The sequence below is a fragment of the Magnetococcales bacterium genome (assembly GCA_015228935.1).
GTDB lineage: Bacteria > Pseudomonadota > Magnetococcia > Magnetococcales > DC0425bin3 > HA3dbin3.
Genome location: JADGCO010000021.1, coordinates 1 through 51,496, shown reverse-complemented (window position 1 = coordinate 51,496; position 51,496 = coordinate 1). Strand labels below are relative to the sequence as shown.

Here is a 51,496-nt window from a genome sequence, read left to right as displayed (position 1 = left end):
TGAAATCATCTCAAAAGCAGCTCGAAAAATGGGAAAAGCTGCGAAGATGGGTTAACGAACGATCCCTTTGAATCCCACCACCGAAACATCATCCCGCCGGGTTTCATTGCCCTGGAAGGCCGTCAGGGCATTTTTGATCAGGTCGCCATGCCGGGCAATGGGGTGGGAGCGCAGCGAGGCAATCAACTGCATGAATCTCTGCCTGCCGTAACCGCGCCTGGGGGTTCCGCCAACCTGATCGATCAAACCGTCGGAGGTCATATAATAGCACCAGTCGGGCCGCAGAAGAATTTCATGATTCTTGAACTCGACATTCCAATTCACCTCCCGATACCCGATGCCTGACCGGACGCCCTTGATCTCCCGGACCTCTGTCTCCTCGGCAACAAACAGGGAAAATCGGGCACCGGCAAAGGTCAGATGGGGTTGACAGGGATCGAGATAACAGGCCCCCAGTTCCAACCCGTCGTTGGATTCCCCTTGTTTTTGATCCTGTCCCAGGGCGGATTGGATCAACTGGTGCATACGCTGCAACAGGGTGGCCGTATCTCCGGGTGGGGTTTCCAACAGGGCCTGATCCAGTGCGCCGTTGGCAATCAGGGTGATGAAAGCACCGGGCACTCCATGGCCGGTACAATCTCCCAACAGCAGCAAGGTGCCGGAGACCCAGGGACGATACCAGTACATGTCGCCGCCCACCATGTCCCGTGGTTCCCACAGAACGAAGTGTTCCGGCAGGGTTTCGGCAAGCTTTTCGGGCAGGGCAAGGATGGAACGCTGGATGCGGCTGGCATACTGGATACTGCTGGAGATCTGGCGAAGGGCCTCCTGCAACTGCTCTGCTGCTGCCTTGCGCTGGGTGACGTCCTCCTTGTTGGCCAGATAGTGCCTGACCCGACCGTTGCGGTCCAGGATCGTTGAAATGGTGGTGGATTCCCAGTAGAGTTCTCCGTTCTTTTTGCGGTTGAGGAGTTCTCCTTCCCAGTTTTCACCCCTGTGCAGGGTGTCCCACAGTTGCTGGTAGACCTTCTCATCCATCTGGCCGGACTTGAGCAGACGGGGATTGTGCCCAAGGACTTCCTCGGGACGATAGCCGCTGATCCGGGCAAAAGTGGGATTGACATACTCGATCCGGGCTTCCGGATCGGTAATGATGATGGAAACCGGGCTTTGTTCCACTGCGCTGCTCAGGATGCGGATGCGTTGTTCACTCTGCAAACGTTCGGAAATGTCCTGAAAAACCACCACAGTACCCACATGCACGCCGTTTTTGCGGATGGACCGGCTGGTGTATTCCACCGGCAGAGGGGTGCCATCCTTGCGCAAAAATTGTTTGTCGGTACAGCGCGAGGTTTCTTGCCGCAGAATGGAGTGTCGCAGGAGGCACTCTTCCTTCTGACAGGCGGCACTGTTGAAATCGCCATGGTGTTGCAGAAAACAGAATCTTTGGCCGATGATCTCTTCCGGCTTTACCCCCAGCAGGGCTGCGCCGCTGGGATTGATAAAGTGAAAACGTCCCTCCTGGTCCACGCCAAAAATGCCTTCTCCCACCGATTCCAGCAGCAACCGGCTGTACTCCTCTGCGGCCTCCAGGGCAGATTCTGCCTCTTTGCGCTCGACAATCTCCCTGCCCAGGCGGCGATTCCAGACCACCACAAAGCCGATCACCAGCAAGACAAGCAGCAGCAATGGTCCGCCCCAGATGAACAGTTGCTTGAGATCAACACCGATCTGCATCTGCACGGCCATCCAGGCATTGCGGATGGCATTTTTTTCCCTGGGGCTGATCTGGTTCAGGGCTTTTTGCAGAATTGCCGCCAGTTCCGGCCAATCGGAACGCACAGCCAGGAAGAGTCCGGCCTGGTAGGCGGTGGGGGAGGCGATGTGCAAGCGGTCTTGTTGCAGGTGATTCAGGGTATGGCTCACTTTGGCGAGATTTTCGACCAGGGCGTCCACCTGGCGAGCATCCACTGCCAGCATGGCCTCAGCCGTGGTGTTGAACAGAACCTGGCGGAGCAGGGGGTGATGCTTTTCCAGCAGACGAGCCTCTGGCCCGTTTCGTACCACGGCCACCTTGAGTCCCGTCAGGTCATCCAGGCCATTGACGAAGGCGGCGTCACGTCGGGTGACAATCACCACCGGAAAGGTGATGTATCCTTCTGTCAGGTGCAGGGGATCGCGCCGTTCCTCCAGAAACAGAAATGCAGAAGCCACGTCGGCCTGTTGCCCGATAACCATCTGGGGTCCATCTGCCTCCGAGATTCTTGGCACGGGTTCCAGTGCCATCCCTGTCATCCTGGCCAACAAGGCGATGAAATCAGCGGTCAGTCCGATCCATTTGCCATCCTGGAGCATTTCAAAGGGTGGATGGTTTGATTCCACAGCCAATCGGACCCGGGGATGGTCGCGCAGCCAGAGGGTTTCCTCGGGTGACAAATGGAGACGCGATTGCGGTGAGGATTCGTTTGCAGAGGCTGTTGTGACCATTTCCTGCTGGAAAACCGCCGGCCATTTTTCCCGAAGCTGTTTCATCTCTTCGGTGGTGATCCGGGACATGGCCTTCTGCAACAGATCCCGCAAAGGAGTCATTTTTTCCGGCAAGGCCATGCCCGATGCACTGCCTGGATAGGGCGCTGTAAAAATAAAAGATTTTTTTTCTTTCCCCTCCGGCAGTGGATCCAGGACAATCTCGATTGTGCCATCTTGCAACTGTTGCAGGGCGTTGGAACCGGGAGCCGCGACGACATATTGCAGGGGAAGAGCCAGTCTGGTGGCTAAAAGATCCAGATAATCGATGGAAAACCCCTGGGGAAGCTGGTCCTGGATGAAATGGAATGGCGCTCGATTCGCTTCATAACGGACACGGAAGGGTTCCGGGTGTTCTGACAACCACTGACTCTCTTCCGGGGTCAAACGGGAGACTGGTCCCGTGTCAGAAGGTCCCATGAGGCCTTGGGCCAACAGGGTATCCACCTCCCCTTTGGCCATCATGGTCCGCAATTCCCGTTCCACGGCATCGGCGGCCTCGGGGTGGGTCGAGGCCTTGGAAAAGCCGTAATTCAGCTCCAGGTTTTGAATCAGTCGGTACTGGGCATAACCGAAATCGGTGAATCCCATGCCTGCCAGTGTACTGTCCATGGCGCGGCGATCCAGGATGATCACCGTATCCACGGCACCGCTCATGAATTGATTGAGCAGGCCGTAATCATCTCCCGCGAACGGGTGTTTGTTCAGGGTGGTATCCTTGTTGAACCGCTCAAAATAGGCGGTGCCTTTTTTGAGGCCGATGCGGAGGTTTTTCAAGTCATCATAGTTGCGGATGGTTTTTTCCCGGCCTTTGCGGGTCAGGAAGAGGATATCCTGCTGTTCGAAGCCGATGGGTGGCAGAAAGCGAACCCACTGATGTCGTTCCGGGGTGACAACGGTGCGAGGCACCAGATCCACTTCCCCGGATTTCAGGGCTTCAATGCTTTTGGCAAAGGGGACATCCTGCCACTCGACGTGATATCCTGCTCGTTGGGCTGCGAGATCGAGAATTTCCTTGAGGGATCCACCGAAATATTGTCCCTGAACAATCATGTACGGCGGACGATGGCGAATGTGGGCGATGAGGCGCTTTTCTTCGGCTAGACCCGGACCTGATCCGATACTCAGAAAAATGAGCCAGACAGAGAACTTGAAGAGGGTCAAAAGATTAAATTTTTTGCACACAAGTGAATTCACAATTCCGGATGTGACAAATCAATCGCGTTCAGCCATAAGAACATTACCCAATTCGAAGATGCGGCACCCTGTCACACGGAAACGGCTTCTCCATGCCCGGATTGTCCAGCATTTTACTCCTCCAGTCCATCATAATCCGCAAGGAGGCTCCATCTCAATGCCATAAACCGGGTTGGATGCGCCAACCGGTAGGGGCAGTTGTCCCGGCTCCTTCCAATTCCTGAAAATGCCGGGGCGCAGCTTTGATGGTGGCGACCGCGTCCGACTCCGAATCCAACAATATGAAACACCTTGACATTTTTCATGAAATGGGGGAGTCTCCCATCGCCGGGTGAAACGGAGGTGGACCATGCGGGCGGGCAAACCACCAGGGAATAACCTGGGAGGAACGAAAAGCAGCTTATCAGTGAAGGTCGTTTGTCGGATTCATGCTGAACCAGCACGGTCATGCCGCAAGACCTGAATGTATCGGACCGGTTTTTATCAAAGGATTGATCCTGAATGGGCATTGCCACCGATATTGTCATGATCATGCTGGCCGCCCTGGTCGGCGGAATCATCGCCCAGCGTCTGGGTCTCCCCTTGATCATTGGCTATATTCTGGCCGGGGTGGCGGTGAGTCCCAACACCGGCATCCTGACCGTCTCCAACGTTCACGATATCGACCTGCTCTCCGAAATCGGTGTGGCGCTGCTTTTGTTTGCCTTGGGGCTGGAGTTTTCCCTCAAGGAGCTGCAACCGGTACGTCGTATTGCCCTGATTGGCACGCCCATCCAGATGGTCCTGACCATTGCGTATGGATATGGAGTGGGCTGGTTATTGGGTTGGGGCTGGTTGCCGTCTTTGTGGCTGGGTGCCCTGATCTCCCTCTCCAGCACCATGGTGATTCTCAAGACATTGATGCTCCAGGGGTGGATTGGCACGCTCTCCAGCCGGGTGATGATCGGCATGTTGATCGTCCAGGATCTGGCCGTCATTCCTCTCATGATCATTCTGCCCAAACTCAATGATCCAGCGGCAGGACTTCCCATATTGAGCATGGCGGTCGTGAAGGCCTGTGCTTTTCTGTCGGGCATGATTCTTCTGGGCACCCGTTTTCTGCCCTGGATTCTGGCCCGGGTGGCCAAATCCGGTTCCCGGGAACTGTTTTTGCTGGCCGTCACTTCCATTGGCCTGGGCGTTGGCTATGCCACCTATCTGGCTGGTCTTTCCCTGGCGTTTGGTGCCTTTGTGGCGGGCATGGTGTTGAGTGAATCCGACCATGGCCACCAGGCATTGAGCGACATCGTGCCCCTCCGGGATTTGTTCGGTCTGCTCTTTTTTGTCTCTGTGGGCATGTTGCTGGATCCATTCTTTCTGCTGCAACATGGGCGGGAAATCGTCATTCTGGTCGTGGCGGTCGGGGTCGGCAAGGCGGCGATTTTTTTCTTTTTGGCCCGGGTGTTTGGCTACGGCAATGTCGTGCCTCTGGCGGTTGGACTCGGCCTGTTCCAGATTGGCGAATTTTCCCTCGTTCTGGCCAAGGTGGGCCTTGCCAGTGGCGGCATCAGCCAGGAGGTTCATGCCCTGGTCATGTCGGCTGCCGTGATGACCATGGTCCTCACGCCCATGGTGTCCGGACAAACCGCACGTCTGTATGCCCTGCAACGACGTCATTTTCGACGTGAACCACTCTACAGCGTCAATCTGCCCAAATCGCGCCTGGAAAAACACATTGTCGTCGTGGGGTGCGGTCGGATCGGCATCCAACTGGCCATGGTCCTGCAACGCCTGGAAATACCTTTTGTCATGATCGACCTCGATCAACGTCGCATGGAACTGGCGAAGGTTGAGGGTTTGCCGGTCATTTTTGGTGATGCGGCCCAGAGACCGGTCCTCAAGGCCGCCAAGATGACCCGTGCCAACATGTTGTTGATCACCACACCCGGTCTGGCCGTGGTTCTGGGCGTGATTCGTCAGGCCCATGACCTGAATCCGTCGTGTCGCATCGTGGTCCGGACTTCGGATATCAGTCACATGCACATGATTCGCGATGCCGGGGCTGTGGGGGTCATTCATCCGGAATTCGAGGCAGGACTGGAATTTGTGCGTCAGGCCTTGCTGCACCAGCACATTCCCCTGACCACCATCCAAAAATACAGCGATACCATTCGCCAGGATACTTATGGTCCCTTGTGGAATGGTGCCCTGGACCTGCAAACCCTCCAGCAGATGCAGACCGCCCAGCCGCAATTTGATCTGGAATGGGTCCCCGTGTCTGGCACGAGTTTTCTGATTGACAGGTCGCTCCGGGAAGGCCGGATTCGCGAACAGACCGGGGCGTCTGTCGTTGGGGTGTTGCGCTTGGGAGAACTGATCGCCAATCCCGATCCCGATTTTCAATTCAAGCCCAACGATCTGGTGGCCGTCATCGGAACTCCCATTGCCTGCAATGCCCTGCGTCGCCTGGCCGAGACAGAGACAACCGGCCCTGATCATGGCTTTGGTTATGGGCCTGTCTGAAACGGGGTCCAGGGGGCTGGCTCCGCTTTTTTGCGCCGTTTGCAAAAAAGCCCAGGGGGCGGGCCATGGCAAATTTTTTGGTTTTTTGGCATTTTTTTTGCTTTACCTTGAACCCAGCAGGACAACGGCCATGGCGGCCATTCCCTCCTGGCGGCCGACAAAGCCCATTTTTTCCGTGGTGGTGGCCTTGATGTTGATCTGGGCTGGTTCCACCCGCAGCAAAGCGGCGATGCGGGATTGCATGTGCGGCATGTAAGGGGCGAGTTTGGGTTTTTGGCAGAGGATGGTCGTGTCGAGATTGATGACCTGCCAGCCCGCTTGCACCAACTGGTGCATGACCTGTTCGACGAGCAGGGTGCTGTCAATGCCTTTGAAGGTTGGATCGGTATCGGGAAAATGGTGGCCAATATCCCCCAGACCGGCAGCACCGAGAAGAGCATCGCAAACGGCATGCAAGAGGACATCGGCATCGGAGTGTCCCAACAATCCCTGGGCATGGGGAATATGCACCCCACCCAACACCAGGGACCGCCCGGTCACCCAGGCATGGACATCAAATCCCTGCCCGATGCGCATATTCATGCCGGCACCAAAGGCTGTCCGGGAACCCAGACGTGAGCATGGAATTCCTGTCCAATGTGAATATTCATGTCAGCACCAGGGAACGTCTGGCAACCCGGGCGTGAACATGGAGTTCCTGTCCAATGCAGATTTTCATGATCAGCCTCCGCGCAAAAACAGGGTGACGATGGTTTCGTCATGGGGATGGGTCACCTTGATGTTGCGCACATCACCCGACACCACCCGCACCGCCACACCCAGATGTTCCACCAGTGACGCATCATCGGTGCCTATGAACCCGGATGCAACGGCCTGCGCATGGGCAGCCTGCACGAGGGCATAACGGAAAATCTGGGGAGTCTGGGCCAACCAGATTTCCTGACGATTCAGGGTGGTCATGATATGCTGTCCGGGTGAAACCTGTTTGACGGTATCCTGGGCCGGCAAAGCCACCAGCAGGGCATCGGCCAGGGATCTGGCCTGGAAAAGCCGGTCCAGAAGATCAGGCAGTACGAGAGGGCGGGCACCATCATGAATTCCCACCCAGGCATCGGGTGCCAGGTCCAAGGCTGCCAAACCATTGCGCACCGAATGTTGCCGCTCCGCGCCGCCGGCGACAGGCCAGGCAACCTTGGGCAGGGATTCCAGCCAGGGCCGCATGATTTTTTCCCAGAGAACCAGACCATCCGGGGCAATCACCGGTACAATCCGATCAATCAGGGGATGGGCGTGCAAATGTGTCAGAGTGTGAACCAGCAACGGACGCTCCGCCACCGGACGGTACTGCTTGGGCAACCCACCCCCAAAACGTTTGCCCTGCCCGGCGGCCACGACAATCATGGTGCAAGGTCTGGTCTCTTCTCCTGATGACTCGCTCTTTTCCATGCATCATCCTGCAACGGGTTTGCACTGGACCTGGAGATGGAGTAGATAATTGGCGTACCTTTGTCAATGGGCAGTCCTGAAAGAGATGAGGCGGTTTGCATGGTCAACGTATTGTTCTGGGTATCCGTCCTGGCCTATGGCGCGGCCACCTGGATATTTGTACGTAATCATTTGCGGGAAATCACGGAGCCATCCCTTGCCAGTTGGTGGGTGGTGGCTGTCGGCTGGACTGCACAAGGTCTGCTCCTGGTGGCATCCTTGTTTCGGGGCGGCGGCATGCTGTCGGTGGATCTGGCCCACTCCCTGAACCTGGTGGCCATATTCATGGGCTTGTTGTTTCTGGTGGGCTGGCGCATGGAACGCCATGAAGCCCGTTCAGTCGGCCTGATCCTGTTGCCGTTGATTCTCATCTTGTTGCTGCTGTCGCGGGTGATTCCCTCTGAACATCCCGTTCTCCGGGATGTCGAAGATCCTCTGCTGATCAGTCACTTGACTTTGTCCCTGCTCGCCTATGGCCTGTTGACCATCGCCGCCGTCCTGGCCGTTCTGGAATCCTTCCAGGAGCATGCCCTGCGCAAAAAAAAATTCGGCCCCATGTTCAGCATGTTTCCACCCCTGGGCGTTCTCGAAGATCGCATGTTCTGGATTTTGCGCCTGGGAATGGTCCTGCTGACCCTGAGTATCCTGACCGGTGGATTTTTTTCCCACCAGCGACAGGGAATTTATTTCATCCTGAATCACAAGGTGATTCTATCCTGGGTCACCTGGGTGGTATTCGGTCTGCTGCTCTACGGACATGAACGACACGGCTGGCGTGGCCGGCGTGCCGTGCATTTTACGGCGGCTGGTTATTCTTTTCTGATTCTCGCCTACCTGGGTGTCAAGGTGGCATCGGAATTGATCCTGCACCGGTAGTTTCCGGTTTAGACGGGGTTTTGTTTTCAGCAAGGAAAATATTATTTTACCAGCAGCAACTCTCTTTGCCGGCGGGCAATGTGGGCACCCAGATGTTCTTCCATTTTTCTGGGTATGAGAATAAATTGCGTGGCAATACGGAGAGGCTTTCCCACGGAGAGCTGCTTGATCATGACGATCTGTCCATAGGCCGTGTAGGTGATGAAGTCGGTGCCATTGGGACTCAGTTCCAGGTTGAGTTGGACATAATCCCCTTTTTCAAGAAAAGTTTCGCTGGTCCGGAAAGCCACCCCAGTGGCGCTCAGATTGACTTGGCTTTTGGTCATATGCTCCGTGCCGGAAGATCGTTTTATTTTCCCCGCCGTCTGGGGAAGCTGGATCGCTCCCATGCTGTTGTGGAACAGCTCGACCTTTTGGGTCAAGGCCGGTGTCAGCGTGGCAACTTCCTGAATGATTTTGTCAATTTCCCGATTGGTTTTAAGGATGAGATCCTTTCCCTCATTGATCCTGTTGGCCGCCAGAAGGGGATCCAGGACGGAATTTTTTTGCTGCTGTTCCAGACGCTTGCGAATCAGCGTCATCACCTGCGCAAACTGGGGGGTGATCGACTCGGGTCTTGAAACAATTTCATTCGAAATTTCATGAAGTTGAACGGCGCACATCAACACCGTTTCCTCGTCACTGGAACGCATGGCGCGTTGAAACAAGGCCAGCAACTCAAAACGAAACCAGGAGAGCAGGACCTCGGTACGCGAGAAGCGTTTGTCCAGACGTTGCAGATTTGCAACATATTGATCAAGGAGATCGCGAATGCGGGATTCTTTGTTGCGTATGGGAAGACGATCGTGCTGTCTGAAATAATTCTGGGCTTCTGCGATATCTTCGTGACTGACAACTTTCCAGGAGAATGCAATATCGTCATTGACTCGGTAGGCCTGCCGACGATTGGCCGCGTTGTCATCGGTTGGCCCGGCGTCAACCTGAAACAAAGGTTCCGAGACCAGGGGAGTGTTTGTTTGTATTTCCCGGGCTGAAAGGGGCGCTGCCGGTGGAGCCGGTTCGACACGTGTCAAGTCACGTGCGGGTTGGGCAGGCGTTTCCGTGGTGGTGGAAACTGAAGTGGTGGGGAGTGGTCTGGCATGGGACACATCTGCCTTGGGAACGTCTGGTTGCTTGTGGAGGCGCGGCATGATGTGGGCAGAACGTACAGGATCATGTCCCATGATCACCATTTCACAAAAAACCCGGGTCAACCCGCTTTGCGGATCCGTCGCGGTCTGAATCACCTGGGCGTAACCATGCAACAATATGTAATCATCCGGAAAAAGACCCAGGTGAATCTCGATTTGATCACCGGTTTGCAGGTCTGGATCTTTTTCCCAGAAGGCAAAACGTTGTCCACCGAATTGGATGGGAATCGGGGTTTGATGAATGCGTCCCTGACCATTTTTTGGTTGGAGCATGGCCACGAATGCATCCAGCTTGTCTTCCAGGCTGGTCAGGATATCAACTCTTTTTGTCAGGGCGGGAGCGGACTGCTCGTTGGCTGACCTTTTACGGAGCTTTGGAAGATGATCCGTAAAAAATTGTTCCAGATTGATGCGACTGAAAGGAAGTTTGCCATCCACCCGGAGCTGTTGGGTACGGGCAGTCATCAGATGACGGGTGATTTTACGCCACCAGAAGGGAACATCCGGTTCCAGACGATTGAAGGCCTTGCCTCGGTTTCCAGGGAAGGGATTGTCCCGCGCACTTTTGGGAGACTTGTCCATGATGCGGTCAAACCTGCTTTTTGGCACGCAGACGTTCGGCCTGGCGTTTGAAAATGTGTTGGATGATGGTTTCCCGATCCTGGCTCAGGATGGGTTCAAAATTGAGTGCCACCTTGTCCAGGTCGTCATGATCCTTGTGACGCACATGGACCACCCGTCCGTAACACTCGATGACGGCCAAAGAGTCGGGAGAGATGGCGATGCGGATATGCAGGACCTCGCCAATCTCCAGGGGCACATCCCGTTCCCAGAAGGCGAGGCCGCCTCCGCTCAGGTTGATCGGGGTGGGGATCAAGGGTTGTTGCTGCTCACCCGGATGAAACAGGCGAATGAGAAAGTTGAGTTTCATGTCCAACCGGGACAGAATTTTGGCCAGATTGGGTTCCTCGCGTTCGAGCAGTTTCAATTTGTCGTTGATGTCCATGGAGGAAAGAAGTGCATTGACATCACCAGTCTTGGCCGGGAATTCCCGGTGTTTTTCATAGTGCAATAAAATTTTCTTGATCTCATCTTCAGGAATTTTGGCCCAGGCGAAGGGGAGCATGTCATCGATGCGAACGAATTCGCGTTGCTGTTTTTCTGCACTGGTCAACTGTTGAGCGGACATGGCTTGTCTTGCGTCCTTGACGGGAGAATCCAAAGATTGTTTAAAGTCTTTTCACATGCTGCCGGTTTGGGAGCTTCTGTTGATCAGGTGTTGAACAAGGCCTTGATTTTTTCTTTATTGGGTGCCCGGACGACCCCCTTTTCCGTAATGATGGCGGAGATGAGTTCAGCAGGAGTCACATCGAAGGCGGGATTGCGCACATGGACGCCTGCGGCGGCGACTCGCCGACCGAGAAAATGGGTTACCTCTTCGGAAGGACGTTCCTCGATGGGAATGTCAGAGCCGCGCAAGGTATGGAGGTCGATGGTGGAGAGGGGGGCGGCCACCAGGAAGGGAATGCCGTTGCGATTGGCCAATACGGCATGGGTATAGGTGCCGATTTTGTTGGCGGTATCGCCATTGGCGGCGATGCGGTCGGCGCCGACGACAATCATGTCGATTTCGCCCTGACTCATCAGGTGGCCGGCCATACTGTCGGTGATGAGGGTGGTATGAATGCCTTCCTTGACCAGTTCCCAGGCGGTCAGCCGCGCTCCCTGGAGATAGGGGCGGGTTTCACAAGCCACCACCCGGATGGACTTTTGGGCGGCGTGCGCGGCCCGGATGACACCCAGGGCCGTGCCATAACCGGCTGTTGCCAGGGCACCGGCATTGCAGTGGGTCATGATGGTCAGGGGACGATTGTCGGGTGCCTGGACGAGTGCGGCCCCATGCTGACCGATGGCCCGACAGGAGGCCACATCTTCACGATGGATCGCCTCGGCTTCGGCGAGCAACCGGGCGGGCAGGTCTGCGGGTGTTGGATGCGCGTTCATGACCCGCTGCATCCGCGCAATTGCCCAGGCCAGATTGATCGCTGTCGGACGGCTTTCCAGCAAGACCTGGAAGCCGGGAAGCAGGGCTTCTTTCCAGCCGGAAGAGATGCCTTGCCGCGAGAGACGGTACGCCTCGACCGCCACGCCGAAAGCGGCTGCGCAACCGATGGCCGGTGCCCCGCGGATCACCATGGACCGGATGGCCTCTGCCACTTCGGCGGCGCTGGAATATTCCGGATAGAGTTCCTGATCCGGCAGCAATCGCTGATCCAGCATGCGCACTGTTCCCTGATGCCAACCCACCACTTCGAATAAACTCATGTGTATCCCCGCACGTTTGTTGCTGGCAGGTTCATGATGAATTGTTCCCGTTTCGGATATTGGGAGACGGTTTGTCAAGATGGCGTCTGTGGCTTGCAGGCCGTCACGACACTCCATTCGTCCCAATGCCGGGTCTGGATGCGCTCCAAACCTGCCCTGGCACAAGCTGCCACAATCAACTCTTCCTGTTCGACAAGAATACCCGAAAGGATGAGGAAACCTCCAGGAACCAGAATGTGTGCCAAAGAGGGTTCCTCGTTTGTTGATATTTTTGCCTGGGCGGTCAGCATCGTCAACAGGACCGGGGCCAGAATATTGGCGACCACGGTATGGTAGCGTCCCCGGGGAAGCAGGTCGGTTTCCAGACAGAAAAATTCCGGAAAGCCATTCTGCCAGTTGCGATTATAATTGTCACGACTGGTGGTGACGGCAATCGGATCGGGGTCTGTGGCGGTAACGGAACCGGCGTGCAACAGGGCCGCGCCAATGGCCAGGATGCCGGAGCCGGTACCCAGGTCGAGAAAATCCCCCAATGGGTGGGTTGCGGCACGCTCTTCCATGGCGATCAGGCAACCCTGGGTGGTGGCATGCGAGCCACTGCCAAAAGCCATCTGCGGATCCAGACGAATGATCAACCGGGACGTGTCCGACGCCGGGGTGATCCAGGACGGCACGACCAGAAATTTTTGCCCCACGGGTTGTGGTCCAAGCCCGACTTTCCAGCCTTCCTGCCAATCCTGATCGGCCAGACGTTGCCACTGTGGGGCCGGGTCCCGGGTCACCCCCAGCGAAAACAAAAAAAGTCGCAGCTCCAGTTCCGTTGCCAGGGGATCATGATCCGGCAAAAAATAAGCCACCACCTGACAGTCGGTAAAATCCGTGTCAGGGGTCAAGACTCCCTTGGCCGAGGCATCCATGATGGTGACTGCGGTGGCTTTTCCTGCCAGAAGAAAATCGCTCACCCGCTCACGGACACGCGACTGCCGGTCAGATTCCAGACAAAAACGCAATTCCCAGGTCATGTGCATTCACGGACGTTGACACGTTATCGGGAGTCGTAGTATAAGCCATTCGTCCTGGTGAAGCACCGTTCCTTGGCTCGTCTTTTCCGGGATCTTTTTCGGGTTGGTTTCAGAACAGTGTGCCTAGGTAGCTCAGTTGGTAGAGCAGAGGACTGAAAATCCTCGTGTCGGTGGTTCGATTCCGCCCCTGGGCACCATATATACCAAAGGGTTACAGAGTGCGCTGTAGCCCTTTTTTGTTGGTCTTGTGTAATTCCTGTGTAATTCCGCCAGAAAAAATCACCCGCTTTTTTGATACCGATTCTCCAGACGGTCCATGGTGGCCTGGATGTCGAATGAACTGATCTTTGACAGAGCAGCACTTCCAAAAAACGGAACGATGTGGAGGCTTAAACGGCGGCGCTTCATCACCAAATCCTTTTCCACCTTTTTCCGCCAACATGGCAAGATATTTTTCGATTGCATGAGCCGGTGGGGGAGTGGCGGCACGATGGCTGCCAGGAGAGAAAATCAACGTGTCGGTGGTGTCGATACCGTTGGTGGCAGGACTGGGGCTTGAGGTTGTACCGGGGCAGTTGGGCGCATTTCCTGGAATGAGTGAGGGGGTGGGACGTATTGCACGGGCATGGGCCAAAGTCGGTTGGCCGTGACCACAAGACCAACGGCGGCAAGAAGCATGGCACCAAGCTTGATGGTCATGCGAAGTTCCAGTTCCTTCAAGTCGTGTTTCAGTTCCAGGACATGAATATCCACCTTGGCCACATCCGCCTTGGTGGCAAGCTGTCCTTCCAATTCCTTCAAATCCCGTTTGGATGCCAATTCTTCAATCTGGGCGGCCTGTGCATCCTTGAAAGCTTCGGATATGGCTTCGGCCTGGTTCTCAGGAATTCCTGAATCCTTGAGTCGGCGCACGAATTTCAAGGTGTCAAAGGTGATGGTCGTCATGTTTCGTTTCCTCCTGTATCCGAGGATATCTCATGTTTGTCCCAAAAAATCCACTTGCACCCGACATCGCCCGGGAACAGGTCCCTGGAACGGGGCTGCAAACCCCTGCATCAGCGGACACTGCACCCGACAGAGACAGACCCTGCGGTGTTTTTGCGCCTTGAATCCAGGCATGCGCCTTGCGGGTTCCCTTTTCCGCCGAATTTCTTTCCCTTGAGCAGGGATTTTCAGTGTGATATTCTTGGAAATTGTGTGCTTGTCCAGACTGACATTTCAATATGGCGATTCTGGATCGATTCTGGATAAAGTACAGTTAGGGGGAGATTAAAATTCTGCACAGCAAAAATCAAGACCAAAATTCCCGGCGTCGTATCAAAAACAGGATGATCCTGGCGGCAAAGTCGGGAACAGGTGGAAGATGGGATCGCCATGGATGCTGCATGCCGTCATCGTGCCCAGATGTTTGGAGTTTCGAAAATCTAAACGCCATTGTGATCAACAAACACCAGGCAACTCGTTTGCAATCGGGAGAAATTCAAGATGTCAAATCAGAACGCGGAAGGGCATATGGATATCATATATACCAAGGTGGACGAGGCTCCGGAGCTGGCCAGTGGCTCTTTTCTTCCCATCCTCAAGGCATTTACCCGTCCGGCTGGCATTACCGTAGGGACGAAGGACATTTCATTGGCAGGACGCATCATTGCCAGTTTTCCTGAAAAACTCACCGCAGCCCAACGGCAACCCGATGATCTGGCTGAGCTGGGCAAGCTTGTCAAGACCCCGGACGCCAATGTCATCAAACTGCCCAATGTCAGTGCCTCGGTTCCCCAGCTCAAGGAAGCCATCAAGGAACTGCAATCCCAGGGCTACGATATTCCAGATTATCCGGAAAAACCCCAAACCGATGCCGAACGGGAGGCCAAATCCCGCTACGACAAGGTGAAGGGGAGCGCCGTCAACCCCGTCCTGAGAGAGGGCAATTCGGATCGCCGGGCACCGCAGTCGGTCAAGGAATTTGCCAAGAAAAACCCCCATAAAATGGGAGCCTGGTCACCGGATTCCAAGACCCATGTGGTCTCCATGAAGAGCGGGGATTTTTGCTCCAATGAAAAATCGCTGACCATTCCGGCGGCTTCGGCGGGGAATTCCCGCATTGAGTTTGTCGATGCCAGCGGTGCGGTGCAGGTGCTGAAGGACAAGGTGCCCATGAAAGAGGGTGATGTGATCGATGGCACCTTCATGAGCATTGCCGCCTTGCGCACCTTCATCGATGAACAGATCGCGGACGCCAAGAAACAGGGTGTCCTCTTCTCCCTGCACATGAAGGCGACCATGATGAAGGTCTCCGATCCCATGATCTTTGGTCATGCGGTGACGGTCTTCTTCAAGGATGTGTTCGACAAACACGCCGACAAGATCAAGGAACTGGGCGTTGATGTCAACAACGGCTTTGGCGATCTGCTGGCCAAGATCGGCAAACTGCCCGAGGGACCACGCCAGGCCATCGAAGCGGATATCAAGGCCTGCATGGCCAAACAGCCCACGCTGTACATGGTGGACTCCGACAAAGGGATCACCAATCTGCATGTACCAAGTGACATCATCATCGATGCCTCCATGCCGGCCATGATCCGCAACAGCGGCAAGGGGTGGGGACCGGATGGCAAGGAGTACGACACCAAAGCCGTCATTCCGGACAGCAGCTACTCCTGGGTGTACGACGAGACCATCAATTTCTGCAAGCAACATGGTGCGTTCAACCCGGCGACCATGGGCACCGTCCCCAACGTCGGCCTGATGGCCCAAAAAGCCGAAGAGTATGGCTCCCACAATACCACCTTCAAATCCCCTGGCAACGGCACGATCCGCATTGTCGATGCTGCCGGCAAGACTCTGATGGAACACAAGGTCGAAGCCGGGGATATCTGGCGTATGTGTCAGGCCACGGATGCCTCCATTCGGGACTGGGTCAAACTGGCCGTCAATCGGTCCAGACTCTCTGGAATGCCGTCCATCTTCTGGTTGAGCAAGGACCGTCCGCACGATGCCCAGTTGATCAAAAAGGTGGAAGTGTACCTGAAGGATCATGACACCTCCGGGCTGGATATTCGCATCCTGCCGGGCCGGGAAGCCACCCGTGTTTCACTGACCCGCATGAAAAACGGCCAGGATACCATTTCGGTTACCGGCAACGTGCTGCGCGACTATCTGACGGACCTGTTCCCGATCATGGAACTGGGCACCAGCGCCAAAATGCTCTCCATCGTTCCCCTCATGCAGGGCGGTGGACTGTTCGAAACCGGTGCCGGCGGTTCGGCACCCAAGCATGTGCAGCAGTTTGTGAAAGAAGGGCATCTGCGGTGGGATTCGCTGGGAGAATTTTCGGCATTTGGTGCCTCCCTGGAGCATTTGAGCCAGACCCGCAACAATCCCAAGGCCGCCGTGCTGGCCAAAACCCTGGATCAGGCCATCGGCAAGTTGCTGGACAACAACATGTCCCCGGGTCGCTCCGTGGGCAAGGTGGACAACCGGGCCAGCCACTTCTACATTGCGCTGCACTGGGCACAAGCCTTGGCCGAGCAGAATGACGATGCCGCACTCAAGAGTCATTTTGCCCCCATTGCCGACCAACTGAAGAAAAATGAAGCCAAAATCTGGGAAGAGCTGAAAGCCGGTCATGGCAAACCCATGGACCTGGGTGGCTATTACCACACGGATCCAGCCAAGGTGGCCAGGGCACAGCGGCCCAGCCCAACCTTGAATGCCATCATTGGCTGAAACCCCTTGCGTCCCGGATATCGTTGAACCGTCAATGGCAGCCATGGCCATGGTCATGGCTGCCAGGTCTTTCCGGCACATGCAGATGGGTCGTGGTGTGGGATTTTCGTCATGTGCGGATGTGGTTGCGGCTGCTGGATATCCCCAAGTGTGCGTGGATGGTGTGAAAAATTGCGCATCCCTTGAGATGGAATGTATGGAGTGTTATCCTCCGCGCCTGTGTGTCAAGATTGATCCGTGGCGTATGTCCGACTTGCCGGGCAGGTCCGGGGGGGAAGTTGACCGGCACACGGTTTCCATAGATGATTTATCCGGGAATTCATCTGGTTGCCCTGATGGCAGCCTGGCCCCCGGAGACCAGGACGGTGCAGGACCAGGGATGGGGCGGGAGGCCGGTGGCTTCCTGCCCCGATTTGTTTCAGGGTTTCAGAGTGAAATATTCCGAAGAAATCGCCAACAGCAGGAGTTGACAAAAGACGATTCCCCCCTATTCTCCACTGCACCGAATGGAAAACAGGCGAAGGGCACAAACTCTGGAGTGAACCGTTATTGAAGCCAGGCAGCACGGCCAGGAGGTTTTGCAGACCGGTCGGCGGCATGGGACCGGCGGACACGCGGTTCGAATGCATGAATACTTTTTTGTGACGAGGTAGGAGCCCCAATGAATATCCATGAATATCAAGCGAAGCAGATTCTGGCCCGTTACGGGGTAACGGTTCCGCGTGGCCGGGTGGCGTTCACCCCGGATGAAGCCGTGAAAGCCGCCGAAGAGTTGGGTGGCAATGTGTTTGTCGTCAAAGCCCAGATTCATGCCGGCGGACGCGGCAAGGGCGGCGGTGTGAAAGTGGTGAAGAGTGTTGCCGAAGTCCGGGAACAGGCCCAGCGGATGCTCGGCATGACCCTGGTCACCAAACAAACCGGCCCTGCCGGCAAGGAAGTCAAACGCATCTATGTCGAAGAAGGGTGCAACATTGCCCGGGAACTCTACCTGGGCATGGTGATTGACCGCGGCACCAGCCGGGTGACCATGATGGCCTCCACCGAAGGGGGCATGGAAATCGAGGAAGTGGCCGCCAAACATCCCGAAAAAATCCTGAAGGAAGCCGTGGACCCGGCTGTTGGATTTACCGGTTTTCAGGCTCGCAACCTTGCCTACGGTCTGGGACTGAAAGAAAAGCAGATCGGCAAGGCCGTGAAGTTCATGACCAGCCTGTATACCGCTTTTGTGGAAAATGATGCCTCCCTGGTCGAAATCAATCCGCTGGTGGTCACGGGCGAGGGGGATGTGATCGCCCTGGACGCCAAGATGAATTTTGATTCCAATGGTCTCTATCGGCACAAGGATATCGAGGAACTGCGTGACCTGAACGAAGAGAATGCCAAGGAGATCGAAGCCTCCAAGCATGATCTGAACTATATCGCCCTGGATGGTTCCATCGGCTGCATGGTCAACGGAGCCGGTCTGGCCATGGCTACCATGGACATCATTCAATTGAAGGGAAGCAGCCCGGCCAACTTCCTGGATGTGGGCGGTGGGGCGACAACCGAGCGCGTGACGGCGGCTTTCAAGTTGATTCTTTCCGACTCCAACGTGAAAGCGGTCCTGGTGAATATTTTTGGCGGCATCATGCGGTGCGACGTGATTGCCGAGGGCATTGTGGCAGCGGCACGTGAAGTGTCCCTGAACAAGCCCCTGGTGGTCCGGCTGGAAGGAACCAATGTGGACAAGGGAAAACAAATCCTGGCCGCGTCGGGTCTGCCCATCATCGCCGCCAACGACCTGAACGATGCAGCCGAGAAGGCGGTCGCCTCTATCAAGGGAGCCTGATTCATGAGCATTTATGTAGACAAGAATACGCGGGTCATTTGCCAGGGTTTCACCGGGAAAAATGGCACGTTTCACTCGGAACAGGCGATTGCCTATGGCACCAACATGGTGGGTGGTGTCTCCCCGGGCAAGGGGGGAACGAAACATCTGGGCCTGCCGGTATTCGATACCGTGGCCGATGCCGTGCGGGCCACCGGAGCCAATGCGTCGGTCATCTTTGTGCCCCCTCCCTTCGCTGCCGATGCCATCATGGAAGCCGCCAGCACTGACATCGATCTGGTCGTCTGCATCACCGAAGGCATTCCGGTGATGGACATGGTCAAGGCCAAACGCTACCTGCAAGGCCGCAAGACCCGCCTGATCGGACCCAACTGTCCCGGCATCATCACCCCCGGAGCCTGCAAGATCGGCATCATGCCAGGACACATTCACATGCCCGGCAAGATTGGCGTGGTCTCCCGTTCCGGAACCCTGACCTACGAAGCCGTGGCCCAGACCACTGCCGTCAAACTGGGACAAAGCACCTGCGTCGGTCTCGGTGGCGACCCGATCAATGGCACCAATTTCATCGACTGCCTGGAACAGTTCCAGAAGGATCCGCAAACCGAAGGCATTGTCATGATTGGTGAAATCGGTGGCACCGCCGAGGAAGAAGCCGCCGCCTACATCAAAAAACATGTGACCAAACCCGTGGTGGGTTTCATCGCCGGAGCGACCGCTCCCAAAGGCAAACGCATGGGCCATGCCGGGGCCATCATCTCCGGTGGCAAAGGGACCGCCGAAGAAAAATTTGCAGCCCTGGGTGCGGCAGGCGTCCATATCGCCCGGAGCCCGTCGGACCTGGGTGTCATCATGCTGAAAGCCATGGGGGGATGATCCCCCCTTTTTTATCTGTTTTTCCCGCAATAACCAGGGAGAATTGAAAAGGGGAGATCGAATGACGACGAAGAATGACCTCATCATCCGCATCGGCGGTGAGGGCGGCGAGGGCGTCATATCCTCGGGCGACTTCATCACGGCAGCCTGTGCCCGTGCCGGCCTGGATGTGTATACGTTCAAGACCTTTCCGGCAGAAGTCAAGGGTGGCTACGCCATGTATCAGGTGCGTGCCAGCTCGGAAAGAGTTTATAATCAGGGTGATACGTTTGACGTACTCTGTGTTTTCAACGGCGAGGCGTTCGAAGTGAACAAAAGCGCCATGCGGCCCGGAACTGCGGTGGTCTACGACTATCCGGGTGGGGATTTTGAACCGGGTGAGCTGCCGCCAGGGGTGATCGGCTATCCGATCCCCATGACCCAGGCCGCCAAGGAGATGAAATCCATCCGGTCCAAAAACATGGTGGCCCTGGGTGCCCTGTCGGTGTTGTTCAATATTCATGAATCGACCCTGATCGCTGCCTTGACCAAAAAGTTCAAGAAGAAAGGTCAGGAAGTCCTGGATTTCAACCTCCAGGGGTTCAGCAAGGGAAAAGAGCTGGCTGCCAAGGTGAAAAAAGTCGATCCCTGGAAACTGGCCGATGTCCAGGCTCCCAAGGATATCATCGTGATCTCTGGCAACGACGCCGTGGGCCTGGGTGCCATCCTGGGTGGGTTGGAATTTTTCTCGGCCTATCCCATCACTCCGGCCACGGAAATTGCCAAATATGTCGCCACCCATCTGCCCAAACGCGGCAAGCACCTGATCCAGGCCGAAGATGAAATTGCCTCGATCTCCCAGGTCATGGGTGCTTCCTATGCCGGGTTGAAATCCATGACGGCCACTTCTGGTCCGGGCTTGGCTCTCATGAGCGAAATGCTCGGCATGGCCACCATGAGTGAAACGCCGGTCATGCTCGTCGATGTGCAACGCGGCGGTCCCTCGACGGGTCTGCCGACCAAACATGAGCAGTCTGATCTCTTTTTGGCCATTCATGGCTCCCATGGCGATGCCGCACGGGTCGTCTTGTCGGTGGAAGATGTCCACGATTGCGTGGATATGACTGTCGAAGCCCTGAACCTGGCCGAAGAGTACCAATGTCCAGTCCTTCTGCTGTCGGATGGATCTCTGGCATTTTCAACGCAAACCGTTCCGGCTCCGGATCCAGCCTCCTACAAGATCGTCAATCGCAAGCGGTGGGATGGACAGGGAACCTACAGGCGGTATGAATTCACCCCGGATCACATCTCCCCGATGGCCGACCCGGGAACTCCCAATGCCATGCATATTGCCACGGGTCTCGAACACAACGAATCCGGTGCCCCCAGTTGGAATCCAGCCAACCATTGGGCCATGCACGAAAAACGATTCAACAAACTCAACCGGATTGTGGAAACCTATCGTCCGGTAGAGGTGGATGGTTCAGGGGATGCCGACCTGGGCATCATCACCTGGGGCAGCACCATTGGTGTGGTGCGCGAAGCGGTGCAAAGGTTGCGGGCTGCTGGCTACAAGGTCAAAGGGTTCTACCCCAAGCTCATGTGGCCCATGCCGGTCAAGCAGTACGAAGCCTTCGCGGCTACCTGTAAAAAAATCCTGGTGCCGGAAGTCAACTTCCAGGGACAATTGGCCCACTTCATCCGTGCGGAAACCTCCATTGATCCCATTCGCTACAACATTTGCGGCGGCATGCCATTCAATCCGTCCATGATTGTTGACAAAGTCAAGGAGTTGATCTGATGTCCACAGCCGCATTACATCAAGTCGAAATGAAACCAAAGGACTACAAGTCGGAAGTTTCGGTGGTGTGGTGTCCCGGGTGTGGCCACCACGGGATTCTGAACGCCATCTACCGTGCCCTTTCCGAATTGGGTATCGATCCCACCAAAATGATGTCAATCTCGGGTATCGGATGCTCTTCCCGGACTCCGTATTTTATCAAGTCGTACAAGATGCATACCCTGCATGGCCGGGCCGGAGCTGTGGCCACCGGTGCCCAGATTGCCCGCCCGGATCTGGCGGTGATGGTGACCGGCGGGGATGGTGACGGGTTTTCCATCGGCGGCGGACACATGCCGCACATGGCCCGGAAAAATGTCGATATGAGCTACATCTTGTTTGACAACGGCATCTATGGCCTGACCAAGGGGCAGTATTCCCCCACCTCCCGTCCGGAGCTGAAAGCCTACACCACACCCTATGGCGGACCCGACGAACCCCTGAATCCTTTGCTCTACATGTTGACCTATGGGGCAACCTATGTGGCCCAGGCCTTCGCCGGCAAACCGAAAGTGTGTGCGGATTTGATCAAGGGAGCCATCGAACACCGGGGGTTTGCCTACGTCAACCTTTTTTCGCAGTGTACTTCCTACAATCACATCGATACGGTGGAGCATTACCGGGATCTGGTGGAAGAAATTCCAGCCGGACACGATGTGACGGATATCGGAGCGGCCATGGAGCTGGCCCGGCGTCCCAAGGGCAAGGCCCCCATGGGCCTGCTCTATCAGATCAAAAAACCAACCTTGGTGGATCGTCTGGAAGAGATCGTCACCAAGGTTGGTGGCAATCCCGACTATGATCTGAATAAAATCATCGATGTTTCGCGTCCCTGATACGGGTCCATGGGAGTCAGGAAGGGTTGATGTGACCCTTCCTGACTCTGTACATGAGGATGGATCGCGGGTTTGCCTGGGAGCGCGGGCGTCCCCGCCCGCAAAGGCAGGCGAGACGGCCGCAAAGGCAGGCGAGACGGCCGCAAAGGCAGGCGAGACGGCCCTGCGGGAGTGCGGGCGTCCCGCCCGCAAAGGCAGGCGAGACGCCTGCGCTCCCAGGACAGATCAAGGCGTGAAAAACTTGGCTGATCGATGGCCGGATTTCAAGTGCGATTGCCATGGGCTGGTGTTTTATTCCCCTGGTATGGATTTAATGTGTATATGAGAGTCAGGAGGGGGCATCGCACCCATGTTGCAACGATTTCTGGACCGAACTGCATTGCTTGACGCACATGGAAAAAACGGTGCGCTCGTGGATGCCGACCTGAGTTTCCTGGATTTGTCCGGCCTGGATTTGTCCGGCCTGAATCTCTCCGGGGCACTCCTGTCCGGGAGTCGCTTGCAGGAAACCCTGCTTGATGGGTGCGATTGCTCCGCCATTTTTGTGCAATGGGCCGACCTGAACGGTGCCCGTTTTTGCCGGGCACGTCTGGCGGAAGCTTTTTTCCAACACTCCCAGTTGCAACGCTGCGATTTTTCTGATGCCATCATGACCGGCATGAACATGCTCGTCTGCCAACTGGAAAATGGTCAATTGCAACGAGCGGATTTGACTGGCGGGCAGGTTTTAGGTACAAACTTCACTGACGCTGATTTTACCGGTGCATCGTTGCGGCAGGTCAATCTGCGCGAAGCCGTATTGACCGGGGCACGTTTGATCGACTGCGATCTGCGTGCTGCGGATTTTCGCAAAGCGGATCTCCATAATGCCATCATCCGCAATGTGCAAACCGACGCAGCACTTTTTTACGGCAAGGCACCCTGGTCAAAATCAGAAACCGATACCACGGATTGGGAACAACAACTCCCCCGCTTTGATGGGGAATGAACATCATGTTTTCCCCGGAAAGTTTGCCTGCTCTGCGTCGGCGGCTGGTTTTTCTCACCAGCAGACGCTCCATGCTGGAGATGGAGGAGCTGCTGCGTCGTCATCTGAATCTGGAACAAATGGACTTGACAGAGTGTCTGGCCCTGGAAAAACTCCTCCAGTGTACGGATAATGATCTGCTCGACTGGATTTCCGGAGTTCGATCTCCCCCACCCGAGGTGGACAGGGGCTTGTTGTCGCGTCTCTCCAGACAGCGGGAGAACATCGACTGAAGTGACATACAATTCGCATGGCAAAAAGCGCAGCAGGTATACAGGAAGGGTGATCTCCGGTCCGTCCCGGCAAGGAACCACCCCTAATCAGGCAAGGAGAGACGTGTCATGAAGGTGATACTCATGGGTCCGCCAGGAGCAGGCAAAGGGACCCAGGCCCGACAGATAGCCGAAAAATATGGCATTCCCCAGTTGTCTACCGGGGATATGTTGCGGGCGGCAGTCAAGGCGGGAACGGAAGTCGGGAAAAAAGCCAAGGCCGCCATGGAAAGCGGTGGTCTGGTGCCCGACGAAGTGGTGGTAGGAATCATCGCCGACCGCACCCGGGAAGCCGATTGCCAAAAGGGATTTTTGCTGGATGGATTTCCCCGGACCGTGCCCCAGGCCGAAGCCCTGGACAAAATGCTCACGGCCCGCAAACAGACCATTGATCACGTCATCGACATTGCCGTCGAGGACGAACCTCTGGTCAACCGGATTACGGGTCGCCGGACCTGTGGGTCCTGCGGCGAAGGATATCATATCCAGTTCAAAAAACCCGCCAAAGAGGGGGAGTGCGACAAGTGCAGCGGCCAGTTGACCCAACGTGCGGATGACAATGAAAAAACCGTGCGCAACCGGTTGTCGGTCTATCACAGCCAGACCTCGCCCTTGATCGACTACTATCGCAGGAAAGGTAACTTCAAAACCGTGGATGGCATGCAGAACATGGACAAGGTCCTCAGTGACTTGTGTGCCATTCTGGGGTAATGGGTCCTTTGTTGGAGGGACGATCCCGCATGGATCGGACCGTTTTCAGTCATTTCATACCAGTAGACGTGGGGAGAAGAACAGATGCTAAACGTAGATAGCACCGCGTTGAACCTCTCCATCCTCTGCGGATTGGGGGCCGTGGCCTGGGCCTTCAAAAACCGGGGATGGATTCTGGGTTTAAGCGCGGGAACCGACAGGATGCAGCAAATTTCCGCCGCCGTGGAAGAAGGGGCCAAGGCCTACATGACACGGCAATACACCACCATCGCCTATGTGGGCGGTGCGGTTTTCGTGCTGCTCGCCATGTTTTTGGACATGATGACAGCCATTGGTTTTGCCCTGGGAGCGGGTCTCTCCGGAGCGGCCGGCATCTTCGGCATGATGATGTCGGTGAAAGCCAACGTGCGGACCGCCGAAGCAGCGAAAGGCGGACTTAACCCTGCCCTGCAAGTGGCATTCCGTGGCGGGGCCGTCACGGGCATGCTCGTGGTGGGGCTGGGTCTTTTGGGTGTTGCCGTGTTCTTCATGATCTTGTTGAAGTCGGGCGGCGACAATCCATCGCACATGCTGAAACCTCTGGTCGGTTTGGCATTCGGCGGTTCCCTGATTTCCATTTTTGCCCGGTTGGGTGGTGGTATCTTCACCAAGGGTGCCGATGTCGGTGCCGACCTGGTGGGCAAAGTCGAAGCCGGTATCCCCGAAGACGACCCACGCAACCCGGCCGTGATCGCCGACAACGTGGGTGACAACGTGGGTGACTGCGCTGGTATGGCCGCCGACCTGTTTGAAACCTATGCCGTGACCCTGGTGGCCACCATCCTTTTGGGTGCCCTCGTGATGCCCAAATTTGGTAATGCCCTGGTTTACCCCATGGCCCTGGGTGGTGTTTCCATCATTGCCTCGATCATTGGTGTCTACTTTGTCAAAGTCAATGAGGGCGAAAGAATCATGACGGCCCTCTACAAGGGTGTGATCGCTGCCGGTGCCATCTCTGCCGTGGCTTTCTATCCCATCACCAAATGGCTCATGATCGGCAACACCATGGGCTATAGCGTGGGTGCCCTGTACATGGCCTGTTTGATTGGTCTGGCCCTGACGGCAGCCATGGTGGTGATCACCGAGTATTATACTTCCACCCAGTTTTCTCCCGTGCGGCTCATCGCTGCCGCTTCCCAGACCGGGCATGGCACCAACGTCATTGCCGGGTTGGGCCTCTCCATGAAGGCCACTGCCGCGCCAGTTTTGGCCGTCTGCTTGGCCATGTGGGCATCTTATTCCGTGGCTGAACTGTACGGTATCGCCATCGCCGCAACCTCCATGCTCTCCATGACGGGCGTGATCGTGGCCCTGGATGCTTATGGTCCCATCACCGACAACGCCGGTGGTATCGCCGAAATGGCCGGACTGCCCCCAGAAATCCGCAACATCACCGATCCCCTGGATGCCGTGGGCAACACCACCAAAGCCGTTACCAAAGGCTACGCCATTGGTTCCGCCGGCTTGGCTGCTCTGGTCTTGTTTGCCGACTACACCCACGAACTGCAAATCGTGTTGAAAAAAGCGACCGCTTTTGACCTTTCCAACCATCTGGTCATCATCGGCCTGTTCGTCGGTGGTTTGCTGCCCTATCTCTTCGCTGCCATGGGCATGGAAGCGGTGGGACGCGCTGCCGGTAGCGTTGTGGTCGAAGTGCGGCGTCAGTTCCGCGAAATTCCCGGCATCATGGAAGGAACTGCCAAACCCGACTATGCCAAGGCCGTGGACATGCTGACCGCAGCCGCCATCAAGGAAATGATCGTTCCCTCCCTGTTGCCGGTTCTGGTGCCTATCCTCGTGGGCTTGATCCTCGGACCACAGGCCCTGGGTGGCGTCCTGATGGGAACCATCATCACCGGTATCTTCGTGGCCATCTCCATGACCACCGGTGGCGGTGCCTGGGATAACGCCAAAAAGTACATCGAAGAAGGCAATTTCGGTGGCAAAGGTTCCGATGCCCACAAGGCAGCCGTGACCGGTGACACCGTCGGCGACCCCTACAAAGACACCGCCGGCCCTGCCGTCAACCCGATGATCAAAATCACCAACATCGTGGCCCTGCTCATCGTCTCCTTGATGGTCTGAGGTCCAGTCGTTTCCTGTGCCCGGGGGGTGCCTGTGTGCATCCTCCGGGTATTCTTATGTAAGCCTTCTTATTGAGTATTTGGTGATAATTTCCAGTGCCCTGACGTGATCCAACTTTTTAGTTTTACACATTGTCCGTATAGTTTACATTCTGTTTGGGAACATTGATATGGGTAAGAAGATTAAAGATATAAGATTTGATATTGCGATTTCATTCTCTGGTAATGAAAGGGATTTTGCAAGAAAGATTGCTAGTCGTTTAGACGATAATAATATTAATGTATTTTTCGATGAATTCTATAAGGCAGAATTGTGGGGAGAAGATTTATATGAAGAGTTAGGTGAAATTTATATGCATCGTTCTAAATATTGTTTGATGCTTGTTTCTGAGTCGTATAAAGATAAGAAATGGACTCAACATGAAAGAAGAAGTATTCATGCCAGAACACTCCTTGAGGGGCCTGGATATGTTTTACCAGTATTGATTGATGACACTGTTTTGCCTGGTCTTCCAGATACTATAAATTATATCGATTCTAGAAATATTTTATTCACCGAATTAATAGATATTATTCTTAGCAAGTTGGGGATAGATTCGGAAGAGCAGGTAAGAAGAAAGATAGAGAATGCAAAAATATTTCAGGGTGGTAGACGTGCCAATTGTTCAGTGTGTGGGATGGGATATTCAGACGAAAATATCTGGTATTGTAGTGATTGTCCAAGTTATTATTGTTACAGGTGTGTTGAGGGATTGGGAATTATTGAAGGTGCGGTTGATAATAAAAGAAAATGTGGGCGTTGTCGTGACGGACGTGTCGGTTAAAAAAGCAGAGGTAACAGCGGTTCATTCTGGCTACGTCTAGGACTTTTGAACAGACTGAGGTTGATAGTGTCAACTTTTTGCGAAGTCAGGGAGAATTCGTCATCTTCCCAGATGGTAATATTTTCAGAACCTCAAGGATTTTTTGTACGCGCATCTTCATACTATCAGGTCTTGGAGGAACACCTGACTTGAGCGTCCACCATCTGCCATGAGCGAGCCAATGACGGGTTGCCAAGGCCCATTTGAATTCCCCAATAATTTTGACTGATGTACCGTGTTTTTTGAAAATTTCCAGAACCTTTTCAAGAGGCTCTTTGCCAATTCCTTCTGGAGATGTTTGATCCAGTTGTCGTAGGCTACTGCTTACGATAGTATTTCTTTTTTCTTTCATTCTTTCAACAATGTGAAGTCTGATCTTTCCCTCTGCGAATGACAAATAATCAAATACCGTTAACAGATCCAATTCCATAATTTTTCTGTTCCGGTCATACTCAATATATTGGATCAATTCATTAGACGTTATTGTTAAATAGCCGGGAACTTTTTTAATATACGCATCAATTTCATGCGTTACAACACCTCCATTTTTCAGGAAAAAAATTATCTTATCGTATTTAGTCCATAACCCATTCCGGCATTCATCATGGAACTGCTCGATCATATCCAAATCTGGCATGTATCTGCTGTCGTATGGACTGTTCGGCATCACAAGACCGCCTGAAGTGCCTGAGAGAAGGAGTTTTCATTAAAAGGAGTCATATTTTTTTCATGCTTTGAATATACAAGATGCCATTTCGCCCTGATCACCTTGGCGGCGGTTAACAGATTGCCACTCTGTTGTAATTCATCTGAGTCTTCATAGGGAGGATCGCCGACTGAAATTTTGACAGATATTGATGGGAATTTGTTGTTGAGAGACAGAATGAACATGACTCTCCCTTTTGGACCGTCCATGTCCACACGCCCCATACCGCCAATGATCAACGTGCCTCTTGGTCTGATCAGGATCGTACTCGCACCAATAAACAGTTTGAGAGATGGCGCTTTATAAGGGCCGACAAGGTACTCGTCAAGATGCTCATATTCTTTTTCATAATCCAGCTTGGAGCCTTTGAATGGTTCAACAAAAGATATGATCGAGTTGATAAGCCCCTCGACCCGTTCGATCCATGCTTCCCGACGTGCGTTCCAATTAATCCCAACGTAGCGTTGTGTTGGTTGAATGTCAGGTTGTTGATCAACAATGTCTTTCAGTGAAGATATGGCCACAAGCTACCCCTTGTCAAATCGGCATGTCGGCATGGCAAATCAGCACGGTTGGGCCCACTACACTCACTCATAAGCAGTCGGTACACAAGTCGCAAGACGATACGCGAATGGAGAGCAAGAAGGCAATAGACAAATGATCATATCGAAAAATCACCAAAAATATTCTGGTGAACGCCTGCTGAATGGCAAGTCCGACCAGTCATACCCGATCCGACAACGGCAACCTGATCTCGAAACGTGCCCCGCCCGGAATGTTGCTGGCCAAAAGCCGGCCCTGCATGTTGCGTTCGATAATCATTTTGGCCATGTAAAGACCAATGCCGGTTCCCTGGGAATCCATCTTGGTGGTGAAATAGGGATCGAAAATTTTGTCCAGTATGTCCACCGGTATCCCCCCGCCGTTGTCTTCCACGACGACGATACCGTTTTGCGTATTCTGGATGACATGAATGGTGATTTTTCCAGGCTTTGATTGGCTTTCCTGGATGGCATCCTTGGCGTTGGATAACAGAATCAACAGAGTCTGGGAAAGTTCGTTGGGATAGCCATGGACAGCAATAACGGGTTGATCAATTATAATTTGCAACGCAATACCAAGATTGGTAAATGTCGTCTCCAGCAACAGTAAAGCATCTTGAATAATTTTGCAAATATTGAAAGAGTGAGGGGTTTTTTCAGGGCGGAAAAAACATCGAAAATCGTCAATCGTTTGGGACATCTGGCGGATTATTTGATATCCTTTACTGATCTTATTGAATAATGGGGAATCATCCGTGATAGACTCTCTGCACTCGCTTTCAATGTTGGCGAGAACCAAGGCCAGCGTATTGAGGGGTTGCCGCCATTGGTGGGCAATGTTGTTGATCATCTCCCCCATGGCGGCCCGTCGCGACTGATGGATCAAAATGGCATCCTTGTCACGGATCTCCCGCACGGTCTCCCGGACACGCCATTCCAATTGCTGGTTCATTAATTCCATGGCTTTTTTTTGTTCTTCGACCTGCCGCAACAAATGCTTGATGGGCGTGATGTCCATGGCATAAAGATTGACATACCCGGCTTCGGGAAAGGGCACCAGATTCAGGGAAAAATGCTGCTTGCCCAGCGACTCTTCAACAACCTGGTGCCTGCCGGAGTCGATGACCTGTTGAAACAGGTCACGTTGCCTGGCCGGCAATTTGTCGCCAACCTGACACTGCCAAGCCTGCAAGAGGGGTCGGGCACCTGGATTGGCAAAAATGAGCGTCCCGTCCCGGGTGACCCGCAGCACCGGATAGGGATTTTCGTTGGGAAATTTGGCCAAATTCCTGATGGTCTCTTCGGCATTTTTTTTGTCGGTCCAATCATCATAAATGGCCACCAGTTCGCCGTTGGGCAGTTTGTAAATATAATTTTCGACCCATTGGCTGAGGCGGTCATCCTCATATAACGAGATGGAGAAGGTTCGGGGGTTGCCGCTGGCGTTCACTTCCTGAAAAGCCTGCAACAATCCCATTTTTTTGATGCCGGGAAACATTTCGGTTACCCGCTGCCCCGCGAGGGTTGCGGCGCTGCACCGAGAAATACGTTCCGCAGATTTATTGAAATCCCTGAAAACAAAATCCTCACCATTGTCAGTTGGCTGGTAGACGGCCACGCCACTGGGCATGGCATCGAATAGATTGCGAAAGCGCTGCTCGCTCTCCTGCAAGGCCAGAGAAATTTTTTTCAGTTCGGTCACGTCCCTGGAGACCACGACGATACCGGATACGGCACCATGGCGATCATGATAGGGATGATAGGAGACGTTCATGAAACGACGACCGTGCCTGGGAAAATCAAACCAGGCTTCGTAGTTGACCGAATGACCAGCGAGACATTCATCCAAAAGGGGACGAATGTTCTGGTCAAACAATTCCTGACCAAGCAGGTCAGAAACACTGTGTCCGATGATCATTTCCCGGGTCTTTCCCCAATACTCCAAATAACTGTTGTTGACCACTTGATAGACATAATTGACATCCAGCAAGGACATATGGTCGAGTGATGCAGAAACGATGGAGGCAATTTTGCGCAGATCTTCTTGTCGCTCGTCGATTTTAAAGTAGGCTTCCAGCAAATCCCTTGTGCGTATCTCGACAAGCTGTTCCAGTTCTGTTTGACCAGAATATCCGACATCCTGGGCATGATTATGCAATTGCTGACGAGTTTGTTGAAAAGGATGCTTGCTGGCAAGAGGACAAACGGTCAGAGGACAAGAAGAGCCTGTACTCTGTATGCTGCGGACAGAACGAGATGCTTGTTTGTTGCTTCCGGAAAAACGGTTTTTGGACTTTCCAGGCAAGCCATGGTGATGGAGTTTGTTCAGGCTGCGTTGCCTGCTGCGTCGAATCGTCATTGGGCACTGCGAACACAGTTGCGGCCATCCAGCTTGGCTGTATACAAGGCCTGGTCGGCCCGGCTGGTCAAGCTTGTTTGATCATCTCCCACACGAAACTCGGCGACACCAAAGCTGGCCGTCATGGTACCTACTTGTGGAAAAGTATGCGTCGCCACCAGCTCGCGAATTTTTTCAGCCAATGTGTGCGCAGCCTCAAGGCTTGTTCCGGGAGTGACAATCATGAACTCCTCGCCACCCCAGCGGGCCAGCACATCGGAACCACGCAGTTTATTCTTGATGAAGCGGGACATTTCCCTCAAAACAAGGTCACCGGCCAAGTGACCAAATGCATCATTGACCCGCTTGAAGTGATCCAGGTCGATCATGATGATGGACAGAGCGCTGCCATGACGTGCAGCCCGCTTGAATTCACCATTCAGAACGTTGACCAGCATTTCCCGGTTGCAAATACCGGTCAGGGAATCCTGAAAGGCTTTTTTTCTGAGATCGCGCAATTGATTTTCAATGCTGGTCACATCGGCAAAGGTATAAATAATTTTGTTGTTTTCCGCATGTTTGTTGCAAGAGACGGCAAAAGGTTGGCGCGTGGAGTTGGGAGCGTCTGGATGATGCATGAAAACAATAGGAATGTCCGCGCAAGCCAGATGCAGCAGGCGCGACGACCATCCTTCCGCAGCAGATGTTGCAGGCGGGTCAAGGAAAGGTTCGAGACTGTTGTATCGCTCCTTGAATTCTTGTAGAGAGCTGACGCCGGCAAAATTCAAAAAGGTTTGATTCAGGTATTCTATCCGCTCCTGGTCAAGAACGATGAGCAGATTCGGGTGCAGGTCGAGAATGAATTCCTGATAACGGGCAGCGGCATTTCTTTGTCTCTGATTCCATTGCCGCCTGGCACAGTAGGTCAAGGCTTCCAGAATCTGTTTGGGCAATACCGGTTTGAGAAGGTAACGGTCGATACCCAATTCGATGGAACGAATAAAATAATCCTCGCTGCTGTGCGCTGTGGTGACAATGACAGGGATGTCCGGATCCGACTGCCGTATCTGACGAATCATGTCCAGACCATCCACAAAAGCCATGCGAATATCGGTGATGATCAAATCGGGATTCTGTTCCCGGTGACATGTCAATCCTGTCCGGGCATCCTGACAGGGAAAAACCTGCCTGACGTATCTGGACAACAATTCCGTCATTTCCTGACAAATTTCCAGGTCATCTTCCACATAAAGAACGCGGAGTGAATTCAGCAAAAACTCGTTCCCGGGTATGAGGCACATGTTTGGCATGATCGTAACCTCCAGACGGGCAATCTTCTGATTCATCCTGCACGAACGTTCGCAGTCTGACAGCAAATGAAGAATAATCAAATAATATTTTTTATTTATTGATAATAAATTTTTATTTGCAAGAATGTTTTCTTCAATCCTGGAGTATTCTGGGCAGGGCAAAAGCCAGATTTTCTTTTTCCACGGACAAAATGTCCACGCTTTCCACCCGGTCACCCAGAAATTCCAACAGCTCATCGACCAGTATTTCCGGGGCGGAAGCACCGGCGGTGATCCCAAGAACCTTGACCCCTGTCAACCAGGCTTCCTGGATGTCGCTGGCGGATTCAATCAGATAAGCCCGCACCCCGGATCGTTCGGCCACTTCACGCAACCGATTGGAATTACTACTGTTTGGAGCGCCAAGAACCAGGATGCGGTCACACCTTTCTGCCAGGGACTTGACGGCATTCTGGCGATTCTGGGTAGCATAGCACACATCTTCCCGAGCTGGTTCCTGAATGTTGGGAAAACGTTGTTTCAGGATGGCCACCATGCTGCGGGTTTCATCGACCGAGAGGGTTGTTTGGGTGATGTAACCGACGGATGATTTATTGTTGTCGGGCAGTTTGGCAATATCCGCTTCGCGGGAGACCAGGTGCATGTGGCCAGGGGGCAATTGGCCCATGGTGCCTTCCACTTCCGGATGACCTGGATGACCGATCAGGACCACCATGTGGCCATTGTTGGCGAGGCGCTCGGCTTCCCGATGCACTTTGGCCACCAAAGGGCAGGTTGCGTCCAGCACATGCAGATTGCGTCGTCCTCCTTCAGCTTGCACGGCTTTTGATACGCCGTGCGCCGAATAGATGACGGTACTGCCGTCGGGAACTTCCTTCAGATCCTTGACAAAGATCGCCCCCTTGCGGCGCAGATTTTCGACGACCCAGCGATTGTGGACGATTTCATGCCGCACATGGATGGGGGGACCGAATTTTTCCAGGGCGCGCAACACGATGGCAATGGCCCGATCCACTCCAGCACAAAATCCGCGTGGCTCCGCCAGCAGCACCTGCATGTGATTCCTCCGCAAATATGTCTGCGTTCGTAACTATTCAGCCCCCCTATTTGAGTAAACGTTTGAAAAACCGGGAAGGAGGTCCAGGAGGAAGGGCTGTGCCCTTCCTCTTGGCGGGGTTTGGGGCGGAGCCTCAACAAAGTCTTCCATGTCAAATCCTTTTAATGAAGGGGTTCTGAGTGGTTACCTGCGTTCATCGATTATTGATTGAAACGGGTCGGGTTGCACTTGCCGGACCCGGGAGCAAGATACAAACGCAACCGATTGGCTATTTTCTTGTTGATTTCAAAATATCCATGCGTCCTGGCATGGTTGAGAAGTCCGGCTTCGGAGGGGTCATCCCACAAAAGAATCGCGGCAGGTTGATCATTCTTGAAAAAATCATCCAGATGTTGTCTCGGAACGCCTTTCATTGCGGAAAATTTTTTTTCTCCAATATGATCTTCCATTCTGTATAAAAACTCGGCCCCGGAAAATTCCTTATACGTCACCATTCCGGCTTCGGCAGCGGGAAAAAAAGTCAATGCACCTACTTTTCCCTTCAGGTTGCAGTCAGTCAAAATATCCTGGATTTCATGGGCCGCCTTGCGCACATTAGCCACCGGGTTTGCTTCCCTGGAAAACAGGAGAGCCTCTTCGACCAAACCCAGGAAACCCGGTTTGCAGGCCAAAATTACGATGGCCAACCACATGAACTCCTGGGCACGGTGTATTTTCAGGGTGATGGCGGCAGCACCCCAGGCGGCGGCCATCAGCAGCAGAGCCGGTATCACCAGGGGGTTGATGTATTGATGGTAGGTTGGGTTGGGAATGAGGGCCACGGGAATGCCAATCATCAGCAATCCGACAAACAAAAACCCCCGCTGCCGATGAAAAGATTGGCCGAATGCTCTCAGGCCCGCCCCGGGGATGGCAGCGACAAATGCAACACCTGTAAACACAAAAGCCGCCAATATGACATCCTGACCGATTATTTTTAAAAATGTGCCTATTTTGTAGGAAAACATGGATTTGCCGGCATAATATACCTCCGAGGTGAGAATATTGAAGGAAAACACGTCATCAATAAACACTTCCCCAGCCATCATGAAATAATACAGGACCGGAAGCATTCCGATCAAACCCCCGGCAACAAAGGGACCTGATACGGTCTTCAAATTGTATTTCAAGGTGCGGCCTTCAACAAAGTTTATATATAAAAATACAATTGCCGGAAAATAGGCAAAATTGATGCGCGTACCAACAGCCAGCCCAAAAAAAATGCCGCTGATGACATATAAAACAGATTTGTTTCTGGTGCGGGAAAGAGCCTCCAGGACGAGCAGTAGGCCGACAAGCAGGAGAAACAGGGCCAGCGCGTCATTCCTGGCCGTTTTCAGCACGCGCAACATGACGGTGGAGGTGACCAGCAGAAGCGATATGGCCCAGGCGGCAATCCAGGAGTGACTGATGCGTCTGGCAATCATGAAAAAAACCATGACTGAACAGGTTGCCAATATACTTGTCAAGAGGCGGGCAATATGCAGATAACCCTCATCGACAAACCGGAAAATTTGTGCCAGAACGAGGGGATAGACCGGTCCATGATTGTGAAAAAAATCCTTGTAGAGAGTATATTTGGTAGCGAATGCCCCGGCGGAAATGTAAATGCTTTCATCGTTGGTGAGCGGGCCGTTCATGAGATGAATATAATAGGCCAAAAACAACACGAGAATTGCCGCGAGTCCGAATGCGTATTTGGGAAGCTTTTCAAGGTTGGCCATGTTCGGTATCCAATCCCCAAAAACGGGTCAGTTGGTGACTGGCGCAAACCCCGGCTTCGGGGAAGAAAAAGCCGGCCTGGCCACAGCCGTGGCCCGGGTCCACGGGTTGTCCGTGTCCGTGTTTCAGAAGATGTTTTTCCACAACGACCGTGCCATCGCTCAGACGATACGAGTCCTGTTGATGCGCGTTTGTGGTTTCCGAAGTGTGTTGGGCATCGGGATCGATGCCATGCACATTGGTCCATTGTTCAACAAGTTCCCGGGCATTGTCTGGATGGATGACCCAATCCCGGGTTCCTTGCCAGATGGAGATGCGGGGCCACTGGCGGGGCGGGTGCCGTGTCTGGCGTACCAGATCGCCCCATTGCCGGGGCGTGTGATCCAGACCCAGGAGCATGCAGAGGGTACCCTGGAACACCGTGCTGGCGCACCGGGCAGGGACGCCGGCAATCAATCCCCCACCAGCAAACAAATCGGGTCGGGTGGCCAGCATGAGTGCCGCCATGGCGCTGCCGCCGGAAAGACCGGTGATGAATACCCGTTCAGGAGGGATGTGGCGTTCGGCCATGATGTGGTCGATCATGCCGACCAGGGAGGCCACTTCCCCGTTACCGTCGGCTTCGGCGTGCCCGAACCATTTGAAGCAACGCATGGGATTGTTCCAGAAGCGTTGTTCCGGCAGCAAAAGAATTAATCCCAGGCGGTCGGCTTGCGTCAGCCAGCCACTGGCACGGGCATAACCTGCCGCAGTCTGGTAACAGCCATGCAAGGCAACCACCAGTGCCGGGCGGGGAGCAATCTGTCGGGGGGTGTACAGATACATCCGCAGATGACCGGGATTGGGGGTAAAATCGGCAATCTCCTGCACACCATCTCCGGAGCCGTGCAAGAGCAGAAACCCAAACAGCAGCAAGGCCAGCAACACCCCCATTCGGTGTCGCCATTTGTCATGCTGCCATCTGCGGACGCCCTTATTCGATCCCATGGCTGCCTGCCGTGGAGAGCGGCTTTATGTCTGTTTCCCGGGCGGCAGGTTTGCGCAGATGAATCAGGATCGTTGCAGCCAGGGAGATGAACTGCTTGTGGCCGACAAAAAAAATGTCCAAAAATTTCAGGGGTGCCAACGGCAGACACAAAAGCAGGTAAAGAATACCCCGCAATTTTTGCTGGCCGAAGCTGAGCAGGATGGAAAAAAATTCAGTCATGACGGCATTGAACAGGGAGAGGGGACCGGCAACGGTAATTTGGCGGATCACCTGCCACTCCGGAAAAAGATGGGCCAGGCCGGCGTGGGTATAGCGCTGGAAATCGTCGGGAGAGGCATGAAAAGGATAGAGAAAGGGCACGACATGGACATTGTCGCCGCCGGGCCTGGTCACCCGTTGAATTTCTTGCCAGGCCTGGTGGACATGCGGAATATGTTCCATGACATTGTTGGTCAACAGCATGGCAACCGTATCGGTCCGGAAGGGCAGTTGGTGAATGCTGCACACAATGTCCACCGCTGCATAATCGACGACATCGATGGCATAGACGTCCGGGTGAATCTGGAGATTGCCACTGCCCAGATCGAGGACAATCTCTTCCCGGGGCCGGCAGGATTTGAGCAGGTAACCGCGTGTATTGTAGGGAAAACTGGGAGATACGGCAGGTCGGATCAGGCGATAGTACAGGGGTCCCAGGAGGCGTTTCAAATGGTATTTCATGCCATCCAGTGAATCCTGGGTGCGCACGGGTGCGATGAAGTGAACGGCACCCTGGCGTACCGGATATTCCTGCTGGCAGGCATCACACGCCAGGACCAGGTTGTTTCGGGTCCATTCGCCCCTCTGGATCAAATCACCCCTGCATGTGGGACAGATGAGAATGTGGGCGATTCTGGCGAATTTCAGGGCATCCATCATCGAAAATATTCCTTGCAGACTCTCCATGGACAGGACAATGGCAGAATAAAATTTCTTTTCCCGTTGCCGCCAATCACTCCCATTTGATGAACAGCTCCAGAATGCGTGCCCGCAATACATTGCCGGCCATGAACAGGGAGCGTCGGCACCAAAAGATCTGATCCACGGGCAGACCGGTGCGCCGGGCCAATTCCGGTACCAGGGCACGCGCAAGTTCCAGGCGTTGTCGTCTGACATCTCCTGCCTGTCCCTGGAACAAAAGACCCAAGGGTTCGGCACCCTGATCCACGGCGGTACGCAGTTCCGGGGCGAGGCCAGCCAGCACCATTTCCGAGTGGGCAAAGATCACATCTTGTTGCCTGATGCTCAACCAGGCATCGCGGACCAGAATTTCCTCTCCGGTCGGCAGGTGGTGCGAGCCATTCCAGAGGATCGGGTCATCCTGCCACTCCTGGCGAAGTGATTGTTGTTCCAGACGTACCCGGAGCGGCTCTCCCAGGGCCGATTCCAAATGGCGGGTCAATGAGCCTGTACAGGTCAGGGCATTCCGAAACGCCACATTCAGGGCAGAAAAAGCGGCGCTCTTGGCTGCCAGGGTTGCACAATCCTGCCATGTTTCGAGGATTTGCAGTGAAGAGATCATGCCCATGGTGCCGCTATTGCAATTTTCTTTTTCTGAATTTTTTGGTGGATTTCAATTCATACTGTGAAATACCTTCTTTTTCATGCATGATGCGAATAATAAGCTCTCCCAATAATCCATGGGCAATGAGCATGATTCCCATGAGAACCATGATGACTCCCAGGAGAAGCAGAGGGCGTTCGCCAATGTTCTGCCCGAAGACGAGTTTGAGAATGACCAGGTATGAAGAGATCAGGAAACCGGTCCCACCGATATAAAAGCCGATCCGGCCAAAAAACTGGATGGGTCTTTGTATATATTTACGCAAAAAATTGATCAGCAGAAGATCAAGCACAACCCGGAATATTTTGTCCAGACTGTATTTGGATTTGCCATGAATCCTGGGACGGTGATTGACCGGGAGTTCACGAATTTCCGCGCCGACCGCACTGAGCAGGGCGGGCAGGAAACGGTGCAACTCGCCATACACCCGCAAGCGGGACAGCACTTCATGGCGATAGACCTTGAGGGAGCAGCCATAATCGTTCAAATGGATGCCGGTCTTTTTGGAGATGATGCGATTGGCAACCTGGGAAAAAAAGACCCCCAGGAGGGGATCCTTGCGCACTTTTCTCCAGCCGGAGACTACATCGACATTTTCGGATTCAAGATGATTCAATAAAATGGGAATATCTCGTGGGTCATTTTGCAAATCACCATCCATGGTGACGATGATGTCACCCTGGGCGTGGTCAAATCCGGCCTGCAAGGCCGTGGATTGGCCGTAGTTTCTGGCCAGGCGGATCAGTTTCAGCTCCGGGATCGACTCTTCAAGACGGAGAAGATTCTGGACGGTACCATCGCTTGAGCCGTCATCGATAAAGATGATTTCAAAGGATCTGCCAATATCTCTGGCAACCGCGAGAATTTCCTCGGCCAGTTTGCCAACATTTTCTTCTTCGTTATAAACCGGAATGATCAGGCTGAGGTCAATGGCCGAGGCATCAGGGTGTTCACTCATGCGCACACTCCGTATTTTTTCCAGAAAGATTCATGCAGCCAGAATTCAAAACGGGCGATGATCATTTTTTCGGCCATCGGCAGAGACTCTATGGCCGATTCGATGATCAAGGCCTCAAAACGGAATATAGTAGACTTTCCGTTCATTGACACAGTGTATAAGCTCTCTCAGATAGGCCCAGGATAAATAGTGTCGCAAATACCCAGGGGCCATGCCATGCATGCCCTGGCCGTGGATGGTTGTGTTGAAGGAAAGATGGTAACCCGGGACCTTGTAATCGCCGCGCAGATACCCCTTGAAGCCGTAATCCCGGGTTGGCCGGCAACCGAGCTTGATGAAATAATCACAATGTTTCAGGACTTCCGCAAAGAGTTCCGGGGTATCCTTGGGATGCGTCGGTCCATAGGCGTCGAAGATGATGTCAAAGTGCAGATCGGGCTGTGACCGGAGATATTCCAGGGCATTGGCGCACACATAGTTGACCCCGGGAAACAGTTTTTTGGCGGTGGAAATGGCCAGGGGATTTTTGTCCAGGCCCACCACGTTCGGAATATGGTGATTCAAAAGCCAGGGACTGACCCCGAATCCGCAGGCAATTTCCAGAAAACTGTTCGGAAGCTTTCGGTCCAGGTAGCGAAAAATCGGCTTTTGGCGTTCCGTGATCCAGAACATGACGGTCAAAATATTGGTCAAAGGATTGTGGGGTTCAAGAAAGGTCTTGTCGAGCGGAAACTCGATTTCCAGCCCCTGAATCTTGTCCAGGATAAGATTCTTGAACCGGAGCGGTCCTCCCTTGTTCAAGAAATAGTCATTGATCGCGGTCAAATTTTTATATTTGCTGTGAAAGGTCCGAGAGTACAGATAACTGATTCCCATTTTATTTTCTCTGTTGTAAACGGTTCAAGGGCAGGGCTGGCAGTCAGGACCCTCTTTCAGAAAGTACAGATGGACGGGACCGAATTGGCCGGCAGGCTCCAAAAGGAGGGTTTGGGGATTGGCGAGTTTGAAGCGGGAGAGGACCACGCGCCCCCCCATGCGCACAAACTGGCTCATGTCATAATCCAATGAAACCTCGGCCAGGTTGCGGCTGGCTTTGGCCACGTAGGCATAGACATGGGATTCAATTCTCCTGTCGAGGTGATCCTTGGCTTTTTCCCGGGCATGAATTTTTTCAAACTCGTCATAATAGGCGCGCGGAAAGTCGTAAAATACGCCACCCAGGATGGGATAGCCATGGAAGAGGGCAATGGAGGGTGGAATACCGATGGTCAATATTTTTGTGGCCTGTTTGCCACCCGGAAAGCGTGCCTGGATGAGCGGGTTGATTTGTTTGAAAATATCCAGCATGAAATAGTCGCGCAGCCGCATGGTGCCACGGTCGTACAGGATGAGGGGATTTTCCGACTGATACACTTCGGTGCCCAGAAATTTGCCGAGGGTCACGTGGCTGTCTTCCGTGCCCTTGAGCAGTGTCCGGTTGCCGAGCGTGGCTTTGACGAAGACGGCCCGGAAGCCCATCTCCTGGGAGATGCCCAGATCATCCTTGATGGCCTCCTTGATGCCGGAAAATTGCAGCAGGGTATGGAGAGCCACCACCACCAGAAAACCGGCCAGGATTTTATCCACATGGGGCCAGGCGAGCTGCCGGGCTGTTTCCCGGATGGAGAGGATGCTCAGGGCAAAGACGATCCACCAGAGTGTGGGCGAGATTGTGTCCAGGCGTTTCAGATCCAGGGGCAGCTTGAACCATTTCATCAGAAATTGTTCGCTGTCAAAGACGGCGAAGAGAAAGCTGATCGCAACGAGCAAAGCCAGCACCGCTCCGAGTATTTTTCCTCTTGCCGCGATTTTTTGTCTGGAGACAATCCAGGTACCAGCGGCCATGGCCAGACCGACGAACACCCAGGGAAAATGGTAGGAAAAATGCCGTGTTTTCAGACCAATGAAAAAATGGTTGAGAAAGACGGACAGCACCTTGCTCCATTGAATCCGGGTGGGGGCGTCGAAGATGCCTTCGATCCGGAACGCAATCCGGAAGGAGGTATACGAATATCCTGGAAAAAACCAATGGTAGAAAAGCCGGAATTCAGCCACCACGGAGAGGAGGGTAAGGAACAGGGTGGCCCAGGCCAACCGGTGGCGGGCGGGGTGGTGCGTGGCAATGCCAAGCAGGGTACCGGCCAGCAGCCAGCCGCAGGCCATGAACCCTCCCCAGGCCAGGGCTGAAAAAAAGGGGTAGATGCCTATGACGATCCAGTTCCAGATCCCTGGGCGCTCACGCCACATGTTCAGGGCGGACCAGGCCAGCAGGGGGAGGTAGACTACGGTGCCGCTCCGGGTCATGGAGTGGGGAATCACGGCAAAGGAAAACGCCACAATGCCCACAATGAAGGCATTGAAAGCCTCTCCCCGGGGGATGAGATGATCCCGCAGCAGGAGCAGCATGCCCAAGAAGGCCACGCCATGCACGAGGAAACGTTCCACGACGAAGGCGGTAAAGGGGTCGAACAGGTGGTACAGATTGTAGGCGATATGGAAGTCACCCATGGCCAGGGCATTGAACGGCATACCTCCGGCCAGGTCTGGCACCATGTAGTTGGGATCGAGGAAGAGTCCCGGCAATCTGGCCCGCAGAACATAGTAGGGCAGAAAACTGTCCAGAAAATCCTGCACGATGGCATAGGCATTTTCCGGCGGCAGGCTTTGTATGACGAGCAGCAGGATCAGGGGCAGGGCACAGGCGGCCAGGATCAGACGTTCGGAGTTTTTCATGGAGTTTGCGTCACGGATCACCTGAGCCACCTTGTTCTGCTCCAGAGATTCAATCCTCTACTGTTGAGTGTGTGCCGGGCATGGTATACCGCGTTGCCCCGGATGACAACCAAATCGTTTTTATCTTGAATTGAGAGCCATTTCTTCGATATCTTTTCACCCTACCCCTCCCGTGCAGGCAATGCCGGCTGATGTTGTCCCTTGAAGGCATATTCTGAATGGATCCCGACATTTTTGTTTCCATCGCCAGTTATCGGGATGTTGACTGTGTGCAGACCCTGACCGATCTGTTTGCCAAGGCGGCACAGCCGCAGCGGATCCGGGTGGGTGTCTTGTGGCAGGTTGCTCCGGACGACGATGCGACCTTCACGCAGATACCCGGGCGTTGGCAGCGGTACATACGGGGCGAGGTGGTCGATGCGGGCAAAAGTCTCGGCGTCTGCTGGGCGCGGCATCGGATTCAAAAAAAATTCTGGGACGGCGAGCCGTTTTATTTCCAGATCGACAGCCATTGCCGGTTTGATCCCGGCTGGGACGAGCGGTTGCTGGCCATGTGGCGTGGCTTGGCAGTGGAACGCGCCATCCTTTCCACCCATCCCAATGCTTTTCATCCTCCTGACCAATTGCTGCGCAACGGTCTGCCGGTCATGAAGGCCGGGCGTTTCGATGACAATGGCACCCTGATTCCCATTGCCAAGATGACCCCTTTGGAACAGCGACCGGTCCGGCCCCTGCCGTCTCCCTTCATCGGGGCGGGATTTTTGTTTGGTCCGGCATCTCTGGTTCGGGATGTCCCTTACGATCCGTTTCTCTATTTCCATGGCGAGGAGATCAATCTTTCGGTCCGGCTCTGGACCTGGGGGTATGACCTGTTCACCCCCAATGACATTCTCGTGTATCACGATTATGGGACCGAACGCCGCCGACATCGCCATTGGGATGACCATGCCGACTGGACCCGGCTCAACCAGCGGACCACGGCCCGTCTGCAACATGTGCTGGGTGTCCAGGAGAGTACTGACCCGGAGGCCATCCAGCATTTGGAACGGTATGGTCTGGGCAAGGTACGGACCCTGGCGGAGTATGAAACCTTTGCCGATGTCGATTTTAGCAAACGCCATATTGGCGTGCGTGCCATGGATGCCTGGTTTCCGCACCCCCCTTCCACCCGACCTGAAGCCGTCACCATGCGGCACTGCTTTACCCGCATCTATCAGCACAATCAATGGCAGGCTCCGGAAACCCGCAGCGGCTCCGGTTCCGCTCCCCAGGTCACGGCCACCCTGCGCGACGCTTTGGCAACCCTTTGGCGTCAATTGAATGTGCGTCTTCTGGTGGATGCCGGTTGTGGGGATGTGCGCTGGCTGGAAGCCGTCACCGGCAGCCTGCAACTCTATCTGGGGTTTGACCTCGTTGAGGATCTGATCACCAACAATCGCATTCTGTACGGCATGCGCAAGAACCATTTTTTCAATACAGCCGACATCACCCAGGATACTCTGCCTCTTGGGGATTTGTTGCTTTGCCGGAATACCATGACCCATCTGCCCAATGCCCTTGTCCAGGCGGCTTTGGCGCAATTCCGGGCCAGTGGCACGGCCTATCTTCTCGCCACCACCTTTCCCGGGGTGGCCAATACCGACATTCCAGTGGGGCATTGGCGCAAGATTGATTTGACCGCCCCCCCTTTTTCCTTGCCCCCTCCCGTGCGGAGCATACCGGATGGGCATCCCGGTCATGGCGGCCATCTGGGACTCTGGAAGTGGCCTGATCAAAACGGTTGAAACCGGATGGCTGCCTTGCGAAACTCCGGCTTTCCGTCAGTCTCAATCCACCTGTTTTTGCAGAAAGGCCTGATCCATGCGGTCCAGGATCGTCAAACCTTTCGTGACTGAACCCCGGGCAGCCATGGTTTGAAACCGGATTTCTGCATCGAACTGGGTCAACGCCACTGTCGAGAGTTCATCAATCAGCTTGTCGAGGCTTACGTTCTGTTGCCGGGCCAGTTCCTTGAGCCGCTGATGTTTGGCGTCGGGAATACGGATTGTCAGGGTTCCCATCATGAACTCCTTTGAATCAATTCTGCTGGCTGGAACTGGCCCAAGAGGCATCTTCGACACACCTCCCGGTTGGCACCATCTGCGCTCAGCAGTGCCCAGACAAAGACGCTTGTATCAATCACGATGATCATAACGGAAATGATAGAGCATGTGCCATCAGAAAGAAACATGAGGTTGGTATCTTTCCGGGCCAGGGAGGAATACCCAGTTTTGTTCTACCATGTTGTTTTTCAAAATCTTTCAAAGCCATCGGTCAGGTCACTAATGGACACCACCGAAAATTTCAGCATGTCAAATCAGCAGGGTTGGTCCACCAAGCAGGATTGCCTATGACGATAAAATATATTCTTACATAAAAACGTCTAATTAATGGTATTTATTTTCATTATTAAATATAATTAATGTATGTTACGCCGTCAAATATTGTTTATTTTGCGATCGCAACCCAGAAATAACATATTGATAATTCATCTGATTTTAACATCGTATGTTGCGGAGGAGCCATTTTTATTGCCTAGCCTTGGTTTCCAATATTGACGTGCCAGTTAAATGATATTAAATGATTATAATGTAATAAAAAATTGTAACATAAAATGCTTGCTATTCAATGCTTTCTGGATTACCATTTCTAGAGACTGGTTGGCGATAAAATCGAGTTCCCTGCGATTCAGTCGGTCCATGAACGATGAGGGAATGAATCTTCTTGGGGTATGTTGTGATGTTATTAATTGAGAGGAGATTGAAGTGAATAGAGATGAAGAAATAAAAAGGGATCAAGAAGAGCAGTATTGGAGAGAAAAACATAGTTCCATAAGTCAACATACTCCCATTTTTTGGATGGGGTGTTATACTTGCGGAGAAGATACACCGCATTATGTTGTTGTAAAATAAAGAAGATTCTTATGTTTGTTGTCGATGCGGAACAAGGATTTAGCATTGTGACGCGGGTAATGTTTGGATCTCCTGATCCTCCAAAGACGTGTCTATGAGTCCCTTGCAAAAAGTTGAAGATGGGTCAAAATCGGGTTGGCAATGGCTTGATTTCAAGAGGCTCGTGTTTTGTGGAAATGGCTGGTTTGGTTTTTTGCAGGGGACTCATCACTCAAAGATGAAATCTGGAGAGTACCATTGAATACAAAGCAAATCGGACAGCCAGTTGTTCATGATCGCATGTGGTTGTTTGTAAGGTGGTAAATAATGGATTTTATTCCTCTTTATTTTGAGAATAAACTTGACGTCGTTAACCGTCAAGGGGATGTGGGTGTGGTCACCTTGTGGTCTCCTTTGTCTGTAGTCAGGAAACATTTTGAAAATGCAGGCGTTAATCTTGATCGATCTACGTCCCGCGTCGCTGCTTTTGGCACTCTGTACGGTAATGGTTTGCCTGAACTGTTACGCAATTTGCTCTATAATCCGCAAATTTGTTACTTGGTGTTGTTTGGAGTTGACTTGGGATCCTCCCGCCCTGCACTGACAGGTTTTTTCCAACATGGTCTGGAGATTACTGAGTTACTGGGAGTGTCCGTCCACCAGATTGTTGGTACCAACCAGAAACTAGACGGAGGTGTTGTTCCGGAGGACTTTGGTGGACGACTGATGATTACCGATTTGGGTGAACCAGGTGCGCCAAACGCTAAAGCTGGATTGGTGAGCTATTTTGCCAATCTGTCTCCACCGGAAAAGGGAAACAGGCCAGATCGCCGTAACGTGCTGATCCCCAGTATGTCAATTTCCGAAGTGCCTCGTTTTCCCTCCGATCCTCAAGGTCACAACATTGTAGCGGAAACTCCCATACAAGCGTGGAAAGCCTTGATTTACCATCTCTACCGATTCGGTTACCGCAATCGAAGAATAAATAAAGGGGATCGCATTGAGCTGCTTAATATGAAGGTAGTAATTAAACAACCTCATGAAGAGGAGCCGGAGGTCTTGTTAAAATATGGTTTTACTCCAGAGGAATTCACCCGCTATCAGAGTTCCATCCTCTCCCCTGAACTACCTCAAGATCAGTATTATGGCTATGGTCACCGGTTACGCACTTACTTCGGGAACGCAACGAACGGGTATTCTTCTGATACGTTGTCTTGGACAGTGAATAAGCTTAGATCTGATCCAGAGTCTCGGCATGCATATGTAGCCCTCTGGGATACTGGACGGGATGTGCTTTCCGACTCCAAGGGACATCCTTGTCTTGTTTCTCTTTATTTTCGTTGCTTTGAGCAGCGGTTGACTTTGACCGCTATTTTTCGCACCCACAATGCTCTGGACGGTTGGCTGAAAAATATTTATGGTCTCATTGCGGTCCAGCGTTTTGTCACCGAAGGTGTGGGGATGAAACCTGGACCACTTACGGTTATCAGTCACTCTATCAGTGTTAACCCCCAAGGAGGCGGACTGGAACGGGCCAAAGTAGTAAGTGCTTATCAATCATCGGAAGCAGGAGGAGCGTCGGAAGTAACAAATATTATTCGAGATCCTCACGGAGATTTTTTTATCTCGGTGGACACTAAAGCAGAGCAAATCATTGTGGAACACCAATACGAGGGTATGCGTCTGCATACCTATACCGGCACTAGCGCTGAGGAACTTGAACGGCAGTTGGTAACAGATGTTGCTATTTCCCGCATTGACCATGCTCTTTATTTGGGTCGAGAATTAGCTCAAGCCGAGGCGCGTTTGAATAAGGATTTGCGTCGTCGGAAAGGGTAAGAAGAGGAACTTTTTTGATATTGGCTTTGCCTGGTTTTCGGACTAGAATTTTGACCAGACAAACGTGTAATTAAGATTGCTGGTTTGTCAATTAACATGAATAGAAGAAGAAATTAACGGCTTTTTCTAAACAATTTAAAATTAGCGCATAAACTTTAATGATGATTTTTCCATATCTATTTGAAACGAAATGAGAAGCATACTATCATGTTTGTTGTTATAGTTAATATATCTAGTCAATTTTTGGGCTATCCAGTTCTTTCTAGCATTGCCTGATATGTGCTTGTGTATAAAATTGTTTGTTGAGTTTGTTTTCTCGCAGACAGATTGGAGAATATGATGGTTATTACCCGTATAGAACATATCAACGAAGCTGATTTACTGAAGAGATTTGCAAAAACTCGGTTGTGTGGTTATGGTCAACCTCTTATTTATGAGCATGCTCGTCTCGAATTGGTGCGTCAAATAGATCCGAGGAATCTTTTTCCTGCTCAAAAGTATGTGCTGCGGGAAGATTTCGAGCGATTGCACGCACTTCATAATGGTTTTATGGCACAAGGTGTAGATATTTTTAATCTTGAGGGTGGGCTTTTTTTCTGGATGAAAAATCCAGAAATACACAATTGTGAAGATGGGCCTATACCCTTGACTCCGCCAATGGTAGAAATGTCTCATGAGCCTGATGGGCGAACTATTCCTTTAATTAACGACGGCATGCACAGGATTTATGTCGCTATGCGTTTACGCAAGAGAATAAATGTAGTGCTAGCCCATGACGTTCCATTGGATTATCCTTACTATGCCTATGCTTTAGAAAAGGGATGGGATGAGGTTTTGGAACTTAACGAACTTCCTGAAGGCTTTGTAAAAAAAGAATATCGGGACCCAAAACAGTACAAAGCATTATTTCGGGATTTTAACGCGATTTTTGATGGAATTCAAAAACAGCGTAAGCAAACAAATCCAATAATTTTGAAAGCCTGATTCTTTAACAAGTCGTTTTATTTTGGAGTAAAGCCATGTTTATTTATGATGATTCAGTTACAGTTAAGAATCTTATAAAACTTCAAATTGATTGCGAAGCTGACACCAATGAAAATAAGATTAATATTTTGCAGTTAAGCGATTTGCACCTTGATCCGACGATTATTGAGCAAGAAGCAGTTCTTAAAGAGCTTTCGGAAAGCGTTAATCAAAAAGTCAAAGAGCTTAAATGGGGAAAACTAGATCAGGTCGTGTTCAGCGGAGATTTTCTGTACGGGAAATCACTTATTGAATCCTCCAAGATAGAGATGAAAAAGAGGACTGAAAAAATAGACTTAAATATGATGGTTGAAAATAAATATCATGATTCATTTGGGAAATGTGTTGCATTTATTGAGAAACTTATTGATAACGTAGCTAAGAATTTGGATGGAATCAGGAAATCTGTACTGGTTGTGCCAGGAAATCACGATTTATTACGTTTTCGAGAATCTAGCATGATATCAAGCGGTAAAATGATACCGCCACGGATTAGTTGTTACATTAATCGATTTGCCAGTCGTTTTTTAAAAGTTGATCTAATGGAAGATGAAAAGTATAAAATGGTAAATTGTCCATCATTGACATTAACCAGCCGTATGAATGGTGTAGTTGCTATCGTTGGTTTTGACTCGAATCATTTTGAGTACAATCAAGGTGAAGAACCTGATTCACCCAGCGTTGGTTGGGTTAATAGAAGTCAAATCGAGATGGCGAAAAATATGCTTAAGTGGTTAACAGAAGTTATTACTGATCGACCGCTCTACATTATTACAGTTTTTCATTATCATTTGCTCCCGGTTGATGCCAGCGCCAATTTTCAGCGAACTTACGATAAAAAAGAGTTAACATTTCTAGTTGATACACAGTGGGTTATTGAGCAACTTCAAGATTATCAGGTCTCTTTGGTCCTACATGGGCATCGTCACCTGAATGCGTTACAGAATGTCTCTTACCATCCGTTTGATATGCTTGGCAGTCGGCGTAACATGCTCCAAATAATTTCTTGCCCCCCGTCCAAAGAAAATGATAATAACGGTGTACTGCTTCAACTTGATCTCTTGGCGGGTGGGATGCGGATTGAATTTCTCAAGAAATCATCTAAAGCTGACAGACCAAAAAGCATTCCCATGGTTTCTGCATCGCGCATTTCTCCAGGAGAAATGCGTTTGTATCGTGAAATCCATGCATGGTTGGACGGGGAAAATTTGCCAAGTGGGAGACCAGTCGATTTATTGGCTAAGGTGGAAACATCGCGAGACAAAAGCGCAGTAAATAAGTTCAAAAATTTGTCAGAAAGTGTATGGAAACAATTTGGATACGTGCAGTGTTGTTCATTGCCTGAAGCGTTTTGGAGTAATTCCAAACAAGATAATTGTTTGGGGCAATTATTTTCCAAAGAACAGGCACCTATTAATTTTCCTCTTTTACCTGAGTCGCATCCAGGACCAACAAGTAGTTATTCTCTACTTCTCCTGGTAAGATACGTTAGAAGCAATAACAGATACGACATTCTTCTTAATAACCATTTCCCACTTCGCATGTCTGATTTTAGTGCATGGGATACTTTATTAATGCCAGCCTTTAAGGCGCACGAAATACGGGAGTTTCTCTATCGCATCAAGATGGACATGATTGCAGCCACCGATCCAAGGAGTAATGTTAATCCATACCTGTATGTAGATGAAGAAAAGCTTATGAAAGAACTGGATAATAAGCTCAAGGAATTGAATTCGGATGCTATTTTGGATATTGCAAAGCAACGGCGTTTTGTGGCAAATGAATCTTTTGTAAGGTTCAGCCCTACGGATGGCATTCCTAGAAAGTACGAATATACCCTCACTACCCTGGACTATTTTGCAGCAGACCATCGCGATGGGGATAAGCGAAGTTTTTTCAAGATTCTGAATAGAATTCATACCGTAGATGTGTCAACATTAAATAAAGGAGCGCTTCGCTGGGAAGGAGAAATAAGCCGTGGCAAACCTACACTACATCGGGGTATTGTCTGGTTTCCACTGAACGAGTGGCGGAATTGTCCTGCAATCGTGGCACGAAATGCTGATGTCATGTGTTGGGTTGAAACGTGCTTGAATAACATGCGTGGACCAGAAAATATTCGAATTGGAGATCGGGATTATTATCATAATACGGTATGTCTTGGTGAGCTTAACCTGAACAATGAAGGAAAACTCGTTAAACGAGTGGTTGCTAATATGACATTTGATAAAAATTGTCCAGATGTTAGCGATGAGGTAAAGGAAAAAATTAACTGTTATCCGCAAAATCTTAGTAAAGGTTTGGAGTTAGTGAAATTAAATAAAAAAATGGATTTAAACGGTTCGCAGCCATACTTAGGCAGTAGTATTAGCCATGCTTATCTTAAACGAGAAAAAGACAATATTGTTGTATTCAGTGATAAGGAACTAAAGAATAAACTTGGTTTATTACGACCGATTCAGCGTTATGTTCTCATTGATGGTTTAAAACGGGTTGAGAGGCTGTCTAGCGAACTGGATGCGCTTGGTTTTGACATTAAGAATTTGGAAGGGTATCTGATCGTAGAAATGGTCAATTCCGTGAAATTATTATCTGTATTACCACCCGTCATTGAAAGCACCCAGACTCGAGAAGTAAATAAAGAAAATTCTGTTAATAATGAATTTTTGGTTTGTGATGGTAACCATCGTATCGTTCATCATTGTTGGAATAAAGAAGAAATATATAAAGTTGTTTTAATAGATGGTCCTGCTTACCCGTATTATGCTTATCCGTTTGCAGCCAATGAATGGTATGTCACTGCCAGTCAGAAATTATATATTCCACCTTCTCACGCAAACTGTAAATACACACCGCGAAATGTTGTACAGGAGATTCAGGGAATATCTGGTCAAAAAATTCCTGAGGGGGAACGTTTTCGGCGCTATTTTAGAGATTTCGACTCTTCCTTCATCCATGTTGGCGGTCAGGGTGGTAGGCCATTTTAGAATTCTCCGAAAGAATCATACTATAGGTAAGGACGCATTGTGATTACGTAATAATATTAAATTTAGCCGATATACTTCGCGAGTTTCTTCGAAAAAGACGGAGATGCTTGTGCTTTGATCCCGGTCAATAATTCTGAATTTACTCGTTCTTTCGATCCTCATTGCAAAATCCCCACGACGGCCCCGGTCATGAGGGTGGCGAGGGTGCCGGCGAGGATGGAGCGCATGCCCAGGGCGGCGATCTGGTCGCGGCGGGAAGGGACCATGGCTCCCATGCCGCCGATCATGATGCCCAGGCTGCCCAGGTTGGCGAAGCCGCACAGGGCGTAGGTCATGATGAGGCGACTGCGGGGCGAGAGGGTTTCCGGGGGCATTTGGGCGAGATTGAGGTAGGCGATGAACTCGTTCAGGATGGTTTTGGTGCCCATGAGCATGCCGGCAGCCGGGGCCTCGCTCCAGGGAATGCCCATGAGCCACACGACCGGGGCCATGAACCAGCCCAGCAGACGTTCGAGGGTCAGGGGGAGGCCGGCCACGTCCGGCAGGAGACCGCCCAGAAGACGATTGGTCAGGGCCACAAGGGCCACCAGGACCACAAGCATGGCGATAATGTTGATCAGGAGTTGTATCCCTTCGGCGACGCCTCGGGTGACGGCATCCATGGCTGAGGCGTCCTGGTTCGGGGGGACATATTCGCCTTGGGTGGTGGTGGATTCGGTCTCGGGAATCAGGATGAGGGCGGTCATGATGGCTGCCGGGGCGCTGATGAGGGAGGCGATGAGAATGTGCCCCATGGCGTTGGGCAGGATTGGTCCGAGGATGCCGGCATACAGGGCCATCATGGTGCCGGCGATGGTCGCCATGCCGGAGGTCATGAGGGCGAACAGTTCGCTGCGGGACATCCGCTCCAGATAGGGTTTGACGAGGAGGGGGGCCTCCACCATGCCCAGAAAAATATTGGCTGCCGCTCCGAATCCGAGGGCACCGCCCACGCCCATGGCGCGTTGCAACAGGTGTGAAAAGAGTTTGACCACCAGGGGCAGAATGCGCCAGTGGAACAGCAGGGCGGAGATGGCACTGATCACGAGGACCAGGGGGAGGGCACGAAAGGCCAGGATGAAGCTGTTTTGCGGCTGGTCCATTTTGAAAGGGGCTGCGCCGCCGCCCAGATAGCCGAAGACGAAGGTGGTTCCGGTCTGGGTGGCATCCTGGAGTGCGGAGAGGGCGTTGTTGAGGGCCAGAAAAAACCCCTGCAAGGTCGGCAAGGCGAGCAGCAGCCAGGCGATGCCGATCTGCAAAGCGACTCCCGAGACCACGATGCGCCAGGAAACCTTCCGGCGTTGTTCCGACAGGATCCAGGTGATCAGGACCAGGGCGAACAGGCCCAGCAGACTGTGCAGGTTCATGGCAGATAAAGAACGTTTGAAAGACTGGGATGGGGGTCCAGGGGGAAGGGCTGCGCCCTTCCCCCTGGCGGG

At 52.6% G+C, this 51,496-nt stretch carries 38 protein-coding genes and 1 tRNA gene; 17 read left to right on the top strand and 22 right to left on the bottom strand.

All coding sequences use genetic code 11. From position 1 onward, the window contains the following. Positions 1–51: 51 nt before the first annotated feature. On the bottom strand, positions 52–3,711 hold the full coding sequence (locus HQL65_07465) for a transporter substrate-binding domain-containing protein (GenBank protein MBF0136062.1): 3,660 nt from the start codon (positions 3,709–3,711) through the stop codon (positions 52–54). Positions 3,712–4,224: 513 nt separating this feature from the next. Between HQL65_07465 and HQL65_07460 the strand changes: the two genes are divergently transcribed. After that, positions 4,225–6,225 (top strand): cation:proton antiporter, encoded by a 2,001-nt coding sequence (locus HQL65_07460; GenBank protein ID MBF0136061.1) that lies wholly within the window; start codon positions 4,225–4,227, stop codon positions 6,223–6,225. Positions 6,226–6,327: 102 nt separating this feature from the next. Here the strand turns inward: HQL65_07460 and HQL65_07455 are convergent, their stop codons facing one another. Both HQL65_07455 and ispD read right to left on the bottom strand, forming a co-directional pair. Continuing rightward, a complete protein-coding gene (locus tag HQL65_07455) occupies positions 6,328–6,807 on the bottom strand; it encodes a 2-C-methyl-D-erythritol 2,4-cyclodiphosphate synthase (protein MBF0136060.1) in 480 nt (159 codons plus the stop codon). A 138-nt stretch (positions 6,808–6,945) separates the two neighbouring features. Further along, on the bottom strand, positions 6,946–7,671 hold the full coding sequence (ispD, locus tag HQL65_07450; GenBank protein MBF0136059.1) for a 2-C-methyl-D-erythritol 4-phosphate cytidylyltransferase: 726 nt from the start codon (positions 7,669–7,671) through the stop codon (positions 6,946–6,948). Between the two features lie 99 nt (positions 7,672–7,770). Here ispD and ccsA point away from each other — a divergent pair, with 99 nt between their 5' ends. After that, positions 7,771–8,586, top strand: coding sequence for a cytochrome c biogenesis protein CcsA (gene ccsA, locus HQL65_07445; protein ID MBF0136058.1), 816 nt, complete (start codon positions 7,771–7,773; stop codon positions 8,584–8,586). Between the two features lie 41 nt (positions 8,587–8,627). On the opposite strand, the gene HQL65_07440 is transcribed toward ccsA, so the two are convergent. The 4 genes from HQL65_07440 to HQL65_07425 all read right to left on the bottom strand — a co-directional run bounded on the left by HQL65_07440 (position 8,628) and on the right by HQL65_07425 (position 13,123). After that, on the bottom strand, positions 8,628–10,358 hold the full coding sequence (locus tag HQL65_07440) for a PilZ domain-containing protein (GenBank protein MBF0136057.1): 1,731 nt from the start codon (positions 10,356–10,358) through the stop codon (positions 8,628–8,630). Positions 10,359–10,365: 7 nt separating this feature from the next. Next, positions 10,366–10,965 carry a PilZ domain-containing protein gene (locus HQL65_07435; GenBank protein ID MBF0136056.1) on the bottom strand — a complete coding sequence of 200 codons (600 nt, stop codon included), beginning with the start codon at positions 10,963–10,965 and terminating at the stop codon, positions 10,366–10,368. Positions 10,966–11,048: 83 nt separating this feature from the next. Continuing rightward, complete coding sequence (gene mtnA / locus HQL65_07430) at positions 11,049–12,101, bottom strand: S-methyl-5-thioribose-1-phosphate isomerase (protein MBF0136055.1); 1,053 nt, start codon at positions 12,099–12,101, stop codon at positions 11,049–11,051. A gap of 74 nt (positions 12,102–12,175) precedes the next feature. Further along, positions 12,176–13,123, bottom strand: a complete 948-nt coding sequence (locus tag HQL65_07425) for a 50S ribosomal protein L11 methyltransferase (protein MBF0136054.1) — start codon at positions 13,121–13,123, stop codon at positions 12,176–12,178. Between the two features lie 121 nt (positions 13,124–13,244). Here HQL65_07425 and HQL65_07420 point away from each other — a divergent pair. Beyond that, positions 13,245–13,320 (top strand) — tRNA-Phe (locus HQL65_07420). Between the two features lie 313 nt (positions 13,321–13,633). Here HQL65_07420 and HQL65_07415 read toward each other — a convergent pair. Then, entirely contained in the window at positions 13,634–14,068 is a 435-nt protein-coding gene (locus tag HQL65_07415; GenBank protein MBF0136053.1) for a DUF1640 domain-containing protein, read from the bottom strand. Positions 14,069–14,608: 540 nt separating this feature from the next. Here HQL65_07415 and HQL65_07410 point away from each other — a divergent pair. The 10 genes from HQL65_07410 (at position 14,609) to HQL65_07365 (ending at position 27,165) form a co-directional block, all read left to right on the top strand. After that, a complete protein-coding gene (locus tag HQL65_07410) occupies positions 14,609–16,849 on the top strand; it encodes an NADP-dependent isocitrate dehydrogenase (protein ID MBF0136052.1) in 2,241 nt (746 codons plus the stop codon). Between the two features lie 661 nt (positions 16,850–17,510). After that, on the top strand, positions 17,511–18,677 hold the full coding sequence (sucC, locus tag HQL65_07405) for an ADP-forming succinate--CoA ligase subunit beta (protein MBF0136051.1): 1,167 nt from the start codon (positions 17,511–17,513) through the stop codon (positions 18,675–18,677). A 3-nt stretch (positions 18,678–18,680) separates the two neighbouring features. Further along, positions 18,681–19,553, top strand: a complete 873-nt coding sequence (gene sucD / locus HQL65_07400; GenBank protein ID MBF0136050.1) for a succinate--CoA ligase subunit alpha — start codon at positions 18,681–18,683, stop codon at positions 19,551–19,553. A 61-nt stretch (positions 19,554–19,614) separates the two neighbouring features. Beyond that, positions 19,615–21,333: a 2-oxoacid:acceptor oxidoreductase subunit alpha gene (locus tag HQL65_07395; protein ID MBF0136049.1), complete on the top strand. Its 1,719-nt coding sequence runs from the start codon at positions 19,615–19,617 to the stop codon at positions 21,331–21,333. Continuing rightward, a complete protein-coding gene (locus HQL65_07390) occupies positions 21,333–22,208 on the top strand; it encodes a 2-oxoacid:ferredoxin oxidoreductase subunit beta (GenBank protein ID MBF0136048.1) in 876 nt (291 codons plus the stop codon). The genes HQL65_07395 and HQL65_07390 overlap by 1 nt, the downstream gene beginning before the upstream one ends. A 349-nt stretch (positions 22,209–22,557) precedes the next feature. Continuing rightward, positions 22,558–23,196, top strand: coding sequence for a pentapeptide repeat-containing protein (locus tag HQL65_07385; protein MBF0136047.1), 639 nt, complete (start codon positions 22,558–22,560; stop codon positions 23,194–23,196). A 5-nt stretch (positions 23,197–23,201) separates the two neighbouring features. Beyond that, positions 23,202–23,468 (top strand): succinate dehydrogenase assembly factor 2, encoded by a 267-nt coding sequence (locus HQL65_07380; GenBank protein MBF0136046.1) that lies wholly within the window; start codon positions 23,202–23,204, stop codon positions 23,466–23,468. A gap of 108 nt (positions 23,469–23,576) precedes the next feature. Next, positions 23,577–24,218, top strand: a complete 642-nt coding sequence (locus HQL65_07375; GenBank protein ID MBF0136045.1) for an adenylate kinase — start codon at positions 23,577–23,579, stop codon at positions 24,216–24,218. Positions 24,219–24,302: 84 nt separating this feature from the next. Further along, positions 24,303–26,342, top strand: coding sequence for a sodium-translocating pyrophosphatase (locus tag HQL65_07370; GenBank protein MBF0136044.1), 2,040 nt, complete (start codon positions 24,303–24,305; stop codon positions 26,340–26,342). Between the two features lie 169 nt (positions 26,343–26,511). Next, on the top strand, positions 26,512–27,165 hold the full coding sequence (locus tag HQL65_07365; GenBank protein MBF0136043.1) for a TIR domain-containing protein: 654 nt from the start codon (positions 26,512–26,514) through the stop codon (positions 27,163–27,165). Between the two features lie 85 nt (positions 27,166–27,250). Here the strand turns inward: HQL65_07365 and HQL65_07360 are convergent, their stop codons facing one another. The 12 genes from HQL65_07360 to HQL65_07305 all read right to left on the bottom strand — a co-directional run bounded on the left by HQL65_07360 (position 27,251) and on the right by HQL65_07305 (position 41,260). Next, positions 27,251–27,841 carry a hypothetical protein gene (locus tag HQL65_07360; GenBank protein MBF0136042.1) on the bottom strand — a complete coding sequence of 197 codons (591 nt, stop codon included), beginning with the start codon at positions 27,839–27,841 and terminating at the stop codon, positions 27,251–27,253. Positions 27,842–27,870: 29 nt separating this feature from the next. Beyond that, positions 27,871–28,434 (bottom strand): hypothetical protein, encoded by a 564-nt coding sequence (locus HQL65_07355; protein MBF0136041.1) that lies wholly within the window; start codon positions 28,432–28,434, stop codon positions 27,871–27,873. Between the two features lie 199 nt (positions 28,435–28,633). Further along, on the bottom strand, positions 28,634–30,610 hold the full coding sequence (locus tag HQL65_07350) for a PAS domain-containing protein (GenBank protein ID MBF0136040.1): 1,977 nt from the start codon (positions 30,608–30,610) through the stop codon (positions 28,634–28,636). Positions 30,611–30,807: 197 nt separating this feature from the next. Next, positions 30,808–32,100 (bottom strand): diguanylate cyclase, encoded by a 1,293-nt coding sequence (locus HQL65_07345; protein MBF0136039.1) that lies wholly within the window; start codon positions 32,098–32,100, stop codon positions 30,808–30,810. A gap of 133 nt (positions 32,101–32,233) precedes the next feature. Next, the gene (gene ispH / locus HQL65_07340) at positions 32,234–33,157 is read right to left on the bottom strand and encodes a 4-hydroxy-3-methylbut-2-enyl diphosphate reductase (GenBank protein MBF0136038.1); all 924 of its coding nucleotides are present in this window, start codon (positions 33,155–33,157) and stop codon (positions 32,234–32,236) included. 200 nt (positions 33,158–33,357) lie between these two features. Then, positions 33,358–34,920 (bottom strand): glycosyltransferase family 39 protein, encoded by a 1,563-nt coding sequence (locus HQL65_07335; protein ID MBF0136037.1) that lies wholly within the window; start codon positions 34,918–34,920, stop codon positions 33,358–33,360. Beyond that, positions 34,907–35,905 carry a PHB depolymerase family esterase gene (locus HQL65_07330; protein MBF0136036.1) on the bottom strand — a complete coding sequence of 333 codons (999 nt, stop codon included), beginning with the start codon at positions 35,903–35,905 and terminating at the stop codon, positions 34,907–34,909. The genes HQL65_07335 and HQL65_07330 overlap by 14 nt, the downstream gene beginning before the upstream one ends. Beyond that, the gene (locus HQL65_07325) at positions 35,892–36,824 is read right to left on the bottom strand and encodes a methyltransferase domain-containing protein (protein MBF0136035.1); all 933 of its coding nucleotides are present in this window, start codon (positions 36,822–36,824) and stop codon (positions 35,892–35,894) included. Before HQL65_07325 ends, HQL65_07330 begins: the two co-directional genes overlap by 14 nt. A gap of 73 nt (positions 36,825–36,897) precedes the next feature. Next, positions 36,898–37,467, bottom strand: coding sequence for a chorismate lyase (locus HQL65_07320; protein MBF0136034.1), 570 nt, complete (start codon positions 37,465–37,467; stop codon positions 36,898–36,900). 13 nt (positions 37,468–37,480) lie between these two features. Beyond that, on the bottom strand, positions 37,481–38,467 hold the full coding sequence (locus HQL65_07315; protein ID MBF0136033.1) for a glycosyltransferase family 2 protein: 987 nt from the start codon (positions 38,465–38,467) through the stop codon (positions 37,481–37,483). A gap of 114 nt (positions 38,468–38,581) precedes the next feature. Further along, positions 38,582–39,292 (bottom strand): class I SAM-dependent methyltransferase, encoded by a 711-nt coding sequence (locus HQL65_07310; GenBank protein ID MBF0136032.1) that lies wholly within the window; start codon positions 39,290–39,292, stop codon positions 38,582–38,584. A 75-nt stretch (positions 39,293–39,367) separates the two neighbouring features. Continuing rightward, positions 39,368–41,260 (bottom strand): hypothetical protein, encoded by a 1,893-nt coding sequence (locus HQL65_07305; GenBank protein MBF0136031.1) that lies wholly within the window; start codon positions 41,258–41,260, stop codon positions 39,368–39,370. A 197-nt stretch (positions 41,261–41,457) separates the two neighbouring features. Between HQL65_07305 and HQL65_07300 the strand changes: the two genes are divergently transcribed. After that, on the top strand, positions 41,458–43,023 hold the full coding sequence (locus tag HQL65_07300; protein ID MBF0136030.1) for a hypothetical protein: 1,566 nt from the start codon (positions 41,458–41,460) through the stop codon (positions 43,021–43,023). Positions 43,024–43,065: 42 nt separating this feature from the next. On the opposite strand, the gene HQL65_07295 is transcribed toward HQL65_07300, so the two are convergent. Then, positions 43,066–43,299, bottom strand: coding sequence for a toxin-antitoxin system HicB family antitoxin (locus HQL65_07295; GenBank protein ID MBF0136029.1), 234 nt, complete (start codon positions 43,297–43,299; stop codon positions 43,066–43,068). A gap of 1,197 nt (positions 43,300–44,496) precedes the next feature. Between HQL65_07295 and HQL65_07290 the strand changes: the two genes are divergently transcribed. From HQL65_07290 to HQL65_07280, 3 genes are all read left to right on the top strand, one after another. Beyond that, positions 44,497–46,008 carry a hypothetical protein gene (locus tag HQL65_07290; GenBank protein ID MBF0136028.1) on the top strand — a complete coding sequence of 504 codons (1,512 nt, stop codon included), beginning with the start codon at positions 44,497–44,499 and terminating at the stop codon, positions 46,006–46,008. A 339-nt stretch (positions 46,009–46,347) separates the two neighbouring features. Next, a complete protein-coding gene (locus HQL65_07285) occupies positions 46,348–46,992 on the top strand; it encodes a hypothetical protein (GenBank protein MBF0136027.1) in 645 nt (214 codons plus the stop codon). A 35-nt stretch (positions 46,993–47,027) separates the two neighbouring features. Then, positions 47,028–50,018 carry a metallophosphoesterase gene (locus HQL65_07280; GenBank protein MBF0136026.1) on the top strand — a complete coding sequence of 997 codons (2,991 nt, stop codon included), beginning with the start codon at positions 47,028–47,030 and terminating at the stop codon, positions 50,016–50,018. Positions 50,019–50,176: 158 nt separating this feature from the next. Here HQL65_07280 and HQL65_07275 read toward each other — a convergent pair whose 3' ends face one another. After that, a complete protein-coding gene (locus HQL65_07275; GenBank protein ID MBF0136025.1) occupies positions 50,177–51,424 on the bottom strand; it encodes a nucleoside:proton symporter in 1,248 nt (415 codons plus the stop codon). Positions 51,425–51,496 lie beyond the last annotated feature (72 nt).

What these genes read in the sequence shown, in the direction of transcription:
- ispH (MBF0136038.1), bottom strand. Translation starts at nt 33,157, where the DNA reads ATGCAGGTGCTGCTGGCGGAGCCACGCGGATTTTGTGCTGGAGTGGAT.
- HQL65_07345 (MBF0136039.1), bottom strand. Translation starts at nt 32,100, where the DNA reads ATGCCAAACATGTGCCTCATACCCGGGAACGAGTTTTTGCTGAATTCA.
- HQL65_07385 (MBF0136047.1), top strand. Translation starts at nt 22,558, where the DNA reads ATGTTGCAACGATTTCTGGACCGAACTGCATTGCTTGACGCACATGGA.
- sucD (MBF0136050.1), top strand. Translation starts at nt 18,681, where the DNA reads ATGAGCATTTATGTAGACAAGAATACGCGGGTCATTTGCCAGGGTTTC.
- HQL65_07425 (MBF0136054.1), bottom strand. Translation starts at nt 13,123, where the DNA reads ATGACCTGGGAATTGCGTTTTTGTCTGGAATCTGACCGGCAGTCGCGT.
- HQL65_07290 (MBF0136028.1), top strand. Translation starts at nt 44,497, where the DNA reads ATGGATTTTATTCCTCTTTATTTTGAGAATAAACTTGACGTCGTTAAC.
- HQL65_07455 (MBF0136060.1), bottom strand. Translation starts at nt 6,807, where the DNA reads ATGAATATGCGCATCGGGCAGGGATTTGATGTCCATGCCTGGGTGACC.
- HQL65_07280 (MBF0136026.1), top strand. Translation starts at nt 47,028, where the DNA reads ATGTTTATTTATGATGATTCAGTTACAGTTAAGAATCTTATAAAACTT.
- HQL65_07460 (MBF0136061.1), top strand. Translation starts at nt 4,225, where the DNA reads ATGGGCATTGCCACCGATATTGTCATGATCATGCTGGCCGCCCTGGTC.
- HQL65_07275 (MBF0136025.1), bottom strand. Translation starts at nt 51,424, where the DNA reads ATGAACCTGCACAGTCTGCTGGGCCTGTTCGCCCTGGTCCTGATCACC.
- ispD (MBF0136059.1), bottom strand. Translation starts at nt 7,671, where the DNA reads ATGGAAAAGAGCGAGTCATCAGGAGAAGAGACCAGACCTTGCACCATG.
- HQL65_07375 (MBF0136045.1), top strand. Translation starts at nt 23,577, where the DNA reads ATGAAGGTGATACTCATGGGTCCGCCAGGAGCAGGCAAAGGGACCCAG.
- HQL65_07295 (MBF0136029.1), bottom strand. Translation starts at nt 43,299, where the DNA reads ATGGGAACCCTGACAATCCGTATTCCCGACGCCAAACATCAGCGGCTC.
- HQL65_07395 (MBF0136049.1), top strand. Translation starts at nt 19,615, where the DNA reads ATGACGACGAAGAATGACCTCATCATCCGCATCGGCGGTGAGGGCGGC.
- HQL65_07380 (MBF0136046.1), top strand. Translation starts at nt 23,202, where the DNA reads ATGTTTTCCCCGGAAAGTTTGCCTGCTCTGCGTCGGCGGCTGGTTTTT.
- HQL65_07330 (MBF0136036.1), bottom strand. Translation starts at nt 35,905, where the DNA reads ATGGGATCGAATAAGGGCGTCCGCAGATGGCAGCATGACAAATGGCGA.
- HQL65_07335 (MBF0136037.1), bottom strand. Translation starts at nt 34,920, where the DNA reads ATGGCCAACCTTGAAAAGCTTCCCAAATACGCATTCGGACTCGCGGCA.
- HQL65_07365 (MBF0136043.1), top strand. Translation starts at nt 26,512, where the DNA reads ATGGGTAAGAAGATTAAAGATATAAGATTTGATATTGCGATTTCATTC.
- HQL65_07315 (MBF0136033.1), bottom strand. Translation starts at nt 38,467, where the DNA reads ATGAGTGAACACCCTGATGCCTCGGCCATTGACCTCAGCCTGATCATT.
- ccsA (MBF0136058.1), top strand. Translation starts at nt 7,771, where the DNA reads ATGGTCAACGTATTGTTCTGGGTATCCGTCCTGGCCTATGGCGCGGCC.
- sucC (MBF0136051.1), top strand. Translation starts at nt 17,511, where the DNA reads ATGAATATCCATGAATATCAAGCGAAGCAGATTCTGGCCCGTTACGGG.
- HQL65_07370 (MBF0136044.1), top strand. Translation starts at nt 24,303, where the DNA reads ATGCTAAACGTAGATAGCACCGCGTTGAACCTCTCCATCCTCTGCGGA.
- HQL65_07410 (MBF0136052.1), top strand. Translation starts at nt 14,609, where the DNA reads ATGTCAAATCAGAACGCGGAAGGGCATATGGATATCATATATACCAAG.
- HQL65_07325 (MBF0136035.1), bottom strand. Translation starts at nt 36,824, where the DNA reads ATGATGGATGCCCTGAAATTCGCCAGAATCGCCCACATTCTCATCTGT.
- HQL65_07285 (MBF0136027.1), top strand. Translation starts at nt 46,348, where the DNA reads ATGGTTATTACCCGTATAGAACATATCAACGAAGCTGATTTACTGAAG.
- HQL65_07435 (MBF0136056.1), bottom strand. Translation starts at nt 10,965, where the DNA reads ATGTCCGCTCAACAGTTGACCAGTGCAGAAAAACAGCAACGCGAATTC.
- HQL65_07440 (MBF0136057.1), bottom strand. Translation starts at nt 10,358, where the DNA reads ATGGACAAGTCTCCCAAAAGTGCGCGGGACAATCCCTTCCCTGGAAAC.
- HQL65_07320 (MBF0136034.1), bottom strand. Translation starts at nt 37,467, where the DNA reads ATGATCTCTTCACTGCAAATCCTCGAAACATGGCAGGATTGTGCAACC.
- HQL65_07360 (MBF0136042.1), bottom strand. Translation starts at nt 27,841, where the DNA reads ATGCCAGATTTGGATATGATCGAGCAGTTCCATGATGAATGCCGGAAT.
- HQL65_07390 (MBF0136048.1), top strand. Translation starts at nt 21,333, where the DNA reads ATGTCCACAGCCGCATTACATCAAGTCGAAATGAAACCAAAGGACTAC.
- HQL65_07300 (MBF0136030.1), top strand. Translation starts at nt 41,458, where the DNA reads ATGGATCCCGACATTTTTGTTTCCATCGCCAGTTATCGGGATGTTGAC.
- HQL65_07415 (MBF0136053.1), bottom strand. Translation starts at nt 14,068, where the DNA reads ATGACGACCATCACCTTTGACACCTTGAAATTCGTGCGCCGACTCAAG.
- mtnA (MBF0136055.1), bottom strand. Translation starts at nt 12,101, where the DNA reads ATGAGTTTATTCGAAGTGGTGGGTTGGCATCAGGGAACAGTGCGCATG.